The sequence below is a fragment of the Mariniflexile sp. TRM1-10 genome (genome assembly GCF_003425985.1).
Classification (GTDB): Bacteria; Bacteroidota; Bacteroidia; order Flavobacteriales; family Flavobacteriaceae; genus Mariniflexile.
Genome location: NZ_CP022985.1, coordinates 2,650,001 through 2,707,671, shown reverse-complemented (window position 1 = coordinate 2,707,671; position 57,671 = coordinate 2,650,001). Strand labels below are relative to the sequence as shown.

The window sequence follows — 57,671 nt, the reverse complement described above, 5'->3', positions numbered from 1 at the left end:
AAATCATTTATGAATATATTAAAAATGAATTGGATGAAAAACAAGTACCTTTCGACTGCGCTCAAGGTGACACAGTTACAGTAAACCCCACGACCAAAGTTTATCGGAATCTTCAGTCCAACGATCGCCAATATCAGTTCTGTAATACCCGTTATTGATGATCACGTTACTAATTCTATTATACATCATCTTTTGGGCATCTTTCATGGTATTTCCAACACCCGTAACTAAAACGGCAATGCCTGTATTACCTGTAATTAACCATTCATCGTTCACTTTTTTTAAATGCATGGGGTGCACACCTTCTTTTCCGTTTTTCTTAAATACGACCACGGCATCTTTGGAAAATAGGTTGAATGTTTTTTTGTCGTCATACGGAAACGGCGGCACAACAATAAAAGCACCTACCTGAAACCCTTTTTTTACATTGATTTTGAATTGCTTTTTTGCTGCCAATTTTAAAAATAATTCGCCCATAGGTTCGTTAATTCCCGCACGTTGAATAAAGATTTGCGGATATCCAAACCGAGATGTAAACTCTAACGGATAAATACCATTACCGTTTACAATACAGTTAATATCGATATGCCCTATAAAGTGATGTTTAGCGAGTGTACTTTGAAACTTCAATAAAGTGGCTTCAAAAATTGGTGAATCTTTGGTCCAAAACATACTGGTTCCCATTTCACCCGTTGAAACACCTAGTTCTTTTGGGAATAGTTTTTTATGTTCGAAAGTGATGTTAATAGGATAAATAAACTCGTTTCCATTAAAAAATGCAGCAATAGATACTTCAACACCTTTTACCCTTCGTTGCAATTGAAAATTCCCAAAATCGTTACCCCATGATTTTTCATAAGCTTTTAAAACCCGAATGGCATCCAAACCTTCATCATCACTCCCTACAAACAAGAGTTGTTTAAGCTCTTGGGTTTCGCCACAAGGCTTAATGACATAAGTATTTGGGTTGGCTTCAATATACTTGATAGCATCGTTAAAAGATGTAAACTCTTTAGACGGAATGACCTTAATTTTATGTTTTTGTAATTCAGCCTGTCCAAAATTTCTATCCAACTCTAACTTATCGGTGTATTCGGTACCACCAATCACCAATTTTCCTGCTGCTCTTAATTCACTTGCCATTTTACCATAGCCGGTATAATCGAAAACAATAATATCAGCCCAATCGATGTGTTTCTTCCACTGCGTTACTTTGTTAACAAAGCCATAGCCAATTTCTTTAGAGCCCTTGTCTTCAATAAACATTTTAACATCGTGGCCTTCTAATTTAATTGTATTTATAATATCTAAAGATTCGCCCCAGCGCGATACAAAAAGAAACTTTTTGCTCAAGGGTTGTTGTGTTTTCACAGGAAATACATATGATTTTGAATGATTAAAATCTTTACCAAAAGTATATAATTTAGTTGTTTGTTGTATATACGATTATAAGCAAAATATGGCTTATTTAAAACTAACAAAAAAAAGCCTACCAACATAATGCTGATAGGCTTTTTCGAGAAATTATTTTATTAAGTTATTCTTTTACTTTCTTTTTGTCTTCACCTCTTTTTATGGTATCGTACATTAAAGGTGTTGCAATAAATAACGATGAGTAAGTACCTACTACAATACCCACTATTAAGGCGAACATAAAGCCTCTTATGGAATCCCCACCAAAAGTAAAGATGGCTAATAATACTACCAATGTGGTCAATGATGTATTTAAAGTTCTTCCTAAGGTACTGCTTAACGACACATCTACAATTTTATCGAAATTCCATGTAGTGTGCTCGTTTACATATTCCCTAATTCTATCGAACACAATTACGGTATCGTTTAACGAATAACCAATAACCGTTAATATCGCCGCAATAAATGCTTGGTCTATTTCCATACTGAATGGCATAAACTTGTATGTTAATGAGAACACACCTAACACAATTAGCACATCATGGAATACTGCCGCAACAGCACCTAACGAGAATTGCCATTTCTTGAAACGCAATAAAATATAAAGGAACACTACAATTAAAGAGCCTAAAATTGCCCAAAAAGATGCTTGCTTAATATCATCAGCAATGGTTGGACTTACTTTGTAGTATTTCATTAAACCAACTGACTTACCTTCAGATTCGTTAATAAAATCATCATAAGACTGACCTTCCAAATGTGGTTGTAATGTGGTATAAAGCGTTTTTCTGATCGCTTCATCAACTTCAGAACCAGATTCATTTACTTTATATTTAGTTGTGATTTTTAACTGATTTGCATCACCAAATGTTTTAGCATCGGCACTACCAAAAGCACCTACTAAAGTAGCGGTGATTTCCGAAGCACTAACGTCTTGTGGGAAACGTACTTGATATGTTCTACCTCCAACAAAATCAACACCTTGATCTAAACTATTTGTAAATAAAGAGCCTAAACTTACTAAAATAAATGCACCAGAAATAATGTAAGCAATTTTACGTTTCTTTAAGAATTCGATACTTAAATTTCTGAATAGATTTTTTGTAAGAGGTGTAGAGAACTCTAACTTACCACCTTTGTTTACATACCAATCAACTAACAATCTGGTAATAAAAATAGCCGTAAATAAAGAGGTGCCAATACCAATTAATAAGGTCGTAGCAAATCCTTTAATTGGGCCAGTACCGAAAATAAACAAAATTAAAGCGGTTAGACCTGTCGTTATGTTGGCATCTATAATAGATGAAAGCGCATTACTAAATCCGTCTTGAATAGCTTCTTTTTGTCCTTTACCTTTGGCTATTTCCTCACGTATACGCTCAAAAATAATAACGTTCGCATCCACCGACATACCTATGGTAAGTACGATACCCGCAATACCTGGCAAGGTTAATACGGCTCCTAAGCCCGATAAAATACCAAAGATTAATAAGATATTTAAAATCATGGCAACATCGGCAAAACCACCTGCTTTTCCGTAATAAAGCACCATCCAAACCAATACTAATACTAAAGCAATCATGAAAGACATGCTACCACTATCAATAGCTTCCTGTCCTAATGATGGCCCTACAACTTCACTTTGAATAATATCTGCAGATGCCGGTAATTTACCCGCACGTAGTACGTTGGCTAAATCGACAGCTTCGTTTAATGTAAAGTTTCCTGAAATTTCTGAACTTCCACCAGAAATGGGCCCTGTAGTTACACCTGGGGCAGAATACACAACGTTATCCAAAACAATGGCTATTTGACTACCTTGAGCATATGCTTTACCAGTCATTTCTTCCCAAATTTTAGCACCTTTTGCATTCATTTGCATAGATACCGTTGGCTTATTCGTTTGACTAAAATCGTTTCGTGCATCTGTTACAACAGCACCACTTAATTGTGGTATGTTATCTCTATTACCCACTAAAGCATATAGATCTACTATTTCGCTATCTTTTTCTGGTTTCCCGAAAGCAAATTTGGCATAACGCATTTCGGCAGGAAGTAACGCACGTACTTTTGGTGAGTTTAAATAGTTAAGAACTTTTTCTTTATCCTTAATTTCAAACCGTGCAATAACTGGTCCACCTTGGTAACCATAACCACGAATTAAACTAATAAGTGGCTCAACTGTTTTTACAGCTGTAGAATCGGTAGCAGCTTCTCCTAAAAGGGCATCGATCGTTGATTCCGTTGCATTTTCTTCATCTTGAGGTTCCGTATCAAGCGTGTCTTTTTCAACCTCAGCAGTTTCTTTTAAAACCTCGTTAGCTTGTGCTAAAAATTCGAAAAATAGCTCACCTTTATAAGCATCCCAAAACTCTAATTGCGCTGTACTTTGAAGTAAACTTGTAGCACGTTCAATATCTTTAACACCTGGTAATTCTACTAAAATACGACCAGAAGATCCTAAACGCTGAATGTTTGGTGATGTTACACCAAACTCATCAATACGTTTACGTAATACTTCGAAAGCAGAAACGATAGATTCGTCTATTTTTGTACTGATGACTTTTTTAACTTCATCGTCAGACATGTTTCCTTCAATCTCGCCATCTAAAGCTTTGGTATAAAATATATCTGGAGACGCTAATTTGGTGTCGCCTTTAATTTTATCAAATGCAATGAAAAAATCTTCTAAATAGGTATTTTGACTATTTTTTTGAAGCGTTTCGGCATCATTCAAGGCCTTATTGAATACAGGATTTTTAGTATTATTAGCCAATCCTTTTAAGATGTCTTTTACAGAAACCTGAAGAATAACGTTAATACCACCTTTTAAATCAAGGCCTAAATTCATGGCTTTTTCTTTCACATCATTGTATGTGAATTTTGCAATACCAATATTAAATACAGTATCTGTAGCTATAGATTGCAAGTAATTCGCTTCTTCGATACTTCGCTTTGCGCGATAATCTGGCTCAGATTCTGGAATTTTGTTAATGGCTACTTCTTGAGCAGTTTTTTCTATTTGATTTGCCTTGAATGTGAATGATAATTGGTAAATACTTACCAAACCAAACAAAACGGCAAATAATTTTACGAGTCCTTTGTTTTGCATTGTAATTTTTTTGGGTCTAATTTTTTAAACAGGCAAATATAGAATTTACCGCTAATTTGACAGTTATTTTTTATGATAATAAATGTGAATGGATATAGTTTAAAACTATATTTTTTTAAGACCTCACAGGTTTTAAAAACCTGTGAGGTTTATTTTTTGGAGAATATTCCTTAACAGTTCGGTCCTGCCCTAACTTCGGGTATTTTATAAGAAGTATTATCTATTGCAAGTGCAACATTTTTTTGAAATTTATAGGCTCCTTTCTCAAGATCCTCTATATTTTTCATTGCTATTTCCTGTGTTGGCACAGAGACAATAGGAATAAAGAATCGGTTGTAATCGTATTTTAGTTCTAAAGCACATTTACCACCAAAACCTGTGTTTGCGTCGTGTTTTTGTATTTCAAATACATCTAAATTGTATGCAGTAGCTTGCTTTTCAGAAGGTGATTTAGCTGGTTTCTCATGTTCATTAGAGGAGACTTTACCTAACGCTAATTCTTTTTCTTCAGAAAGTATTTTTTTTACGTGAGCTACATCGGTATTGCTATAATATGAGATTTTATAGCTTCCTGCTGCTTGCTCTTCTACTTGAATATTATTAACACCTATAATTTGCAATTGTTTTTTAACAATAGCGATCGTGTTTTTGGCTTGGTTTGATGAGCCTTCTAGTTGGGCAAACTGCAATACAATTTCCTGATTGGGTACAGGAGCTTGTTGATGACTTGCAACACCCAATAAAGTAAAAATAAAAATTAAAGTACTAATGCACCATTTTGCCTTCATGCGCCAAATATATGATTTTAGCTTATAATTTGACAGTTTTTATATTTTAATTTTGAAGTATAACTTATAAATTGAAAGTTATAAATACTTAAAATGCCTAAAGTAGCGTTTTAACACTCCACTTTAGGCACTCATAACTTTAGTACACTTATAACTTTAGCGCACTTTAAGTATTTATATACTACAATAAATCGTTAACAGCTTTTACTCCTTGTGCACTTTCTACCATAGTTGCTTTTTCAGCATCATTTAAAACGATATTAACAATTTCCTCAATACCATTTTTCCCTAAAACTACTGGTACACCAAGACAAATATCATTAAAACCATATTCACCTTCCAACAACGTTGAACAAGGAAATACTTTTTTAGTATCGCAAGCAATCGCATGAACCATTCCAGATACAGCAGCTCCCGGTGCATACCATGCAGAAGTACCTAACAATTTAGTAAGTGTAGCACCACCAACTTTAGTTTCTTCTTTTACTTGGTCTAATCTATCTTCACTTAAAAATTCTGAAACAGGTACGCCATTTCTAGTAGCTAAACGCGTTAAAGGAATCATCCCTGTATCACTATGTCCACCAATCACCATACCATCTACATCGCTAATTGGACCACCTAAAGCTTCTGCCAATCTGTATTTAAAACGTGCAGAATCTAAAGCACCACCCATACCAATAATTTTGTTTTTTGGTAAGTTGGTAGATTTGTGTACCAAATAAGTCATAGTATCCATTGGGTTACTCACCACAATAATGATTGTTTTTGGAGAAAATTCAATTAAGCTTGAAGAAACAGTTTTAACAATTCCTGCATTGATACCAATTAATTCTTCGCGTGTCATTCCCGGTTTACGTGGAATACCAGAAGTTATTACACAAACATCACTATTTGCTGTTTTGCTATAATCGTTTGTGATACCCGTTATTTTGGTATCGAAACCATTTAATGAAGCTGTTTGCATTAAATCCATAGCTTTACCTTCGGCATAGCCTTCTTTAATGTCTAATAAAACAACTTCTGAAGCGAAATTTTTAATGGCAATATACTCTGCACAACTTGCGCCTACTGCTCCTGCACCTACTACTGTTACTTTCATTTTTTAGATTTTAATAATTTTTTAGATAATTGTGATATTTTTTTCCTCTTGTAATGAACTCATTTAAACTTTTTTGATTGAAGCGAAAATTTAACCCTGCACCAGCTGGCTCGTTCGCTAAAATAACCCACAGGGTTATTTTTTACGCTCCGCCCTATGCTCGACAGAAGGCTTTTTCGAGTTGCATAGCAGGGCTACGGAAAGAGAAAAAGACAAAAACCGAGTGTAAAAGGACAATTTTTTAGCCAATTATGAAAAGTTTAAACGGGTTCAATATGAAAATTATGTATTCACGTGCCACAAAAGGTTAATTTTTATGCTTTTAAGCACGCTAAATTACGAATTAAAATACACTAAATAAAAAAAGTGCAAGATTAAATCTTCCACTTTTTAATTAACTAATCATTATTAAAATAACTTAAGCTAAACAATTATATAATTCGAATTCATTAAAAATTTTCTTGAAAATTTAAGGATTATCTAAACCCAAAATTTATACCAACAGAAAAGGCATTGAATTCAGATAAATGATATTCGGCATTCAATCTAAAAAACCCTAATTTCAACTTGGTTCCCAGAGTACCTCTAACTGAAGACACTTCACTTGAAACAGAGAATGGGTCGGTAATTGTTTGAGAAAACAAAGGGCCGTCGGAAACAATGTATGTTCCTAATAAATCGGATTCAGACTTTCCTTTGATATAACCAATACCTCCATAAAAATTAATAACAGGCAATTTTGTTGAAGCTATAAGTTGAAACAACCAAGTGTTCGTACCATTTTCAAGTCTTTGATTATCACCGTTTATCCCCGAAGAATCCGTTAAATCGTAACTGCCATCTAAATGCGTATAAGCAACCAATCCTGAAACAGCCACTGGTAATACTTTATCGGCAGGCAACCATTTAGTAAATTCTACTTGCAAACCTGCACCGTACATGCTTAAAGCGACATCTTCTGTATCAATTTTAGGAACAAATCGTGCCTTTATTTCTATCCCTTTGCTTAACCCTAGCGCTCCTTGTATAAAAGCTGTAGGCAACAAATTAGCACTGGCAGAACCAATCCCACTAGGCAAGGTTATTCTTTCTTCTTGCTCTCCTAAGATTTCATCTTCATACCTAACAATAATATCTATGTCAGGATTATTTTCTCCCAATGCTGAAGCTACTTTTTTTGAAGCGACCCCATCGGCAAATTCTACAGTAAAATCTTGATCTGGATCACTGTTATAATCTGCTATATTCATTAAAAATGATTTATGCTCATCCTTTACGGCTGCCGCATTAGCTATAATCGAAATCTCAAAACCTCCCAATGGCTTTACATCGGCTGTATTAAACCAGTTGGCATTCATACTGTGCATTAAACCATTGGTTCCTGGCGCTAAATAATCGTTTGCAAAACGCTCAGCATTTTTTACTCCTGCAGCTAAAAGTGCATCTATATCTTGAGCTCTTGAAGAAATTGTTGCTAGACACAACAATATAAGTAGGCAAATTTTTCTCATTCTTTTTAAATTTAAGTTACACAAATATATATAAAAAACTACATAAATAAACATTTTATCGAAAAAAAACAGCGTTTAAACGATGTTTTGTTTTAAAAATTAACTCTAAAGCTCACGTTCGGGGTTAGGCTTAAGGAAGCATTATTTATTTGAATGGTAGCATTAGAATCGTTTGGGTTTACTTTATAATAACGATTTATTATGTTTTTAGTATCAGTGATATTAATTACACCAATCTTTAAAGAGGCATTAGTTGATTGGTAAATATTAAACTTATAACTTAAAGACGCATCCAATCGTTTAAACTCATCAAGGTTTTTGCTATTGGGTGTATCGTAGTTTACATAGGTCGTATTTCCTGATTGAACAGTTTCATTACCTTCTACTGGCGATGTATAGGGTCGTCCAGAACGCCAAACACCTCCAACCGATATTTTTAAGTTTTCCAAAATATCATAGTTAAATCCTAAGGAAATGGAATGTCTAATATCTACATTGTTTGGAAATACCGATGGCGTGAAAGTTTCAAACTTATAGTCATTAATTGAATACGTATAACTTACCCATGTACTAAAATTATTGGTTGTTTTATTAGCTAAAAATTCCAGACCTTTCACGGTATAATCACCAATGGCATTGATGTATTGAAAGTTATTATAAAACCCTTGATTGCTTGCCGTAATACCTTCAACCGTTTTATAAAACCCAGTAACATCCATGCTTAAATTATTTTGATTGAACTCAAGCCCAAAAGATCCTTGTTTGCTTTCTGAAATCGGTATATTTCTATCGTTTGGATCAGATGAATTTTTCTCGTTGGCCAAAATCCATCGCCTGTTTTCAACGCCTAAAAAATCATCTTGGAAATCAATTATTTGTGTTGCCGATTGGTTTTTAAATTCGCCCTCTAATTTTACAGCTAATTGATTTGATAACTTTTGCCTTAGATTCAATCTAGGTTCTATTAATAACTTTTTAAATTTCTGAAAATAATTGGCCCTCACTCCAATTCTAAAAAAAGTACCAGCTCGTTTATACTCCGCTTGTGTATACAAGGCATGATTTAACAATACATCTTTTTTAGTTTTATCGTATGAGGGACTTGATACCGATGTATTATTTAGTATCCCTGTTTCATTAAATTGATAACCGTTTAAAAGGGTTAAAAAATCAGTTAGTTTGTAATAAGTGTTAAGCTTAAAACCAGTTTCCAATACTTCGTTTTTCTGGGTGAGCAACTGGTCCGATTCAATTCTATAATCATTGGCATCTACATTGTATTTTGAATAATACGTAGTAAAATGGGTCCTTAATTTAGGACTCCAATTAGCCATCCAATGACCGCCAAATCCCATGTTTTTTTGAGCTAAATTGCTTGACTTAGATTCGGTTTCACTACTGTTGGTGATACGCTCATAATAATCTAAGTTATTATCAATACCAATAACATTAGCTCTAAATTTATGATGGTCGTTTAAATCGAATAACACTTTAGCCGTGTAATCATAAAACACAAAATCTGATGTTGTGGTTTGGTTTTCTATAGGCTCGTCGTTGGTTTTTATATCACTATCCTGAAAACTTCTATCAAAATAATTATCATACGTTGGTGTACCAAAAACATCTGTAATAGATCTTCGACCAGAAATATGAAGTTCTATTTTTCTGGTAATAGGGATTTCTAAAAAAGCATCGGCACTTATTAAGTTCGCACCTGCCCCACCGGAAAATTTACCCGTTAACTCGTTTTTAGTAAACATGTTGATAGTGCTTGACACACCATCACTAAACTCACTACTTGTACCGTTTTTAGTTACAATAACCTTATTGGTAAGATTGGGGTTATAAGCCGAAATCAACCCAAAAAAATGCCCAGAATGATACATTTTAATCCCATCCCAAAACATCAGGTTTTGGTCGTTAGTACCACCTCTCACATTAATATTAGCAATACTCTCATCGGCACTTTCAACTCCTGGAAGCACCTGTATGGATTGCAAAATATCGGGATCTGTTAAACCTGGTAAAATCCCAAATGCTTTTGTATTTAAAACCGTACTTCCATCCAATAGCTTTTGAAAACCTGTGGTTAAGAACTTGGTTATAAGGACTTGGTTTAATTCTTCTTTATTTTCAACTAAAAGAATTTGTTTGCAATTATTGGCTTCTGAAAAGAATTGTTTTGCATTTAATTCTTGACTTTTATACCCGAGATACGAAATAGTAATAATGGCATTTAGAGGCACTTCATCCAACTGAAAGTTGCCACCTTCATTAGTAATTACGCCTTTATTAGTATTATTAATGGCTACGGAAGCTCCAAATAATGCTTCTTTTTCTTCTGAAGCAAACACAAAACCACAGATAGAAATGGTTTTTTCTATAACAGATACGGTAATATACCTGTTATCTAAAGTTTTAAAATTTAATAAGGTTTTAGAATTAAGATATGCTATGGTTTCTTGCAGGTCAAACTCAGGTGCTGGCTGCTCAACAAACACATGAACAACATCATCAAAAGCATACGAAAACTTGACATCAAATTTTTGTTCTATTGCCTCTATTATTTCCGTAAGCGGTTTTTTGTTTGAATTATTTTGGGCAAAACAGAAATTAACGACAAATAGAACTATGTAAATAATACATTTATTATTTTTCATATTTGTACACCGTTACTTGATTACCTTCTATTCGATAACTTAGTTTTAAAGGAATAGTGATTGATTGCAATGCTATATTTTTGTCTTTATGGGTAAAAGTACCTGTGAATAATTGAGAAGCATCCACTTCTTTTAAAGACACATTTAGATCATACTGTCTTTCAAATTCGGCTATTACTTGACTTAATGGAATCTTTTCAAAACTGGTCTCAGCTTGCATCCAAGAGGGGTTTTCCGCGTTAAAATCATTCACTTCCTGAATACTTCCATTTAGAACCCTAAACGTTTTTCCTTTAGGAAGTTTTACCGTTTCGTCTTTAAAAGTAACACTCACCAAGCCTTCATAACATTGCACTTCAAAATAATTGTCACGTTCCTTTACATTAAACTGGGTACCTAAAACCTGAACCGTTCCTATATCGGTTGTTACGGTAAACTTTTTTCCTTTACTTACTTTAAAAAAGGCTTCACCATCTAACTCCAGGTTTCGTTTATCTTTCCAAGTTTTTTTGTTGTATTTTAATTTTGATGCGGCATTTAAAATGACTTCGGAATTATCGGGTAACGTTAAAGTTTCATTTTGTGCAATTTGGGTTTCAAAAGACACATTATTATTAAAAAACAGGAAGTAAGACGATGCAAGCATCACCACCAACACAGCAGCTATTCTTAAAAAAGCTCTAAAATTAAGAGGAATTACTTTAGGCTCTTTTTTAGCAAGCTTTCTTTCTTTAAAAGCTGCCAATGCTTTTTGCGCATCTACCTGAGGCACTTGCATTTGTTTGGCATAAAAAGCTATTTTCTCAAGGGTTTCAACATTTTCAGATTGTTTTAAATCTTGAATTTGCTCCTTGCTAAGCTCGTTATCAAACCACTTTAATATGTTATTTTCGTTTTCCATTTCTTTACGCTTCAAATACAAGACAACTTATACTATTTTTACCCTACCCCGCCGTTGTTAAATATTTTCAATATGTTCTCGCAATATTTTTAAAGCTCCAGACATTCTTTTCTCTACAGCTTTCTGGGAAACATCTAATAAATCAGCAATTTCCCTATATTTCTTACCTTCTATTCTATTTAATAAAAACACTTCGCGTTGCGATTCAGTTAATAATGAGATGGCATCTTGTAACTTCTTTTTAAATTCTTCTTCTTCAAAAATATATTCAGGGCTTTCGTTTGTTTTATCTAAATAAGGTGCTGCTTTGGCATATTCCAAAACGACCTTATTATGTTTAACCGTGTTTAAAAACAAATTATTAATGGTAGTAAATAAATAGGTCTTAGCTTTTGTGAAATCTATTTTAGAACAATTTTCCCAAATTTTAGAAAAGGCATCCTGCACAAAATCCAAAGCACCATCTTTATCACCACATTTATAATAGGCAAAATTACTTGCCGATTGCACATGCTCTAAATAAAAAGTATTAAAATAAGTTTCTTCACAAAGTTTATTCTCATCCATTTATATAGGTTTTTTGAGGCTTTAAAAATAAAGATTTCTACAAAAGTAGGGTAAAAATAGTTTAAGTTGTCTTAATGATGTAAGATAACATAGGTTAATAATTGTGAAACAAGATTCCATTTATAAAATAGTAAAAAACACTATAATCGTAATTTTAACTTTATATATTTTAGCTATGGTATACCTAAATTTAAAAATGACGTTTAAAATATGGTAGGGTAAAATAAAATGTAGTTGTCTTACTAAAACAAAGGCGAAAAGATCGCTATGAAAAAGAAAATATTAAAACCCAAAAAAATTATTATCATGAAAAATTTAAGATTTATTACAAGTTTAGCTTTAACAGCCTTATTAACTTTTACATCATGTCAAGATGAAATTGATAGTGAGAATGGGCAAAACCCAAACACCAATAATTCAAATTCTGAAACTGCGAGCAACCTAGAGCGTAGTTCTATGTATGATGGAAGTTTTGACGACTTTTTAGATGGCGCATCTTGTTCATCTATATTATTACCTGTTGTTGCAACGGTAAATGGCACCGAAGTGAGCATTATAAGTCAATCTGATTATCAAATTGTTTTAAATATTTTAGGTGAGCTTATTAATGATGATGACACCGTGACACTGGAATTCCCTTTTAGTGTGCGATTAAGTAATTACACCGAAGTGGTTGTTACAAATCAAGGAGAATACGATGCTATTATTGATGCCTGTGAAACTGCTGAAGCTGCCGGAGAAGATGCTATTTCTTGTTTAGACATCAATTTCCCCATAACAATTTTAACCTATAGTTTAAGTTTGGAGCAAACCGGAAGTGTGGTTATTGAAACCGAACAACAATTATATGCGTATATGAATGATATGGACAACACAGAATTATTTGCAATAAACTATCCTATTACCGCTACTTTATCAGATAGCACAACGGTAACACTAACTAGCGATTTAGATTTACAAGCTAGCATTGAAGATTGTTTAGGTATTGAAGATGCTGAAGATGAAGCAGAAGACCAAGCAAATAACTTAGAAACTATTTTAGTTGAAGGAAGCTTTAAAGTACAATCATTTGTAAATGCTGGCATCGACAAAACTTCCGACTACGCTAATTACGCTATAGATTTCGCAAACGATTTATCGTGTGTAGCAGAAGATAAAGTGAATGCACTAGCAAATGATATAGAAGGTACCTATGAAGTAGCCTCTGAAACTGAAGTGTATTTAGACCTGACTTTTACAGGTAATGCCACATTTAGTTTATTAAATAACACATGGGAAGTAACCAGTTTTAGTAACACATCCATTTCATTAAAAAGCACGACAAATGCTGCAGTAACATTGGTTTTGTCCCAAATTTAGTACCTACTTGATTTTTGGTTGGTTGCCATAGTGTTTATGGTGAAGCAGCTGTCGGGAAACTGACAGCTGCTTATTTTAAAAAGAGAAAAAAGAAAAAAAGAAGAGAGAAAAGAAAAGAGAAGCAAGAAACTTTAAAACTTAGAAACTTTTAAACTTTGCAACTTTGCAACTTTGCAACTTTGCAACTTAAAAAAAACAAATGAAAAAAATAATAACATTGCTATTGGTTTTTGGCTTTTTGGTTTCTTGTTCAAAAGAAGACACCGCTGATAACGAAAACGCAACCAACACTAAATTAGCTAATCAAAAAAACACGGGAAGCTCTTCAAACGATTTACTATCAGATACTACTTTTAAAAGTATGGTCATTGAATTGGTTTATGTTGAAGGTTTTGAACCCACCCAAAGCAGCATCAATAACTTTGTTAGTTTTTTAGAAACAAGAACGTTTAAACCTCATGGCATTACTGTTGAAAAAAGAGCCATTGCTTCTCCCGGAAACGCCCCATACACAAATCAAGAAATCATTACCATAGAAGATGCTAACCGTACTAAATACAACACAAGCAGTCAAATAGCCGTTTGGGCCTTTTTTGCAGATGGCGAATCTGCAAACAATACCGATTCGGGCATGGTTTTAGGAACGGCCTATAGAAACACGTCATTTGTAATTTATGAAGAAACTATTCAAGATTTAAGTAATAGCCCATTTGAACCCAACCGAACTATTTTAGAAACAACTGTAATCTCCCATGAATTTGGTCATATTTTAGGGCTCACCAATTTAGGGGCAAACATGGTAGACAATCATGAAGACACCGAACACGCTAAGCATTGTAATGTTGAAAGCTGCTTAATGCACTGGTCTGTCGAAAGCGGCGCTGGTTTAGATAATTTAATTGGTGCAAATTCCGCACCTGAGTTAGATGCCCAATGCATTGCCGATTTACAGGCGAATGGTGGTAAATAAAATAAATTTATAATTGATGGATTATAGATTATGGATTATGGATTCAAGAGCCAAGAGCCAAGAAACTTTGAAACCTCATAACCTCATAACCCCATAACCTTATAACTTCATAACCTTATAACTTCATAACCTTATAACTCTAAAAACAAACAGATGAAAACAATTTTCAAAATAGTATGTATCCTTACAATCGCATTAACATCAAATGCACAAACACAAAAATCCAACGCAGGACTTAAAGGTGGTTATAATTTGGCTGCAGTAAGTTTTGATGGTGAAACCGAAACCGGACAAAGACATTCGTTTCATATTGGTTTTTATGGCGAATCGTTTTTATCGGAAAGCGTGGCTCTGCAAGTAGAACTACTATACTCTCAACAGGGTTATGAATTAAAAGATAATGGGGGCACTTTCACCCAAAAATTAGACTATGTAAACATGCCATTAATGCTAAAACTTTACCCAGACGAAGCATTCTTTTTAGAAGTGGGTCCTCAAGTAGGATTAGCAGTCTCTCACAAAGAAGAATTTGATAGCAGTTTTGGATTATTTGATACCTCTCAAGAATTCGACCCACAAAATTTTGATTGGGGCATGAACTTTGGCGCTGGTTTTAAAACGGAATCTGGCGTGTCCTTAGGTGTTAGATACCATTTAGGGTTAGGTAGTGTTTACGATGAAGGCAATCCTAAAAACCGTGTTTGGCAATTCTCTATTGGGTTCGATTTTTAATCAATAGATAGATATAAAAAAATGCCGCTTCCATTGAAACGGCATTTTTTTATATAATTTAGAATTTTAATAAAAAATTTCTTGAAACAGACTATCCTCGAGGCAGAGCCATAGAGGTATTTCGCCTGTTTCATTTTTGACCTCAGGGTCAAAAACCGAAATTTTGTATTTTACCTCACCCAGAACTTGCCTTTTCGGGCAGTTCTGACCTCTCCTCCAAAGGAGAGGTGAATTGGACACCCCGAGGCTGAGCCTTCGGGGAATTATTTAGATTTAAGCATCAATTTTAGCATAAACAGCATTCTTTTCAATAAAATCCCTACGAGGTGGCACTTCATCACCCATAAGCATCGAGAAGATTCTATCGGCCTCCGTACCGTTATCTATTTGAACTAAACGCATGGTTCTAAACTCAGGATTCATAGTGGTATCCCAAAGTTGCTCTGCATTCATTTCTCCAAGACCTTTATAACGTTGGATGCTTACACTGCCTCCCATCTCTTCAGCTATAGTATCACGCTCTTTATCACTCCAAGCATATGCTTTTTTATTTCCTTTTTTAACTAAATATAAAGGAGGCGTTGCAATATAAATATGACCGTTCTCTATTAATTCTTTCATATATCTAAAGAAGAATGTCAATATTAAAGTTGCAATATGGCTACCATCAATATCGGCATCACACATAATAACAACTTTATGGTAACGCAATTTAGAAAGGTTAAGTGCTTTACTATCTTCTTCCGTTCCGATGGTTACACCTAAAGCTGTAAAGATGTTTTTAATCTCTTCGTTTTCAAATACTTTGTGAACCATGGCTTTTTCAACATTCAAGATTTTTCCACGAAGCGGAAGAATTGCTTGAAATGCTCTATCACGACCTTGTTTTGCAGTTCCACCTGCCGAATCTCCCTCTACAAGAAATACTTCACATTTTGAAGGATCTTGTTCCGAACAGTCACTTAATTTACCAGGCAAACCACCAATACTCATAACGGTTTTACGCTGAACCATCTCACGTGCTTTTTGAGCTGCATGACGCGCTTGTGCCGCCAATATCACTTTTTGCACAATGATTTTAGCATCGTCTGGATGTTCTTCCAAATAATCGGTCAGCATTTCAGAAACGGCCTGACTTACCGAAGCAGACACTTCTCGGTTTCCTAATTTGGTTTTGGTTTGTCCTTCAAATTGTGGTTCTTGAACTTTTACCGAAATGATGGCGGTCAAACCTTCACGGAAATCATCACCGGCAATTTCGAATTTTAAATTTTTAAGTAAGCCAGATTCGTCTGCATACTTCTTTAAAGTCATCGTTAACCCACGGCGGAATCCAGACAAATGCGTCCCACCTTCATGTGTATTAATATTGTTTACATACGAGTGCAAGTTTTCGGCATACGAGGTGTTATAAACCATCGCAACTTCAACAGGAACCCCGTTTTTCTCGCCTTCAAACGCAATAACGTCTTTCATTAAAGGCTCTCTATTGCCATCTAAAAACTTGATAAACTCTTTTAAACCTTCTTCAGAATAAAACGTTTCTCCTTCAAAAGAACCATCTTCTTTAGTCGCTCTTTTATCAACTAAATGAATGGTAATACCTTTATTTAAATAAGCCAACTCACGCATTCTACTCGCTAAAGTATCATAACTATACTCTAGGGTTTGTGTAAAAATAGTTCCGTCAGGCTTAAAAGTAACGGTCGTTCCTCTTTTATCGGTTTCACCAATTTGTTTAACAGGATACATGGCTTTACCACGCTCGTATTCTTGCTCGTAAATTTTTCCGTCTCTGTAAACTGTAGCTCGTAAATGTTCAGACAAAGCATTCACACAACTCACCCCTACGCCATGCAAACCACCAGATACTTTATAGGAATCTTTATCAAACTTACCTCCTGCTCCAATTTTAGTCATAACAACCTCTAGAGCCGAAACACCTTCTTTTTTATGTAAATCTACGGGGATACCACGACCATCATCTTCGGTGGTTATCGAATTATCTTCATTAATTATTACCGTAATATTATTACAATGCCCAGCGAGTGCTTCATCAATCGAATTATCAACAACCTCATAAACTAAATGGTGCAGTCCTCTTGTACCAACATCTCCAATGTACATAGACGGACGCATACGTACATGCTCCATGCCTTCTAACGCCTGAATACTGTCTGCTGAATAATTGTGCTTATTAAATTCTTCCTTCATTTATTGTTATCTTTTTAATTAAAATTCATAAAAAAAATGACACTTGCGCATCATTTCAGGATACTTACAAATATACAAAACCACACTGCTTTTTTAAAGTTTTTTATCGATTATAAATTGAAATTATCAACATTTGTTAATTACTTAAAAGTGTCTTAAATCGTCTAAAAAGTGCCTTAAAATCGATTTTAGCTGATTTCGCCCTCTTCAAACAAACCAAAAAACCAAAAGCGGCTTAAAACCTAAATTTCGATATGTATTTTGACTTTATTTCACCTTACCCGGAACTGCCTTTTGGGCAGTTTTGACCTCTCCTTGAGGAGAGATTAAAGCGGGCACGAGCAAACCGAACTGCGAAACAAGCCCCGAGGAATTCTTTAAATTAAAAAAGTGTTTTTTATTGACCCTTTAATAATTTCCCAACAAAATTCAAACAGTCTCTTAAGTATTAATTAAACTCAGATATATTTAAGGAACTTTCAATTTATCCTCATTTTTTTTACTAATTTGACAATATAAAATAGGATATAAGAAAAAATAGTGCTTGATATATTATTTCTGTATATATTTGGTGTGTAAAAAACCATATAATGACAATTAATAACAATAATAATTTCAATAATCCTAATTTTTAGGGTCGGAAGGTTATTGTTTGAAAATATATAAAGCCTTCCAAATACGGAAGGCTTTTTTTAATCTAAAAAAGGTAAGACATGAGTAAAATTATGACAGTCGACATATTGTCGAGTATTAAAGGAGCACAGCCCAGCGAGGCGGTGAACAAATTATTTGATGTGATTAAAAATGCACAACCTACAAATAATAACTCTTTTAATAATAATCATAATAATGCCGTGTCGTTAAACGATTTAAGAGACGATGTCGTGATTGAAAGTTCTGCCATTGAGAAACAAATCATTATCGAAAACTTCCCCAAAAAAAAGAATGGCTATTTGGTAGTTTCTAAAGTTATAGAAGAATAATTATGGACTCTCAAATAAAACAACTTCATCAGCAATTGATGAATAAGGAAATTTCTTGCACAGCGTTAATCCAAGAAAAATTAGATCTACTAAAGGCCAACACCAACAACACCGTTAACACTTTGTTAGATTCTTTAGCATTAGAATTAGCTACTAAAGTAGATACCAAAATAGCAAACGGAGAACCTATTGGTCTATTGGAGGGCATTCCTTTTGGGATTAAAGACGTGTATATGCTGCAAGGCACTTACACAACGGCGAGCTCTCAGTTATTAAAAAATTATAAATCGGCTTACACAGCAACAGCCATTCAAAAATTATTGGATGCTGGTGCGATTCCTATTGTCAAAGAGAATTGTGATAGTTTTGGTCATGGCTCTTCGAGTGAAAATACCATTTTCGGTGCTGTGAAAAACGCTATCAACCCCAATTTGGTGGGTGGTGGTTCCAGTGGTGGATCCGCTGTGAATGTCGCTAAAGATTACACTGTATTTTCCATTGGTGGCGACACCGGAGGTTCGGTGCGTCAACCTGCAGGCTACAACCATGTGTATGGTTTAAAACCGACTTACGGGCGTATTTCGCGTTACGGTTTGATGGCGTATGCATCATCAACAGATTGTGTGGGCCCTATCGCCAAATCGGTTGAGGATATCCGTATCGTATTGAACGTGATGAGTGGCAAAGACGTTAAAGACCAAACCACTTACGCTTCCTCGGAAATTACAAAAGAAACCATTTCAAATGCTGAAGGCATTAAAACCGTTGGCTATTTCAAGAACTTTATTGAAAATGAAGCGATTGATTCTAAAATCAAAGCTGATTTTTTAGATGCTATAGAAAAAATAAAAGCCAAAGGTATTGTTGTTAAGGAACTTGATTTCTTTAAATCCGATATTTTAGTTTCGACTTATTACACCTTGGCAATGGCCGAAACGGCTTCTAACTTATCACGATTGGATGGCAGCAATTACGGCCATCGTATTGAGGATAAAAACCTAAAGGAATCGTATGCCATTACACGTTCTGAAAACTTTTCAGAAGAAACAAAACGCCGTATTGTTGGTGGCAACCAAGTATTGTCTCAAGGATTTTCAGATGAAATTTATTTAAAAGGATTGGCTTTACGCGATGCTATTTCCGAAAATTTTGAAAATGATTTTAAGGAAGTCGATATCATCATATCGCCTGTAACACCAAGCACACCACCAAAAATTGGTGATAGTTTAAAAGATCCGCTTGCCATGTATTTAAGCGATGCTTACACCGTTGGGTTTAGTTTAGGGCAATTACCAACCTTAACTGTACCACAAGGCACGGAAACTGGCTTGCAAATAACGGCAGCAAAAAATAATGACGAACTTGTTTTGAAGTTTGCTAACTTCTTAAAAGACACGATATAATGGAATTGGAGCAATTAGACGCGGCATTAAAAGCCCACGAGTTAGAATTAGTTATCGGACTGGAAACACACGTTCGACTAAACACAAAAACCAAGTTGTTCTGTTCTTGTCCGAATCAAGAAATAGACACCCCAAACCAAAACATCTGTTCTGTTTGTACGGGGCAAATGGGCGTTTTGCCTGCCATCAATAAAGAAGCGATTACCAAAGCTATTTATTTTGGAAAAGCAGTAAAATCATCTTTTGAAAATGAAGTGATTTCTTGGGATAGAAAGCATTATGAATATCCGGACAACCCAAAGAATATTCAAATCACACAGTTTCACAACCCGATTATTCCAGACGGGCAAGTGTCCTGTTTTAGAAATGATGGCAGCCAGTTTACGGTCAATTTAACCCAAGTTCATATTGAGGAAGATGCTGCCAAATTGATGCACGAAAAAACCGTATCGTTAGTCGATTTTAACAAAGCTGGCGTACCACTTATTGAAATTGTTACCGAACCTTGTATTCGCCATATCGAAGATGCTTCCATTTATGCCCAATACATTCAACGTATTGTTCAAAATTTAAAAATAAGTGAAGCCAATCTTGAAAAAGGTGAGTTTAAATCGGATGTTTCGGTATCACTTCGCAAAAAACACAGTTACGCTTTAAACCCACGTACCGAAATTAAAAACTTAAATTCGTTTAAGTTTATGGTCGATGCTTTAAAGGAGGAAGTTGAAAAACAATTCAACTATTATATTGAGCACAAAGAATTCAGACCTGACCAAACCACGGTTTTGTGGGATGCCGACTTAAAGCAAACCAAAACCATGCGTAAAAAGGAATTTGAAGCTGATTACCGTTTCATTTCTGAACCCGATTTGCCGTTTGTAAATATTAAAAGTGCCGTTGAAGCCATTCACGTGGATACCAAAACGCTTCCCTTTGCTGTGGAATCCATTTTGATAAATGGCGGCGTATTGCCACAGGATGCTAAATTCTTTACGGCAGACTCGTTACGTTCCGAAACCTTCGTGGCTATTAATAATGAATTGAATGACGCCTCGTTTGTTGCTAAAACCTTGTCAAACAACATAAAACCTGAAGCGTATTCACAAATTGAAAACATTCAAGATTTTATTGCTGTTTTCAAATTATTTAAAGAGGAAAAAATAACGGTTGTATTGGTTCAAAATGCCATAAAATCGTTGTTGGCTGACGCTCATTTTGATTATAAAACCTATTTTGAAGACAACAGTATTTCCGAAGAAAAAATCCAGGATGCCATTGCCAAAGTCATTTCAGAAAATGAAGCCATAGCCAATGACATTAAAGCCGGAAACCAAGGGAAATCGGGTATTTTAGTTGGAAAAGTGATTGAAATTATTGGTAAAGGCGCGTCTGGAAAAGTAGTGCGTGAAGGTATTTTGAAGATGCTTGCTGGAGATGACCGAAGACCGATGACCGATGACGGAAGTACAACTCAACAACAAACAACTCCACAACAAACAACAACCAACCAACAACCAACAACCAAAGAAGAAATTCTACCTCAAATTCCCATCGTCATAAAAGAGGAATACCGAACGCATGTAATCACTGCTATTTCTGAAACTAATATTTCCGAGAAAGTAACCTTTTCAGGTTGGGTTTCCAGTGTTCGCGATCATGGTGAATTGATATTTATAGATTTACGGGATTCTAGTACCGAAGTTTTCCAAGTACGCTTAAGTAGGGAATCGTTCCCTAATTTGGATGAACTGGTGAAGTTAAAACCAGAATCGGTTATTACTGTTACCGGAACCATCGTGCAACGTAAGGAAGATGACTATAATGCTGCCTTAAGAACCGGAACCATAGAAATGGAAGCTTACGAACTCGATATTTTAAACCTATCGAGAACGCTGCCTTTTGAAATAAAACGTGCGACAAAGACCAATGAAAACACTCGTTTTCAATATAAGTTTTTAGACCACAGAAATGATGATGTGCGTCGCGTTATTGTCAACCGTCATAAGGTTATCAAATTACTGCGTGATATTTTAGATGAGGAGCATTTCTTGGAAATTGAAACCCCTATTTTAAGTGCAGGAACCGATGAAGGGGCTCGCGAATTTATTGTACCAACACGTAAGCAATCCGGGGCATTTTATACCTTGCCACAAGCACCCCAGCAGTTTAAACAAATGTTGATGGTGAGTGGTTACGAAAAGTATTTCCAAATTGCACGCTGCTTTAGGGATGAAGATTCCCGTGGTGACCGCCAACCGGAATTCACCCAATTGGACATGGAATTGGCGTATGCCAGCATGCAGCAAATCATCGATTTAAACACCAAAATGTTTAATGAAGTGGTGACGAAAATATATGGCAACAAATGGATTTTACGTCCGTTTGAAGTGATTACCTACCAAGATGCCATGGATTTTTATGGTTGCGACAGACCCGATTTGCGTTTTGGCTTAAAACTTCAAACCATTACAGACATTGTAAAAGATACGACCTTCCAAGTATTCAGCAAGCCTATTGAAGAAGGCGGTATTGTAAAATGTATTAAGGTCTCTGCTGAAGAACAAGGCAACAAGCGTTTATCGAAAGGGCAAATTGAAAAATTAACAGGCATTGCACAACAGCACGGTTTGGGTGGTTTGGCTTATATCATTGTAAATGAAACCGATTTACAATCGCCAATTATTAAATTTTTAGGTGAAGATATTGCTGCAGGTATTATAAAAGCAACCAACGCTCAGGTGGGTGATATTGTGTTTTTCTCGGCTGCCGATTATGCCACAGCAAATAAAGCTCTGGATGCGGTTCGTCAGGAACTTGGTAAGATGTTGCATTTAATTAATGCGAAAGAATTACGTCCGGCTTGGGTGATTGATTTCCCTATGTTTGAAAAAACGGATGAAGGTCGTTGGACCTTTACCCACAACCCTTTCTCGATGCCAGCAGTTTATGATATCGATAAACACATGAATGGCAAAGAGGAAGAAATAGGAAGCATCATTGCCCAACAATACGATTTGATATTGAATGGTTACGAAATTGGTGGTGGTTCGGTACGTGCCCACAAACCGGAAATTTTGGAAGCTACTTATAAAAACATGGGCTACAGCAAAGAGGAGATGCTAAAAAGCGTTGGCACCATGTATAAAGCCTTCCATTATGGAGCACCTCCACATGGTGGTATTGCTTGGGGTGTAGACCGTTTGATGATGATTTTAGAGAAAAAAGCATCGATTCGTGAAGTGATGGCATTCCCAAAAACAGGCACCAGTGAGGATTTATTATTTGGCGCGCCTTCTATACTTTCTGATAAAAAGATTGAGGAAATGAATGTTAGGGTTATTAAGAAATAAGATAAAAGACGATAGATAAAAGACTAGAGACAGAGAAAAATAGATGTATGAAATCCCGATAGGTTGCTGTCGGGATTTTTTATTTTCGTAGGAAATATTGATTATATTTACTTGGATATTAAAAACAAAGTTGATTTTTACAATAAGAATATTGATGGAATCATTACAAAAATAAAAAGAACACGCGGAACAAAAGTTTATTATGCCGAATCGGATTTCTTTTATTTGGAACAATTGGAAGATAAATTACTAAAAATTGGTGATTCTATCAGTAAAAAAACAAATTCGGAATTAGCTGTTTATGAAAAAATAGAAAACAAACATTATATTTATCTGACTAAAATAAAAGTTCTGAAACCTCAAAGCAGCTACTTTAAATTTTTCTTCAGGCTTTAAGAGAAAATTAAACCAACAGGTAACACCGTATCCTATAAAAATTGCTATTTTTATCTAAAACCAATGTAAGTTGATCATTTGCCAACTTCTGATTCTGCTCACACCAGTTCGCTTCGCTCGTGTCCTTCAGAAAATCCTCGCCATAAACACGTAAATTTCCAAGACACACAAAACCATCACAAGCAAAAAACATCCTAATCCCAACAAAGAAATTCAAAATTATTTGCGCAATCAAATAACTGCGTTTATATTTGCAGTCAAATAACTGCGTAATGAAACTAAGAAGAGACGTATTTCAAGCCATAGCTGACCCTACCCGTAGAACGATCATTTCTTTAGTCGCTCTTCAAGCATTGACACCAACTGCAATTGCTGGAAATTTTGACTATTCAAGACAAACGATTTCCAAGCATATACAAATCCTTACGGAATGCGAAATACTCGAACAGGAACAAAGAGGCCGGGAGATTTACTATCAGCTAAACCCCCAAGGAATGAAAGAAATAGCTGAATTCATTGAACCCTTTAGAAACATGTGGGATGACCGATTTAATAAATTGGAAACATTAATGAAATCGAAGATTCACGAGGACAAAAAGAAATAATCAGGAAGTGAGTAAAAAACATCAGTCAAAAAATAGATCACCATGGAGAAAAAAACAAAAATCAATGCCATAGAAGGCAAACAAGAATTAGTAATAACACGGGAATTTGAATTACCCATAGAATTACTTTTTAAAGCATATACTGAACCTGAACTTGTAGAACAATGGATGGGTACAAAAGTGATAAAACTTGAAAATAGAAATCACGGTGGTTATCAGTTTGAAACTTCATACAACGGCAATGTCGTATTTAAGGCAAACGGAACAATTCACGAAATTTTACCCAATAAAAAAATCATCCGCACCTTTGAAATGGAAAATATGCCTAGTGGTGTTCAGCTTGAATTCTTGGAATTTGAAAAACTCACTGACGAAACTAGTAAATTGACCATGCAAATAATTTACAGGTCTGAGAAACACCGAGCAGAACAGTTAAAACTACCTTTTGCTAGTGGTTTAAATATGGCACACGATAGATTACAGGACATTTTAAGCAATTTAAAATAACGCATTATGACAACAAAGAGAAATAAAATCATTTATTGGATAGTTACTGGCTTCCTTTCATTTGGAATGTTAGCAGGTGGTGTGCAGCAAATGCTTCAAATTGGTGGATACAATGAAATCATTAAACAATTAGGCTATCCACAATACCTTTTAAGTATTCTCGGTGTTTGGAAAATATTGGGTGTCATTGCCATTCTTATTCCCAAATTCCCCCTATTAAAAGAATGGGCATATGCTGGATTTTTCTTTGTAATGTCTGGAGCATCCATTTCCCATTTCGCAGTCGGTCAATCATTAACAGAAGCAATGCCATCATTAATATTATTGCTTGCAACTATTTTGTCTTGGTATTTCAGACCAGAAAGCAGAAAAATCACCTCGTTAACAAAATAAACTTGAAAATGGAAAAAGTCGAAAAATACATAGAGAAAATAGAACGGTGGAAAGAAGAAACAAAGCTGTTAAGAAAAATATGTTTGGATTGTGGGCTTGATGAAGACTTTAAGTGGATGCACCCTTGCTATACATTCCAAGGAAATAATATCGTCTTAATTCACGGCTTTAAAGAGTATTGTGCACTTCTTTTTCATAAAGGCGCTTTATTGCAAGACACCAACAACATTCTAATTCAGCAAACAGAGAATGTGCAATCGGCCCGCCAAATCCGATTTACCAAAGTGCAAGAAATCATAGATCTAAAATCCATTATCAAAGCTTATATTTTTGAAGCGATTGAGGTTGAAAAAGCAGGTTTGAAAGTGAAAATGAAAAAGACTTCCGAGTTTAAAATGCCTGATGAATTTAAAAAAACCTTAGAGGACAATCCCGATTTAAAATCCGCATTTAAAGCATTAACACCAGGTCGGCAAAGAGGTTATTTACTGTATTTTTCACAAGCCAAACAATCGAAAACCCGTGAATCGAGAATTGAAAAATCAATCCCCAAGATATTCGAAGGAAAAGGGCTGAATGATCTATAAAAAGCGGATTGGGAATAAATATTACCGCCAAAAAGGGGTGTATAAGAATTACTGGTTATAAGCTGCCGCTTATTAGCTTCTGATTTTGCTTGTGCCAGTTCGCTTCGCTCGTGTTTTTTAGAAGTAACTTTCATTGATAAATACATTACCATTTCCTAAAGAAGCGAATGTAGGTAATTAGCTGAATTAACCAATCCATTCTTTCTTAAATTATCTAATACTTCATATGTATCCAAATCGGGATTTCTTCTATTTAAAACTAATTTTCTAAAGGCTTCCAATGCTTTATCATGATTTAAATCTATAATATCAGCGATAAAATCATCAGCAGATTTTGCGACAAGTCCAAAAGTAGCTAAATATTCTTCCGGAAAATCTTTTAAATTATTTGTCACTATTACATTTGCATTGGTTTTTATTGCTGCTGCAAGCACATGACGGTCTTTTTCATCAGGTAAGGTCAATCCCGAAATCAAAGGTTTATAATTCACGACTAATGCATCTGGAAATACTGAATTTGCAATATTTGTCCTTTTTTTAATTTCCTCTTTGGTTATACCTTTTCGTTTCATAACATCTTCCCATTCATCAAAAATATGATTGCTCCACTTTGGAGTAAATAATTCATAATGAGCAAACCAAAAAAGCAAATCTCTTATTTCAATTGGATAAATAACATTGGTATCAAGAACACATGTAAAACGTACACTATGAATCATATAATCCTAACTCTTCATCAGACTTCATCATATCTATTAAAAGCCGTTCTTGTTTCAATTTCATTTCTTTCTTATAATCCATAACATCTTCAAATTTCACTCTACGATGTCTTCCAACCAAAGTAAATGGAATTTTCCCTTCCTCAAGCAACTTAACAAAATGAGGTCTTGAACAACCTAATAATTCAGCGGCCGCTTGAGTTGTCATTTCAGTAGCAATCGGAACGACAGAAATTGAATGTCCTTGACTTGTTGCCTCTAATATTTTCGCTAAAAGTTTAAGCGCTTTTAAAGGAATTCTTATTTTTTCAGCAGTTTCTTCAATTTCAATTTCTGGATTCTCTGAATGCAATTCTTCCAAAGTAGCCGCAAGCGCATTATACGATTTCATCGCTGCAATTTGCTCTTTTTTTGAAGGCTTTTTTATGTCATTAAAGTACTCCATATCAAATTATCCTTGTTAGTTCAATACAAATATAAACGAAATAAACGAAACGAAATAATATAGAAATGTTAATTTTTAAAAACGAGAAAAACGAATGCTAACATTATAAATAATTTTGAAAAAAAATCAACGATGCGAATCTGACAAGTGGTCTTTTTGACAGTCCTACTAAAAAAATGCCGTTTTGCCTATTTTAAGACCAACAAAATCCAAAGCTGGAATTCAAAATACTCACACGTAAACACGCTATTTTCAATAATTAAATTTAAGAGATATGCATAAACGTTATGTTTAAAAACAAAAACATGTTCTTTATTTGAGAACTTTATTATCTTTGCGATGAGATTTAAAACATGAAGAGAATCATTGCAAAGAGAACACTGATAGAATTTTGGGAAAAGCACGCTGATTCAGAGCAATATTTAAAAACTTGGTATGAAACAACTAAAAATTCAAATTGGACTTCGCCTAACGAGATTAAACAAACTTACATAAATGCCAGTATTTTAAAAGATAGTCGAGTTGTTTTTAACATCAAGGGAAACGCTTATAGATTAATTGTAAAATTCAATTTTGATAGACAATGGGCCTTTATAAGGTTTGTAGGAACACACGCGGAATACGATAATATAGACGCAGACACCATTTAACAAATAAGATTATGATAATAAAACCTATAAAATCAGAGCAAGATTACGAGAAAGCTTTAGAAAGATTAGAAGTGATTTTTGATTCAGCTGAAAACACAAAAGAAGGCGATGAAGCCGATATATTATCAATGTTAATTGATAACTATGAAAATCAGCATTATCCGATTGAAGCTCCAGACCCAATCGAAGCCATAAAAATCCGAATGGAGGAAATGAATCTTAAACAAAAGGATTTAGTTGGTATAATCGGAGGAAAAAGCAGGGTATCGGAAATACTTAATAAAAAGAAAAGACTAACAGTTGATATGATAAGGGAATTGGAAAGAGTTTTACATATTTCCGCTTCAGTTTTGGTAAATAATTACCAGTTATCGAAATAAAAAACCATAGGGTAAGGCGTATATAAAAATTACTGCTTTTAGCTTTACCAATACAAGTTGCTCTGTTTACTAGTTTATGATTTTGCTTCGGAAAATCCTCGCACACAAACATGCTACTTCTTGATATACACAACCAGAGGCATTAATATAAAAAATAAATAAATTGAAAATTATTGAAACCCATAGAAACGAATTCACTATTTCAACTGATAAAGAAAAATTGGATATTTCTGTGATTCACAACTTCCTTGCAAACGAATCCGATTGGAGCAATGGAATTCCCATAAAGACATTAAAACTGTCTATAAACAATTCTCTTAATTTTGGACTTTATTATAAAAACACACAAATTGGATATGCCAGAATAATATCAGATTATTCAACTATTGCATATTTGGGAGATGTTTTTGTTCTAAAAGAATATAGGGGAAAAGGATTAAGTAAATGGTTAATAAACGAAGTAATGGAACATCCAAATTTACAAGGATTAAGACGTTGGATTTTATTAACTGACTCAGCAGAATGGCTTTATAAAAAATTCGGATTTACTAAAATACCACATCCTGAATTTTATATGGAAAAACACAATCCGAATGTATATCGCGAAATAAATACTAATACCAACACGATGCCATGAGCAATGACGGCTTTGCAGTAGATTCAAACATCCTCTCTTTTGTTATCATTATTCAGGACAGATACTAAACGACTCCTACCCTTTCACATCCAAAGCGTCACGCAACGCATTCCCTATAAGCATAAACGCCATAACCAAACTCATAATACAGAGCCCCGGTATGATGGCTAAATAGGGCTTCCCAAGAATGATATAATTGTAATGGTCTTTTATCATAGCGCCCCAACTTGCCATGGGTGGCTGTGCACCAATACCCAAAAAACTCAAGCCGCTTTCTATTAAAATAGCTGCTGCGAAATTAGCTGCCGAAATGACAATAACGGGCGCCATAATATTAGGTAAAATATGCTTGGTTATGATTCTAAAATCATTGTAACCCAAAGCACGTGCCGCAGTTACATATTGCATTTCTTTGGCGCTTATTATTTGTCCACGTACCACTCTGGCCACCTCAACCCACATGGTAAGCCCCACGGCAATAAACACTTGCCAAAACCCTTTTCCTAAAGCCAAGGTAATGGCAATCACCAATAATAAGGTTGGTATAGACCATGTTACGTTTATAATCCACATAATTACAGCATCTACTTTTCCTCCAAAATACCCTGCAATGCTACCCATAAATATGCCTATAGCCAAGGATATAAAAACAGCCACAAAGCCTATAAAAAATGAGATTCTAGCACCAACTAAAACTCTACTTAGTAAATCACGCCCATATTTATCAGTCCCAAAGAGGAAGGTCTTTTCTTTAATATACGTTTTATATGAACCATTTGGAAACTCATTTATATTCATGGTTTTTTCGACACCCTCTAACCCATCGGATGCATATTCTTTATAGGTTAGCATATTACCTACCATTTTATATTCCGAAATTGGGATTTCGGTATCGGCATTTTCTTTTCCAAAGAACAATTTATCAAAACCACTTTGATTGGTTTCCAAACGTGATGGTATGGTAAGCATGGTTACTTTAAAACCAGGTCTTTTCGAGTGAATAGCCAAATGCATTTGATTGGCATATTGTGAACTATCAGGTGCAAAAACATATGCAAATACCGAAATCAACCCAATAAATATTATAAAACAAAAACTAAAAACGCCCCAAAAGTTCTTTTTAAACTTTTGGAGCGCCAATTGTTTTAATGAGCTTGATTTATGACTCATACAGCACTTAATTTTTTGTTGTAGAGGCTATTTTTTTAATAGGATATGACATTTTTAAATCTTCTAAAACATTGATAGCTTCTTCAACATATATATCATGACTTAAATTTTCGTGCCAACGGGTACGTTTTTCTTTTAAATCGGTAGTATCGTTATTAAAAAGCGACTTTTCATATTTTGTAGAGTCGAAAGTCAAATCGGTTTTATAATTTGTTAAAGCATCAAATCGTTTTGCCTCCTCTTCATTCAACTCCAATCCTGCTTTATATTTCTTATAGTTTAGGGATACAACAGTTTCATCAATTTTACTTTTCACCCATTTCGCATTGTCTTCAATAAGCTTTAACTGTTGGTTATGGCTCATGCGTTCTTTACTTTTCTTAATGGTTGTATCATAGTCAAAATAGTTTTCCCATGGTGTATAGTCGGCTGCATCAATTTCATCCCAAGGCAATGGGTTTTCTTTATCTTTTTCACCAACTTCTATAAAACTAAAACGTCCAGGTACATTCACATCGCTTTTAACGCCTTCTAGTTGTACCGATCCACCATTAATTCTATAATACTTTTGGGTGGTTAAAGCCAAAGCTCCTAAATCACCACTGGTATTGTTCCTAAGCATGTTGTTAAGGTTGATGACATTTTGAACGGTACCTTTTCCGTAGGTTTGCTTGCCGCCAATAATAATAGCACGTTTATAGTCTTGCATTGCTGCAGCCATAATTTCGGAAGCCGATGCTGATATTTCGTTTACCAAAATAACCAATGGTCCATCCCAAGAAATGGATTTATCCTTATCTCGTAACACTTCTTTAGCTTCGCCTGTAGAACGTACTTGCACAATAGGACCTTCTTTAATAAATAAACCTGCCATATCTACTACGGTTGGCAAAGAACCGCCTCCATTGTTTCGCAAATCTAAAACCAAACCTTGAATGCCTTCAGCTTTTAAACGTTCAATTTCTTCTTTTACATCTTTGGCAGCATTTATATTTTTATAGTCTTGAAAATCAACATAAAATGAAGGCAAATCAATAATCCCAAAAGTCATATTACCTTTCTTAACCACCGATGATTTGGCATAGGTTTCTTCCAACTCAACCACATCTCTGGTAATAACAACATCTCTAATAGTTCCGTCAACTTTTTTAATGGTCAAGGTAACCTTAGTACCTTTTGGCCCTTTTATATATTTAATAGCATCGTTAATACGCATGCCTACAATATTCACAGGAAATGCTTCATCTTCTTGTTTTACTTTTAAAATAATATCTTCTACTTCCAATTCCTTACTTCTCCAAGCAGGACCTCCTGAAATAAGTTCTACAATTTTTATGTAGTCCATTCTCTTTTGCAATCTGGCGCCAATACCTTCTAACTTGCCAGACATACGTTGGTCGAAATCTTCTTTACTTCTTGGTGCTAAATAATAAGTATGTGGATCGAATTCTTCAACAATGGTGTTTACATAAACACCAAACCAATCTTCGCGCTCTAAGTCGTCAATATTATCATTAAAATACACGTTGATTGATTTTAAAGTGGATTCACGCGCTTCTTTTTCAATCTCTTTATCGGTTTTCATCACATAAGACGGGTCGTTCTTTTTAGCCAACTCTTCTTGTGCTATTAAATCGTCATAATTAGAAAGTGTAGAAAACTTAAGTTGTTGTCTCCAACGTTCTTTGAGTTCTTTTCTATTTTTTACAAAGACACTGCTTTCATAATCAGTATTAAATGATTCATCAATTGAATAATCAAAAGGCTCAGACAGCACTTCTTTATAAATCTCCTTGGCTTCTTCAATACGTTTTAACATACGCTCGTGTACCACATTAAAAAAAGTGATATCAGTTGCTTTCAGTTGATCGTCAATTGTTAATTTATACTTTTCAAATTCCTTATAATCAGATTCATAAAAATAACGTTTTACAGGATCAATGATTTCTAAATAATCTTTAAACAATTCAGCCGAAAACGTATCGTCTAAAACAATGGGGTCAAAATGACCTTGTTCCAGCACAAAAGTAATGACCTGAATTAACAATTTATCTTTATCTGGATTACTAAACTTTTTAGTTGTAAAACTGCACGATGCGAAAGCCAGCAGTAACGATAATAACAACACTTTATAATTCCTTCTCATAATATTTTTCATATCGGTTAATATTCTATGACTCTTAAAGCCCACCATTTTTTTACTAAAATAAAGAAAAAACCATGCCAATACAGGCAATCGTTAATAATTTTTTGTTAAACTGAAGAAATACGCCATTTCCTAAGGAATTTATGTATTTTAGCGATACTTTTTTTAGTATAAAATGACAAAAAAACCGCTTATATTAGTTACTAACGACGATGGCATCAACGCACCAGGTGTTAGAACTTTAATTTCTATAATGAATACCATTGGCGACGTGGTGGTGGTGGCACCCGATAGTCCACAAAGTGGTATGGGACATGCCGTTACTTTGGATTCCACCTTGTATGTTGAACAGGTTTTTATTGACGATGGCCCACAAACAGAATACAGTTGCTCGGGCACCCCTGCCGATTGCGTAAAATTGGCCATTAGAGAGAAACTTACCAGAAAACCAGACATTTGCGTGTCGGGTATTAACCACGGTTCCAACTCTTCAATAAACGTGATATATTCGGGCACCATGAGCGCCGCTATTGAAGCAGGTATTGAAGGCATTCCTGCTATTGGCTTTTCGTTATTGGATTACGCTTGGAGTGCCAATTTTGAAGCCTCCAAAGACTTTGTAAAAACAATTACCGAAAATGCTTTGAAAGAAGGGTTACCTAATGGAGTTGTGCTAAATGTTAATATCCCGAACCTTTCAAAAAAACAGATAAAAGGCATTAAAGTTTGCCGTCAAGCCAAAGCAAATTGGGTAGAAGAATTTGACAAACGAAAAACACCTCAAGGACGGGATTATTATTGGCTTACAGGAAAATTTGTTAATTTAGATGGCGGTGAAGATACCGATGAATGGGCTTTGGAAAATGGTTATGTTTCGGTTGTGCCTATACAATTTGATTTAACGGCACATCATTATATTCAAACTTTAAACACTTGGAATTTAAATGATTAAAAAAGATATTTTTGTAGGCATCCTTGTTGGTTTAATTGCAAATGGCATTGGCTTGTTTGTAATAGCCACACTTTTAGGACAAGGTGATGACTTTATAACTGTTATAAAAGCAGCCGCTAACGAAGGGTTTTTAGGTAAACTTATTAGTTTAGGTGCGATTTTAAATTTAATTGCCTTTTTTATTTTTATAAAAAAGCGACAAGACTATCGTGCCCGAGGTGTGTTATTAATAACCATTTTTATAGCTATTTTTACCTTTGTATTTAAACTGTTTTAATTATTCTTGTCTCCTCGAGCATTATCTTTAAAAAAATATATTTTTATTTGAAGATAAAAGCGCAGTTCGCAAGAGGTTTTAAAAATAGGTTTCGACTGCGCTCGACCTGACAATAAAAAATGAAATACTACATTATAGCAGGAGAAGCATCGGGTGATTTACATGGTTCGAACCTAATGAAAGCATTACAAAAAGAAGATGTACTTGCCGATTTCAGGTTTTGGGGTGGTGACCTCATGCAGGCCGTTGGAGGCACCTTAGTAAAACACTATAAAGAACGTGCCTTTATGGGTTTTGCTGAAGTAATTATGAACCTATCTGCCATTTTTAAAGATATTTCATTTTGTAAAGACGACATCCAAACATTCGAGCCCGATGTCATTATTTTCATAGATAATTCAGGATTTAATTTACGCATAGCGAAATGGGCAAAACAAGCCGGATTTAAAACCAACTATTATATTTCACCTCAAGTTTGGGCCTCTAGAGCGGGCAGAGTAAAAGCTATAAAACGCGATATCGATGCCATGTATGTAATATTGCCTTTTGTTGAAGCCTTTTACAAAAAATACGATTACAAAGTAACATTTGTAGGACACCCATTAATTGATGCTATTGCCAATAGAACGCAAGTTGGTGAGTATGAATTTAGAGCCGAAAACGAGCTAAGCGACAAACCCATTATCGCCTTATTACCCGGAAGTCGAAAACAAGAAATAAAAAGCATGCTTTCGGTTATGCTTAGTCTGGTTGATGATTTTCCCAATTATCAGTTTGTTATTGCAGGAGCACCCAGTCAGGAGTACAGTTTTTACGAGCCCTTTATAAAATCACCTAACGTAAAATTTGTTTCAAACAAAACTTACGATTTATTGAGTTTATCCTATGCTGCCTTAGTAACTTCTGGAACTGCTACTTTAGAAACGGCCCTATTTAAAATACCACAAGTGGTCTGTTATAAAGGAAGTACCATTTCATATCAAATTGCTAAAAGAATTATAACCTTAAAATATATTTCATTGGTTAATTTGATTATGGATAAAGAAGTTGTTACAGAGCTTATTCAAAATGATTTCAATAAAAAGCGATTAAAAAAAGAACTCGAAATAATTTTAAATGAAAAAGAGCGTTCTAAAATCTTTATTCATTATTACGAATTAGAAAAAGCCCTTGGCGGCAAAGGCGCCAGCGAAAAAACAGCCAAATTAATTTACAAATCTATTAAAGCCTCATGATGTTCTTAAAAAACATGACGACCATTCTACTTATAATTAGCTTCTGTTTTACCAGTTGCAAATCTTCTAAAGGTATTGTAGTTAAAAAAGGGACATCTTCTAAAACCATTATACCAAAACGAACAACAGATATAAGTGATGTTACTTATATTGAACCCAAAGATTTAAGCACAAATACCGAAGCTAACGAAAACCATTCTACCAATTCAAAAGCATTTGATATTATAGACTATGCAAAACAATTCAGTGGTGTCAAATATAAATTTGGTGGTGCGACAAGAGACGGTATGGATTGCTCTGGTTTGGTGTTTGAATCGTTTAGGGCCTTCGATATTATTTTACCAAGAATTTCTAGAGACATGGCAAAACAAGGTGAAAAAATCTCCTTAAAAAATACTCAAGAAGGTGATTTGCTTTTTTTTAGAACCATGAACAGAAGAAATGATATTAGTCACGTAGGTCTTGTTGTCACTACCGAAAATGGCGATATTGAATTTATTCATTCAACTACAAGTGCTGGCGTTATTGTTTCTAAACTTTCAGAAAGTTACTGGGACAAAGCTTTTGTTGAAGCACGTAGAATATTGTAAGATATTTTATTATATTTGAGTAGCTATGAGACTACTCAATTTTACTATAGTAAAACTAACGGCTTGCCTTGTCATAGGCATTGTAATTGGCTATTTTTTTAACATGCCTTTACATTTAAGTTTGGTTTTAACAAGCATAAGCCTCGTTTTCTTACTCGTACTTTACTTAATTGCCAAAAAACAATTCATTAAAACGGTTTGGTTTGGTGTTTTCAGTTTTATTACGATGATTTTGGTTGGAATCCTCGTAACCAATTTTCACAACGAAAAAAATCATTCCAAGCACTATACCCAACTACTTTCAAAAGAAAAAGATTCCTTAAAAACCATTACTTTTAGAATTCGGGAGGTTTTAAAACCAAGTTCTTATTATGATAAATATATTGTTGATTTATTGGAAGTTGACAATACAAAAGTTTCAGGCAAATCGTTATTGAACATTCAAAAAGATTCTTTAACCACATCCCTAAAAGTTGATGCTATTTACATTGCAGAAACCCCATTTAAAGATTTAATAAGTCCGATAAATCCAAATCAATTCAACTATAAAATATATTTAGAGAAGACCTATATTTACCATCAATTATTCATTTCGGAAGCCTCCCTTTTCAAAATAAAACCCAACAAAACAACCCTTTTCGGAACTGCCAATAACATACGAAACCATATCAATGAAAGGCTTAAATGTTACAATTTCAACCCAGATGAATTGGCAATTATAAACGCCCTTTTATTAGGGCAACGGCAGGATATTAGTGAAGAAGTGTATACCAGTTACACCAATGCTGGTGCCATACATATTTTAGCCATTTCGGGTTTACACATTGGGATTATTTTATTGATATTACAATACGTTTTCAAACCTATTGAACGTATTAAATATGGCAAATTACTAAGCACTGTTTTAATAGTAAGCATCCTGTGGAGCTTTGCCATAATCGCTGGGTTATCGGCTTCAGTAACCAGAGCGGTAACCATGTTTAGTGTGGTTGCCATTGCCATAAATTTAAAACGCCCTACTAACATTTATAATACGCTGGCAATTTCCATGTTTACGATACTGCTTTTTAAACCGCTATTCTTGTTTGATGTGGGGTTTCAGTTAAGTTATCTGGCTGTTTTTTCTATCGTTTCCATCGACCCATTATTGTATAAATTGTGGAAAACCAAATATTGGCTTCCTGATAAACTTTGGCATACATTAACCGTTACGGTTTCGGCACAATTGGGTATTATTCCGCTTAGTCTGTATTATTTTCACCAATTTCCAAGTTTGTTTTTTCTATCCAACCTAGTTATCATACCTCTTTTGGGAATTATTCTGGGTTATGGGATTTTCCTAATCCTATTAGCGGTTTTAAACATATTACCTCAGTTTGCAGCAACAATTTATGGGTATATTATTAGTTTAATGAACCATTTTGTCGAATGGATTTCAGCACAAGAATCGTTTCTATTTAAAGATATTCCATTTAGTATTTCATATGTTTTTGTTTCTTATATAGGTATCATTGCGCTAATTCGATTTTATATAAAACGACATTATGCTTCGTTAAGATTATTTTTAATCGCTATTTTAATTGGACAATGTGCTATTATTTATACCACTTATGAAAGACCAAAAAACAAATTCATTATATTTCATAAAAACAGGCATTCTCTCTTAGGAAACACGTTCAACAATAAGATGCATATGGCATCAGATCTTGATAGCATTACTGAAATTAAAAACAAAATAATTAAAGATTATACGGTTGGAAATCACATTAAAACCATTGAGAAAGACTCACTTCAATTGGTTTACTTACTTAACAACAAAAAGGTTTTAGTCATTGATAATTTAGGCGTTTACAATATAAAATCGTTTCAACCCGACTATGTTTTACTAAGGCAATCTCCCCAAATAAATTTGAATCGGCTCATAGATTCCATAAAACCGAAGCACATTATTGCCGATGGAAGCAATTACAAATCGTATGTAACTTATTGGGAAACCGTATGTAAAAAACGAAAAATCCCTTTTCACCAAACGAGTAAAAAGGGCGCTTTTATTATTGAATATTGATTTTAAAATATTTTAGGTTTCGACTGCGCTACCAATGCCGTTTTTTAAAATTGGGACTTCAACAAAGCCTGTGCTGAGCTTGTCGAAGTGCTCAGTCTGATAATTCAACAAGCTCAGTCCGACAAACTAAACGTCATTTTATATTGCTTTTTTTAGAACATGAAGATACCTCAACCTGGCAAACACTATCCTTTAAATTCAGGTTTAAAAGCGGTGTAATAGGTATTGAATTTTTCTTGGGTATCTAAATTTTTATGCTCATCTGCCTTAAACATTTTTAGGTACAATTCTAATTGCGTCGGTGACTGATACCCTCTAATAGGCGCAATAACCTCCGCTTTTTCATCCATAAAAACTATGGTTGGGAATGCTTGGATCTGTAAATAATGAGTCAATTCGTGCGAAGAATTACGTCTGCTGGCTAATTCTGGTTTATACCCTGGGTTAGAAAATGTTTTATTTTTGTATGTAATCTTATCGTTTCCTTCGGCATTAAACTTAACCGCATAATAATTTGCATTTACATATTTAACTACATCGGGGTTTTGAAAGGTGTTTTTATCTAACATCTTACAAGGTCCACACCAACTAGTGTAAACATCCATCATTATCTTTTTAGGATTTTTCTTTTGGAGCTCTATGGCTTTTTCAAGCGTTACCCAATTAATTTCTTGTGCCATGCTGCTAACCGAGGTCAAAACAGCAAAAACTACTATATATACTATTCTCTTCATAATTCATTTTGTTGTAAAACGAATATCGAACTTACAAAAAATGCGCCAAAAATGACGCACTTTGATTATTTTTTAACTTTATTTTCGATTAACGAACACCGTGCATGAGTTTTTTAATTATAGGAGTCATAGCAATTGAAACAATAGCAACAATAGCCGATACTATTGTTAACATCCAAAAGAAATAACTTATTCCGTTTTCATCGGCTATCTTATCAATATTTTCACCAAATTTTCCGGCACCTTTCATACCTATTGCTACGGCCAAATACCAAACTCCAAACATAAAAGCTATCATTCTTGCAGGCACCAATTTACTCACATACGATAATCCTACAGGAGAAATACACAACTCTGCCATGGTATGAAATAAATAAACCAATATTAACCAAATAATACTAACTGAGGCCGTTTGTGCTCCTGGTTCAATACCACCTGCTCCAAATGCAACACATGCCATACCGATAGCCAACAAAAACATGCCTATTCCGTATTTCATGTTTGCCGATGGATTATATTTACTTTCCCACCATTTTGAAAATAATGGTGCTAGTGTAATTATAAATAAAGAATTCAACACACTAAACCAAGATGCCTGTATTTCAGTCAGGTTTTCGGTTACTTTTTCAATTTTTAATAGTTCTAGAGTACTATCTGATAACGACAAATAGCCAGCAGAATAAAAATCCTTAATCAATTTCCAAATTGCTATTAACCATAGAATTATAAAACTAAAGCTTAAAACAATATTGGCTTTTCCATATTTACTAAATGTTTGTTTAGAAAGAAGATATAAAACCCAAGAAATTATAATTAAGGGGATAAATGTCATTAAGGCATCAACTATAAGAAATATTAAGCTAGCATTACCTTCTAAAACCCTATCTGTATAATCTCTTGCAAAAATAGTTAGTGTACCAGGAGACTGTTCAAAAATAGCCCAGAAAAAAGCGCATACAAAAGCAAAAAAAGTAACTGCTATTAATTTCTGCCTAGTAATTAACGAATACTTTGATAGTCTATATATTGTAAGACCAATAAAAAGCAAAAGCGCACATATTATTGTGAAATTATAGCCTGACAATCCAAAAATGCTAAAATCAAATATATTTATTTCTCCTCCAGATATCAATGCAACTGGTTCAAAAATTAACCAAACAATCCCCAATAAAACCATAATAGCGATAAGGACTAATTGAACCGTTGTAAAAGGAACACGCTTGTCTTTATCTAAAGTTTCAACAGAATTGATGTCGTCTTTTTTGGGCTTCAACCCAATATCACCAAAAATATTTTGAGCCAACCAAAATTGAACCAATCCAAAAAACATAAAAATTCCCGCTAATCCAAAACCAATACTCCAGCCCACTTTTTCCCCTAAATAGCCACACAACAAAATACCAAAAAAGGCACCTGCATTAACTCCCATATAAAAAATAGTATAAGCTCCATCTTTTTTCTCTGGTCGATCTTTGTACATTTCAGAAATAATAGAAGTCATATTAGGTTTAAAAAATCCATTTCCAAAAACCATAAGTCCAAGACCTAAATAAATAAAGAATGGGGTTTCTAATGCCATAGAGAAATGACCTAATGTCATTAATAACGCACCAACTACAACGGCCCATCTGTAGCCAATAATTTTATCAGCAAAGTAGCCTCCTAGCATCGTAGAAAGGTATACCAGACCAACATAAGAACCAAATAAAGCCATGGCATGTTCTCGTGGCCATTCCCAACCCCCACCCATTATGGAAGTGGTAAAAAATAACACCAAAAGGGCCCTCATTCCATAGAACGAGAAACGTTCCCACATTTCGGTAAAAAACAATATAAATAATCCTGACGGATGACCTAAAACGGTACTTTTAAAAAATTGGTCGGTTGAATTCTCACTCATAATATTCAGTTATTTAATTCTTTATCTACGCCATGCATTAACTTTTTAATTATTGGAGACAGCATTAAAAGCAATGCTCCAAAACCTAATCCTGTATAGAATAAATATTCAAAAAGTTTTAGATAACTCTGTTTTGCTAAATTTAAATCTGGTGCAACTCCGTTAGTGGTATCCACAGAGGCTATATTAGCTAAAATAGATGCTATAAATTCTGAGCTTGCTGTGGCTAAAAACCAAACCCCCATCATAAACCCAACAATTTTTACTGGCGAAAGTTTTGTTACTGCCGATAAACCAACAGGGGATAAACACAACTCTCCACAAGTATGTAAAAAATACGTTATCACCAACCAAAAAATAGCAACTTTACCCATTTCAGAAGCATTAATTCCCATGACCAAAGAGCCAAAACCTAAACCTACCAACATGAGTGCCAAAGAAAACTTTACTGCTGTATTTGGATTATACTTACCAAGTTTCACCCACAACCAAGCAAAAACTGGCGCAAGAATAATGATGAATAGTGCATTTAGACTTAAAAATGTTCCTGCGGCAATTTCGCCCCTATCTAAAATTCTATCTGCAAATAAATTTAATGAGGTATAGGCCTGTTCGAACAATGCCCAAAAAATAACAGTGAAAACTATCAATATGGTCAAAGCTATTAAGCGTTCTCTTGCAACTTTATCTAATTGTGTAATTGCATAATAAACTATATAAATAAAAGATGCAGCACCAGCAATAATTAATAAACTTTGAACAACACTGTGGCTTTGAACCATTTGCCAAACAACTAATGTTGCCAATACACTTAAACCATAAATTAGCCATTCATTCTTAATGCCCAATGTCTTTTTGTTTAATAATTCTGGCACATTAGACTCTCCTTTACCTAACAAATGTTTCTTACCTAATATAAACGTTAACAACCCAAAAAACATACCTACACCAGCTGCTCCAAATCCATAGCTCCAACCATAGGTTTCACCTAACCAAACACAAATAATAGTAGCTAAAAATGAACCAAGATTTATTCCCATATAAAATATAGTAAAACCTGAATCTCTGCGTTTGTCACCTTCATGATATAATTCACCCACCAAAGACGAGATATTGGCTTTCAAAAAGCCTACACCTAAAATGATAAAAGCTAAGGATAGATAAAACACTTGAAGCGCAAAATTATCCCTTACAATCTCGCCAGTTACCGATTGAGTAGCGGCATTCCCTTCATAAGCCATACCAGCATGACCTAAAACCAACATGATACCACCAAAAACAATGGCTTTTCTAAAACCTAAATATCTATCGGCTAAAAAGCCACCAACCACAGGAATTGCATACACTAAAGCAGCATAACTTCCTATTAATAAGTTACCATCAATATCGGTAAATAAGTGATATTTCGTCAAATAAAAGATCAAAAGTGCTTTCATTCCGTAAAACGAAAATCGTTCCCACATTTCAGTAAAAAACAAAATAAATAATCCTTTGGGATGCCCAAATATTTGTTGACCTTCCGTTTTCCTTATCGTAGTATCTGACATATAATCTTTATTATTTGAATCTTATTATCTGAATGACAAAATATTATTACATTAAAATAATCTTGCTAATTTCAATCAATCGTTGCGATTTTACTAAAAGTTTTCAAGTTTACTAAAAATTCTTTAAAAACCCCTAAATATTAACAATTAAATACGGCTAGGTTCAAATAAAAAAAGGATGTAGTATCTTTGCCCTTCATTTAAACTCAAATTAATGTGTGCTTCTATTTCCGGTTTTTCCAAATTATCAAAATCCAAAAAAATTGATTGGATAGTTGAAACCTACTTTTCTAATGCTGAAGATGCTAAACGTATTTTAAAACAATATTGGAATACTAACGAAAAAATCCAACAACTTCACGACGAGTTTACCGAAAACACGATTACCAATTATTATTTGCCACTTGGCGTTGCTCCTAATTTTCTAATAAACGGAAAGTTATATACTATTCCCATGGCCATTGAAGAAAGTTCGGTAGTAGCTGCAGCAAGTAAAGCAGCCAAATTCTGGATGGACAGAGGCGGTTTTAAAGCAGAGGTCATTTCAACCACTAAAATTGGACAGGTACATTTTATGTATTACGGAAATCCTGAAACCCTCAAAAATTATTTCAATCACATCAAGTCCCAACTTATTGAAGATGCAAAACCCATCACCAAAAATATGGAAAAACGTGGTGGCGGTATTTTAGATATTGAACTACGTGATAAAACCAAAGATATTAAAGGGTATTACCAATTACATGCATCGTTTGAAACATTGGATGCTATGGGTGCTAATTTTATAAATTCCTGTTTAGAACAGTTTGCAAAAACTTTTAAAACTGAAGCTTTAAATTTTAATGCCTTTTCTGCTGAAGAAAAAATCATCCAGATAGTCATGAGCATCCTTTCCAACTACGTCCCTGAATGTTTGGTACGTGCCGAAGTAAGCTGTAAAATTGAAGATTTAAGTGAGGATAAAAATATTTCGGCCGAAGAATTCGCCACTAAATTTGTACAAGCTGTTAAGATTGCCGAAGTGGAACCCTATAGAGCCGTTACCCATAATAAAGGTATTATGAATGGTATTGATGCCGTGGTATTGGCTACCGGCAACGATTTTAGAGCTGTTGAAGCTTGCGTGCATGCCTATGCTTCCAGAAAAGGAACCTATAGTAGCTTATCGCATGCAAAAATTGAAGATGGCATATTTACCTTTTGGATGGAAATTCCATTGGCATTAGGTACTGTTGGAGGACTTACAGGCTTACACCCTTTGGTGAAATTATCGTTAGAGTTGCTACACCATCCAACAGCCAAAGAATTGATGCAAATTGTTGCGGTGGCTGGTTTAGCGCAGAATTTTGCAGCTTTACGCTCATTAACCACTACAGGTATTCAGCAAGGGCACATGAAAATGCACTTAATGAACATATTAAACCTGTTTGATGCCACAGACATTGAAAAAGAAATCTTAACCGAATATTTCAAAGTGAATACCGTAACACATAGTGCAGTGGTTGAAGCTATTGAAAATTTACGAATAAAGTGATGGTTAATGGTTGATAGTTAACGATTAAACGAATCGACAAATCAACGATTAAACTATTAAACGAATCAACAAATCAACGAATGCAGACATTTTACAGCAACGGAAAACTTTTAATTACGGGTGAATACGTCGTACTTGATGGCGCATTATCGCTTGCCGTTCCTACGAGGTTTGGGCAATCGTTAAGCATAGAACCTATAAGCGAGCCAAAACTTATTTGGAAAAGTTTTGATGCTAATGAAAATTGTTGGTTTGATAATTCATTCGAATTAGAGGCTAGTGAGATACTGAAACAGGCTCAACATGACGATGCCATTTCAAAAAGGATTGTTCAAATTTTAAAGGCTGCAAAAATACTGAACCCTGATTTCTTAAACTCAAAAAGCGGTTTTAAAGTTTCTACACATTTAACATTTCCTAAAAATTGGGGATTAGGTACTTCTTCGACTTTAATTAATAATATTTCTCAATGGGCACATATTAATGCCTTTAAACTGTTAGAAAAAACCTTTGGTGGTAGCGGGTATGATATTGCTTGTGCACAAAACAATACGCCTATAACCTACCAATTACAACCTTTGAATCGCACTCAAGGTGATACTAAGGAAATAAATTCAGTTCATTTTAATCCAAGTTTTAAAGATTGCTTATATTTTGTTTATTTAAACAGAAAGCAAAACAGTCGGGATGGTATTGCAACTTATAATGCTAATAAACATCATTTAGAATCTGTTATTTCAAATATAAACACCATAACTTCCCTTATTATTGATTGCCAAAGTTTAGAAGATTTTGAAACTTTAATAAACAAACATGAACAGATCATTTCCGACATCACCAAACAAGCGACTTTAAAATCTGTTTTCTTTAAAGATTTTAAAGGAAGCATAAAAAGTCTTGGCGCTTGGGGTGGCGATTTTGTTTTGGCCACTTCAAAAGAAGACCCGACAGCTTATTTTAAAGAAAAGGGGTTTGATGTAGTGATTCCTTATGATGATATGGTTTTAAAAAACTAAGAACTGTCTAAAAAGTCCTTTAAATTTAATTTGTCAGGTTGAGACTTTTGTTAAAGTTTTTAACTAGCGAATGCGATGACGTATTTTGTGCAAGTTTAACAAAAAGTCACAATATTTCCGAGGCACAGCGTAGTGTTTATATACCTGTGGTTGAGTATGGTTTTCAGAAAATAGGGGTAGCGATTATGGTGCTTATTTATAATAATGCCCGAATGGTAGTCTAGCAAGCATAAAAATTTTCTGGGTGTGATTTTAAAAAATAATGTAGGATGAAAAAAATCAGGAAAAACGCAGGAGGGATCGATATCGGAGCCAAAAAAATCTTCATAGGTCTTGAAGATAAGGAGGTTCGCAGTTTTGATACCTTCACATCAGATCTGGAACAGGCGGTATCTTACTTAGAGGAAAACAATGTAACCTCAGTGGCCATGGAAGCCACGGGAGTGTATTGGGTCATCCTCTATGATATATTGAAGGCAAGAGGCATCGATGTATGGTTGGTGGATGGCAGGAGCACAAAACAAGTTCCAGGCAGAAAGACCGATGTAAAGGACTGTCAATGGATACAGCAATTGCACAGCTATGGTTTGTTGAACCGTTGTTTTGTTGCAGATGAACTGGTACATGAACTAAGGAGCTATCAACGCCTGCGCGAAGATCACATCCGTAGTGCTGCTATGCATATTAACCATATGCAAAAAGCACTGACCCTGATGAACGTTCGGCTAAAAGAAGTTCTGGACCAAGTTCACGGGGTAAGTGGATTGAAAATAATCAGGGCGATCTTAAAGGGCGAAAGGGATCCCGGGGTTTTGGTAAAGCTATGCCATGGGAGTGTGTTGAAAACAAAAAAGGAACTGATCCTTAAATCCTTGAAAGGGCACTACAATGAAGCAGGGCTATTTGCTTTGGGCCAAGCAGTGGTGTGCTATGATTTTTATCAACAACAAATTGCCGGTTGTGATCTGAAAATGGAAGAAGTCCTTAAAAAGATGGGGGCAAACCGGCCTAAAGTATCAAATAAGGCAACTCCACGAAAAAACGTGAGGCACCACAAACCAAATATAGAAGGAATGGACCGTTATCTATTGCAAATATTTGAAGGCAAAGATGCTACGGTCCTACCCGGTATAACAGATTATAATTGGATGCAGCTCCTATCGGAAATAGGGACTGATTTACATAAATGGAAAACAGAAAAGCATTTTACTTCCTGGTTGGGACTGGCGCCAAAACAGCACCATTCGGGCAAGATGAAAAAAAACTATAAGGCTAAAGGACAACCAAAGGCCGGCCTGATATTTAAGCAAGCGGCCACGAGCCTGCTCAACAGCAAGAAAATTGCATTGGGTGCTTTTGGCAGAAAGATAAGGGCAAAGAAAGGGGCATCACCGGCAATAAAGGCAATGGCAAGAAAACTGGCAGAGCTCTATTGGAAGCTATTTGTTAAAGGACTGTCATATGTAGAGAAGGGAATCAAAGATTATGAGGAGAAGATCTTGTTTAATAAACAAAAGAACATTATGAAAATGGCAAGAGAACTTGGTTTGTCAATTAGCTATAAAACAGCGGTTTAGCAAATACGTCAATGGTAGCTTGTCGAAACCGATATTGATTACCAGTAAATTAAAATAGCCTGTCAAGCTGAGCCTGTCGAAGCTATCGAAAGAAGTGGCAACCATGGACTTCGACAAGCTCAGTCTGACATGCAAAACACCATTTTGTATTGCTGTTTTTAGAATAAAAATGATACTTACCAACGACTTTTTTACAATTGAGATTTTGACAAGCCCAATATGAACATAGAACTAGATTTTTAGTTGCGTTAGGGGTTGCAATGGAAAGCCCACAGCGAGGCACGAGCGAGGACTTGAAATGAAAAACCCGACCCTTGTGGTAACGCCCAAATTATTTTATCCATAAAGTGCTTTGTAAGTGGCACAGGCACGATAATCCGACGATTCTTTATCCATTCCAAAGGACGCCCAAGCACTTGGTCTGAAAATTTTATCTTCATTAACATTGTGCATGTTTACAGGGATTCGCAACATGGAAGCTAGGGTTATTAAATCGGCACCAATGTGTCCGTAAGTAAATGCCCCATGATTGGCACCCCAATTTGCCATAACACTGTACACATCTTTAAACGCGCCTTTACCCGTTAAGTTAGGCACAAACCAAGTGGTTGGCCATGTAGGATTGGTACGCTCGTTAATTGTATTATGGACATCTTCGGGAAGTTCAATGGTATGCCCTTCGGCAATCTGCAATACGGGACCAATACCTTTTACAATATTAATACGGCACATGGTAACGGGCATGCCGCCTTTGGTTTTAAAAGTTGATGAATAGCCGCCGCCTCTAAAATATTCCAACATGCCTGGCCCCCAAGTCGTGTGTTCTAAACATTTTTCAACGTCATCTTCGGTAATGTCCCACCAAGGTTTCATGGCTGGTTTGCCATTAATACTTTGTTGCCCTGTGCCATCTAAAGCCGATGCACCAGAATTAATAAGATGAATAAATCCGTTTGAAGCATCGCCTGTTAAAGTATGACCCGTAACACGTTTTACGGCTTCGGGGCTCCAATAGGTACGTACATCGCTAAAAATTTGTGCTGCGCCTGTTAATAAATGTCCAAATAACATAGATATGCCGTTAAGACTGTCATTTTCGGTAGCGAACATAAAAGGTTGGCGAATGCCATTCCAGTCGAAAGACGATGTTAAAATGGCTTCCATAAAATCGCCATTAGGAAAATGGTCTGTCCATTGACGTTGCCCTTGGAAACCTCCTGAAATAGCATTTCTACCCAGGGCTTCTTCGGCATAACCAATAGCTTTTAATTTAGGATTGCCAATCATTAGATCGCGACCTATTAATGCCATTTTTACCACAAATTCCCAATCTTTATCTAAAGCTTCGCGTGATTTCACTTTTTCTGTTGGGTTGTAGTTTTTACCTTCTTTACATTTTGCTTTCGTCCAAGCCAATGCTTTTTCATACTCCTCTTTATCGTAAATTCCTTGTTCAATTCTTCTTATGAATTCAGACATATCGATGTTTTCACAACGCATACCCAAATAACTTTCAAAGAAATCAGGATCTAAAATAGAACCTGCTATTCCCATAGAAACCGAACCCATTGATAAATACGACTTACCTTTCATGGTTGCCACAGCTAATCCTGCCTTTCCAAAAAGTAATAATTTTTCTTGAACATCTTCGGGAATACTGGTATCGTTACTATCCTGTACATCGCGACCATAAATACCAAAAGCAGGAATTCCTTTTTGATTATGTCCAGCCAGAGCTGCTGCTAAATACACCGCTCCTGGGCGTTCGGTGCCGTTAAATCCCCAAATAGCTTTTGGAAGCGTTGGATCCATATCGATTGTTTCGCTACCATAGCACCAACATGGTGTTACGGTTAAACTAACACCAACACCTTCTCTTGAAAATTTATCGGCAGAAGCTGCTGCTTCGGCAACACCGCCAATACAAGTGTCTGATATAACACATTCTACTGGACTTCCATCGGCATGTCTTAAGTTTTTAGATAGAAAATCGGCGGCTATTTTTGCCATATTCATGGTAGAAACTTCTAACGATTCCCTGACGCCATCCAACCTACCATCAATTACGGGTCGAATACCTATTTTGGGCAGTTGCCCTATTAAATTTTTAAAATTCATCTTTATTTAGTTTATTCTATATTAAAATTAAGAGGATTGATTTTTAGGTTGCATAAGCATCGACACTAAAAATCCAACCAGAAAAATCGTAATGGTTCCAAACACTATGGTTAAATAGGTGTGAAATGAAGCGCCTAAAGAGTCTTTACCAAAAATGGTTTCTGAAAAGGTTAACCAAAGTATAACCAATACACCCGCAATCATCCCGACGATAGCGCCCTTTACATATTTAGTTTTAGTAAATATGCCTAAAAGGAACAGTCCCAACATACCACCACTAAAAATGGATGATAACTTCCACCAAGCATCCAATGCACTCTTCACATTTATCATGGCAATTCCAATCCCGATACCTATAACACTTATTATTAATGATGATGTATAAAGCACTTTCATACGCTGTTTGTCACTCGCATCTTGCTTAAAATATTTATTGTAATAATCGGTTAAAAATACAGTAGCCGAACTATTAAAACTGGTTGAAATGGTACTCATCCCAGCAGCAAAAATGGATGCAATCATTAACCCTGTCATACCAGAAGGAAGTGCATTCACAATAAAATGAGGAAACACTCTATCGGCTTTACTTATATCCTGTAATGATTCGGGAAGTACTTCAGCAGAATTATAATACGCAAAAAGGGCCGTTCCTATAAAAAGAAAAAGTGCTGAAATTGGTAAATATATCAACCCTCCAATTAACGCCGAACGCTGTGCTTCTTTATCCGATTTTAAAACCATGTAACGCTGTACATAATTTTGATCAATCCCAAAGTTTTGAAGATTGATAAAAACCCCATAAACCAAGACCACCCAAAATGTTGGTTTGGATACATCTAAATCGAAACTTCCCAAACTAAACTTATCCTGTTCTGCAGCAATGCTAAATATTTGCATAGGTCCTTCAGGCATGCTATAAAACATAAAACCAATACAAACCAGCGCACCAACTATTAAAATAATGCCCTGAATAGCATCGGTCCATAATACTGCAGTAATACCACCTAACATAGAATAAACGGCCACAATTAAGCCCGTAAAGACAATGATCGTAGCAATATCCCAGCCTGTTATAGCATTTAAGGTTAATGCCAGTAAATACAAAATGGTTCCAATTCGCATCAACTGAGTTAACAAATAACAAATGGACACATATATTCTAGCCCAAGACCCAAAACGCTGCTCCATAAAGGTATAAGCCGACGGACTATTGATTTTTCGATATAATGGTACAAAATATTTAACTGCAATTAGAGTTGCAATAGGAAGCGATAAACTAAACACCAACGCATTCCAGTTAGACTGAAAGGCATTTCCGGGCAACGCTAGATAACTGATGCTACTTACAAACGTTGCAAAAATCGACATGGTAACCACCCAACTTGGGATATCTTTATCACCAACCGTATATGATGAAGAGGTTCGGTTTTTCTTAAAAAAAGAGCCTCCAAAAAGGGCTATACCACCTATATAAATAAAAAAAACGATGAGATCAATAGTGTTCATTAATTTAGTTTTACTTAGAAGTCATTTAAACTTTTTCTTTTACCTGCAAAATTCACATTTTGCTCCCTAATTTTGACTTTTTTAAGTCCCGTAGCGCTGCTATGTTACATAAAAAAGGCTTCATTATGAAACAAAAGCCGAATTTTTCGCTTACAAACAAAAAGTTTAAATCACTTCTTAGTTATGCAGGTAATACAATGTTATGTAGAAATTGGGTGACTTTAAATTTTATATAGTTTAGAGTGGTTAGTTTTAGTACTACAATACCTTAGCCATTTCTATTTCAATTCTTTTTATATTTCTAACAACTTCACGCATCTCCTTTTCATCAAAGCAACTAAATGGCGGTGCTATATAAGGTTGAATAATTCCTAATGTTGCCAAAGCGCCTTTAAGACCTTTAAGATAACTAGAACCATAAGACCCTAATGTATAAATACTGGTTGTAATGTCCATAACCAAACTTTGCAACTCCTCTACACGAGCCAAATCTTTAGCTATGGCTGCCTTGTATAAAGCAACATAAAGTTTTGGAAACATGTTAGCGCCACCGTTAACGCCCCCTTTTCCTCCCATTAAGATGGTTTCGGCAGTAATCTCTTCCGGACCGACAATAAGGGAAAAATCTGGTTTTGATTTTAACAAATAGCATAACGATTGAAAATAAACAGTATTTGCTGAACTATCCTTTAAACCCACGATATTTGAATGTTCAGACAAACGAACAACCGTTTTTGCATCGATATTTATTTTGGTATGCGAAGGCATATTATATAGAAAAAGTGGTAAAGGAAGCGAGTCTGCTAGTTTCCAATAGTATTTATATAACTCCTCTTGGCCTAAACCATAATAATATGGCGGTGCCGCCACTACGTATGAAGCACCTGCTTTTTTTGCGAAAGAAGCTAATTGCAAGCTTTCTTCAATAGAAGTATCAGTAATTCCAACAAAAACAGGAATCCTTCCATTAACAATTTTACAAGTTTCATTAATAAGTTTTTCTCTTGTTTTATAACTCAAACTTGTTGATTCTCCTGTAGTTCCTAAAACAAAAACCCCATGTACACCACCAGCAATTATATGCTCTAATAGATTATTTACCCCTTTAATATCTAATGAAAGATTATCGGACATTAAGGGTGTTACCATGGGCGGAATGATACCTCCTACAACTGCTTTGCTTGGTTTTATTGACATTCTGATTAGTGTTTTTAAAAATCTAATTGGTAGCTAAGATGTGTAATTTAACAATAAAACAGTATCATTTTTAATCGATGGTCAATTTTATAAGTTTTCAGATGTTTACATAATCTGTTCTATACATGATCAAAAAATCATTAAGTAAAACTTTGTCCAAACAAAAAGGAGCAAATTAAATTTGCTCCTTTTAAATATTTTAAAAATTTTCTAATTGAAAAGTCGTCTTATTGAATCTGATTTTCAGCTCTGTTATCTTCAATATCGGCAGATTCTTTTAATGCGTTATAAAGCTTTGAAGAGACCACATTCAATTTTTGTTGCTCCACTCTATTAGCTACTGCCTGATAGCTATCTAACTTAACTGCTGGTGTTACTTTTGTGACTTTGATCATATAGACACCATTAGCGCCATCTATTAATTTAGACGTTTGCCCTTCTTTCAATCCGAAGGCAGCACCAACTACTAAAGGCTCTCTTCCTGCACCAGTAATCATTGGGTTTTTCATGTTAACTGCTGATGCCGATTTCACGGTAGTATTTTGAGCTTTCGCCAACGCTTCTAAGGTCGTAGCAGACACTTGGCTTCTAATTAATGCTGCTTTCTTTTCTTTACGAACAATTGGCATAACCGTAGCTTTGGCATCTTCAACAGACATCAGTCCTTCTTCATGTTTCGCTACCAATTGTGCAATAACATATCCATTAGGTATGTTAAAACGCTTCACATCGCCTACTTCAGCATTGTCTTCAAAAGCCCAACGCACTATAGGTCTTTGGCTTCCAATTCCTGGTATATTTTCATCTAAAATCTTTACACCATTTACAGGGCGTACTGTGTAATTTTTCTCTTTGGCAACCGTTTCAAAATCTTTTTTCTCTACAGCGATTTCAAAATTAGAAGCATCTCTAAATATTTTATCAACAGTCACTTCAGATGGTTCTATTTTTCTAGCTAGTGTTGCTAATTGGATGGCTTTTTTCTTGTCTGTTTGACCTTCAATTTCTATAATATGAAAGCCGAAGATGGTTTTTACCACACCTAAATCACCTACTTTACCTTCAAATTCAAAATCATTGAATTCTGGTACCATAGAATTGTAAGGATGCCAATCGTAACGTCCTTCGTTTTGAACACTTCCTTGATCTGATGAAAATGAAGTTACCAATTCCGGGAACTTGCTACGGTCTCCTTTTATAACTGCCAATAAACTATCAGCAGTTGCTTTAGCTTCCGCTTCCTTTTGCGTAACTTCTGGACCTGCACTTTGAGAACCAATGAATGGAATTAAAATGTGTCTTACTTTTGCAGAATCCGGGATTTGTTTAACGGCTACCACTTTAGAAATTTTAAAGTATCCATTATCTTTATAGGGCCCATAAATTTCACCTTCGCCTAATTTAAAAATGCTATCAGCAACTTCAGAAGGTAATGCCGATTTAAAAACAAAACGCTTATCGAACTTAATGTCTGAATTATTATTAACAAAACTTTCGTTATTGGTTGTATTTAAAAACCCAATAACTGTGTCATTTGCCTTTGAAACATCATTGTACTCTACTTTATCTTTTAAAAATGCTTGTAAATCTGCTTTAACAGCATTTTCATCTGCTTCAGAAGCTACCTCATTAAACTGTACATATTTAATATCTCTAGACTCTTTTACTTCAAATTGTTTTTTGTGTTTGTTTATATAGTCAGAAATATCAGAAGATGAAACTTTTACTTTATCATCTTCGATTGAAGAATAAGGGATTTGCACATATTGAATATCAACTTTATTGCCTTCTAATTTATGTTCTAATTCGCCTTCTTTAAGTGTCGCTGTCAAACCAGCTCTAACCATGTTAAAGTAGTTTTGTTGCAAAGCGTTTGCAGCAATGGATTTCTCGTAGTTAACCCAATCAGGGTAAGTTACAGGCTGACCTGCAATAAAACTAGGGTTAGGTGATATTTCTTTTAAATTAGCTATAAATTCATTTAATTTATTTTCATCAAACACCCCTGCTTCATTTAAAAACTCAGGACTAGTACCCAATGCCGTTTTTAAAGCATCTCTCATTTGGTCTTTTTCAATAGAAATACCTAATTTTTCAAACTGGCTTTCCATAACGGCTTGTCTTACTTCCTGTTCGAAAACCTGGTTGATAACCTGTGTATTAGAAGCACTTGATCCTGCTTGGCGTTGTGCTACTTCAACTTTTTGCATAAAGTCTTCGCGGGTAATGTCTTTTCCGTTTACGGTCGCAACAACATTTTGGGGTCCTGATGAAAACGCACTACCGCTCTTAAATAAATCTGCCAATACAAAAGCAAATAACGCCAATGCTATGACGATGATTAAAAATAGTGAACGTTGTCTTATCTTATTTAAAACTGCCATTTGAAATTATTTTTTAAAAAATCTGTTGTTAAGATTTAGCTTGTTAAGTTGGTTGCCAATTGTTACTTGACAAAATATCGTGGGCGAAAATACTATTTTCTATTTAATAATAAAAGTGTTATTAGGCATTTGTTTGCTGTAAAGTTGATTGTTTTTTATCAAACCCAAATTATACAATAGAAAATTTATTACGGACTGAAATACCTGCTAAACATGGTGCTACGCTTGATTTCACTCCTTCACCATAGCGATGCTATGATTCAGTCGGTGAAATCACTTATTTTATTGGTCTTTCAGCCCTCATCACAAAGTTCTATGGCATAATCTGGGTTAAGAAAAATTACTGCAATTTTGAATAAAAAATTTCTTGAAACAGACTATACTCGAGGCAGAGCCATAGAGGTGTTTCGCCTGTTTCATTTTGACCTCAGGGTCAAAAACCGAAATTTTGTATTTTACCTCACCCAGAAATGCCTTTCCTGGCAGTTCTGACCTCTCCTCCAAAGGAGAGGTAAATTGGACACCCCGAGGCAGAGCCTTCGGGGAATTTTTTAGATTAAAAACTACCGCTAATCTTCGTTTAAAAGTTTAAGCTCTATAAGATCGATTTTGGTGTTTGATACTTCTAAAATCGTAAAACCAAAAGTGTCGATTTTTACAACATCGTTTTGCGCGGGAATTTCTTCGGTATGATTTACAATTAAACCTCCTAACGTTTCATAATTTTCGCTTTCCGGAAGGTTTAACTTGTAGGTTTCATTAATGTAATCGACTTCCAATCGTGCAGAAAATGTGTAGGTGCCATCATCCCGTTTTTCTTCAATTAAATCGACTGTATCATGTTCGTCTTCAATTTCCCCAAACAATTCCTCAACAATATCTTCAACTGTCATAACACCTGAAGTACCGCCATATTCATCTAAAACAATCGCCATGCTTTTTCGTTTTTTTATGAGTACACTAAGCACATCTTTTATTAGCACGGTTTCCGGAACATATTCCACAGGAAGCATCATAGCCTTAATGTTTTTAGGTTTTCTAAACAACTCAAAAGAGTGTACATAACCTAAAATATCATCGATAGTATCCTTATAAACCAAAATTTTGGTAAAGCCTGTTTTGGTAAAAAGAGCGTTGAGTGATTTAATGGAATCGTTAATTTCTATGGCTGTTATTTCGGTTCGGGGCACCATAACTTCTCGGGCTTTAACTTCAGAAAACTCTAAAGCATTTTGAAAAATCTGTATTTCGGAATCTACATAATCATGCGCCTCTACCGATTCCATTTGCTCACTAATATAGTTACCCAATTCCACCTTTGTGAATGCCAATTGTATTTGGTCCCCTTCAGTTTTAAAAATATGCTTTAGAACAAAATCTGAAATCCAAATAACAAAATCTGAAATAAAACTAAACGCAACATAAAATCCATAAGCAGGAATTGCCAGTGCTTTTATTAGAGAGTTGGCATATATTTGAAAAAACACCTTAGGGAAAAATTCGGCAGTAATTAAAATAACAAGCGTAGAAATTATGGTTTGTGTCAATAAACTAAAATCGGTTAGCATCAAGTCTAAAAAACCATAGGATGTTGGCACCATGGATTTAAACCAAGCCACCAACAAATCACCCATAAAAAACCCATAAATAACCAAAACGATATTGTTACCAATAAGCATGGTTGCAATAAATTTTGAGGGTTTTGCGGTTAGTTTGGTTAAAACTTTTGATAAAATACCTTCTTGCTTTTTCTCAATTTCTATATGAATTTTGTTTGAAGATATATAGGCAATCTCCATACCAGAAAAAAAGGCAGAAAGTATTAATGATAGAATGATGATAATGACATCAATACTCATTTATTTTGAATTATTAGTATTATCATATTTTTTAGCAAACTTTCTTCTAAAGAAATACATAAAAATAGCTAATGCAGCCAATCCAAGTGAAACATAAGCACTGTTGGTACCGTCATTCCATTTTGTAATACCATCATAAATAAACAGTACAGCAAAAACCAAATAGGCATATTGGAAAATTTTAGAATATTTCATGTGTATATTTTATTTGTTTCTTAAAGGTCACATGTTACATCCTTACACAATCATTCCCTTGGGAGGAAAGACTTTGACATGGATGTTTCATGTGTTTGTTTTGTTTGTAAAGATAATTAAAATTGAAGAATAGCGATTTTTAAATTAATTTGTTTAATAGCATGACAAAAATCCAAATATACTCAGATGTCAGTCTGAGCGCAGTCGAAGACATTGAAAATATTGGTTTTAATCACATTTCGACTTTACTTTATCTTGAGTACAGCAGAAAGGTTCAATGTGACACGCTTCAATTTTTGTCAGGTACTAAAATTAATTTGAATAAAATTAGTCTTCTACAGTAATAATACCTGTAACCTCTAGCACTTCGGCATTGGTGAATTTGGAATTAGAATCGAAACCATTACCATTTATAATATCAGTTTCGGTTTTAAATGTTACAGGTTTATTTGTAAACAACCATTCTTTCTTCTGGTCGTAAAACAACTGTTCAGTTTTTAAAACCCTATTATCACTGGTTGTAATAACAACGTTTCCTTGCAAATCTAAAAGATCGGTTTGATCATAAATAATAGCATAATCGGCTACTACCACGCTTTTTTTATTTTGTTCGTCAAATAAGTTTAGGGTAATACCTTCCGGAAATTCGCTATAAGGAAAGTTTCGATTAGTAAAATCCAGCATTTTAGGGCTTATAAGATTTGCTGTAACCCTACCCGAATCGGTATGTTTTAAATTAATGTTTTCGGCAATTCCAATAGGTTCATTCTCAGAGATTCCTATTTTTTGAACTTGGTCAAAACTGTCGTTACATGAAAAAAACATAGTCACCACAAATATGGTGACTATGTTTAATATTTTATATAAATTTTCTTGTTTCATTAAATTTTTGGTACTGTAACCGAATCTCCAATCCAACATCCAATTTTAATAACCTGACCTGAGCAACCACAGGTGAAGATATCCGCTTTTGAAGGCGCCTTGGCCTCATAACTAGCTACAGACTGTGCTGCGGCACCTGATAATTTAGAATCCACACGTGCTGCTTTTTGAGCTTCTCTGGCTGCTAACCAATATACTGCTCTTTTGTTAAAGTTAGTGTCACCACAATCATTAGCACTTGCTGCATACATAGCTGCAATAGATAAGTGAGGACGTCCGTTTGATGGGTTTAATCTTAAGGCTTCTCTAAAGAACGTTCTTGCTTGTGAATAGCTTCCTTTTGCTTTTAATTTTAAAGCAATTTTATTATTAAGGTTTGCCTTTTTGAAGTTATCAGTTTCTAACGATATCGCTTGTTTGTAAAAAGTAATCGCTTCATTTGATTTACCTTCTTTATCTTTTAAGATACCTAAGTAATATGCTGACTTAGCCGATGGACTTAAATCGTGGTAAGCATTTACTAACTTAAAGAACAATGGATCATCTGTACATTCTTTTTCAGACATTTTACCAGCTGCTCTTTGTAACCAAACAGCATTGCCTTTGTTTTCTTCAAAGTTCTTTTGGTATAAAGGAATTAAAATATCACAGTTTGCTCTTGTTCCCATTTTTTCATCAATACCAGCAGATATTTGATCGTAAGCTGCCAAGTAACTTTCGTAATATGCTTTATATTGCGATTCTTTATTTGTTAATGCAGTACCAGCTTCTTCTTTTTCAATAAGTGTGTTAAGACTTTCCGAGTAGTTCTTAACTTCTTCTTCTACTTTCTCTACAATATCATCGTATTTATTAAATAAATCTTCCGCAGGTTTTTTTCCAGCATCAAATAAATCTACCATCAAAGAAAAATAAGTATATAAACTTTGTGGATTTGTAAATGTGGCTTTATCTGCTTGGTATACGGCATCAAAACATGCATACAATTCTTCGTTTGTTTTATTTAATACTTCCCTGTTATCGTACATTAATTGACAAGCTTTTGCTCCGTATTCTCCTTTTGGAGTTTTGCTAGGAAAATGCACGCCTCTTTCTGTCCAAAGTTTTATTAAGTCATTTAAGTAAGTAGCTTTATCTGCCCCTGTAGCTTTTTCAATTTTGTCGGTTAATATTTTCTCACCGTCAACATATATAGCGTTATTAAATTGAGGGCATTTGTTTCTTACGGCCATCCATGGTTCATATGCTGCATCATAGTTTTTAGCTTTCACATATTCATGGAATATAGAAAGTTTTGTCATACACTCTTCATCTTGCTGTGCAAACCCTATATTTAAACCAATAAATAATGCTGCTAATAATAATGTAATTTTTGTTTTCATGATAATAATGTTACGCTTGTTAGTCATATTTCCTTTTCTGGAACCATCTATCGTTCAAAGATAAACTTATTTGGAAATTTATAAAATTCTCTTGTATTAAATTACTGTTTGTTGTTCCTCTTTTTCCAAGTTCTAAACCTAAGTTGGCATTAGAGAAAAAACTACCAACTGGTAACCCTACTCCAAAAGATATGCCAAACTCGTTTATGGATTCGTTTTCTATGTTTAACCCTGTGTTTTCATAGTGCAATCCTGCTCTATAAACTGCACGTTTTAAGTAACTTGTAAATGAATTGTATTGGGGTATATAAAAACCTCCTATAGAGACTGATGCAGCATTTTCGTATTTAACAGCTGTACTGGTGTACAAATCATTTGAAAAATTACTGGTTGTTTGATATTCAGATTCTATACCTACAAACCATTTTCTTGGTTTGCCAATACCTGCTCCTATTGAGAATTTGGATGGCAACACCAAATCGGTTTCCAATAATCCTAAAGATTCCAAATCGGTTTCAATGGTATTAACAACCGCTTCGGTTCCTGTAGATGAAACTATAATTGCCGAAATAGATCTTTCATTTTTTGAAGAAAGATTGCTTTGGGGAGTATATGTAGCCCCAGTAACAAGCTCTAAATCACTATTTATCATGGTTTTATAAGACAACCCCAAGTTCACATTCAAACCGCTTAAATCAGATCTGTTATTTTCTCTAGTTTGATATTGTGTAGGATTGCCGTCATCATCGTAAGCAAACGCTATATTACTGTTTTGAATGTTTCCAAAATTATACTGTGCATCAATACCAACGCTTAATTTATCGGTAATTTGATAACCAAATCCTAAAAATGCTTTGTTTAGTCCACCTTCACCCTTAAATCTATTTGATATTCTACCGTCGGTATAATTATCATCCAAAGACTCTAATTTATAACCCACTGATGTGTAAGGCAACAAACCAAAACCAAAACCAAATTTCCCCATTGGTATGGATAATGCTAAATAATCGAATGTGGTTGA

Annotated in this window: 48 protein-coding genes (2 of these 48 running past the window's edge); 22 read left to right on the top strand and 26 right to left on the bottom strand. The window is 34.8% G+C overall.

What is annotated here, in order from left to right:
- The 9 genes from CJ739_RS11465 to CJ739_RS11425 form a co-directional block, all read right to left on the bottom strand.
- A protein-coding gene (locus tag CJ739_RS11465; protein ID WP_117175405.1) for a GNAT family N-acetyltransferase crosses the window boundary here: on the bottom strand, positions 1–7 show its 5' portion. Its footprint begins 440 nt before the window's first position; the window shows 7 of its 447 coding nt (coding positions 1–7); its start codon is at positions 5–7; its stop codon lies beyond the left edge, outside the window.
- A 68-nt stretch (positions 8–75) separates the two neighbouring features.
- Positions 76–1,371 carry a phosphoribosylamine--glycine ligase gene (locus tag CJ739_RS11460; protein WP_236951493.1) on the bottom strand — a complete coding sequence of 432 codons (1,296 nt, stop codon included), beginning with the start codon at positions 1,369–1,371 and terminating at the stop codon, positions 76–78.
- Positions 1,372–1,537: 166 nt separating this feature from the next.
- Positions 1,538–4,525 (bottom strand): protein translocase subunit SecDF, encoded by a 2,988-nt coding sequence (gene secDF / locus CJ739_RS11455; RefSeq protein ID WP_117175403.1) that lies wholly within the window; start codon positions 4,523–4,525, stop codon positions 1,538–1,540.
- A 170-nt stretch (positions 4,526–4,695) separates the two neighbouring features.
- Positions 4,696–5,313, bottom strand: a complete 618-nt coding sequence (locus CJ739_RS11450) for a hypothetical protein (protein WP_117175401.1) — start codon at positions 5,311–5,313, stop codon at positions 4,696–4,698.
- Positions 5,314–5,494: 181 nt separating this feature from the next.
- A complete protein-coding gene (mdh, locus tag CJ739_RS11445) occupies positions 5,495–6,415 on the bottom strand; it encodes a malate dehydrogenase (protein WP_117175399.1) in 921 nt (306 codons plus the stop codon).
- Between the two features lie 476 nt (positions 6,416–6,891).
- The gene (locus CJ739_RS11440; protein ID WP_117178926.1) at positions 6,892–7,926 is read right to left on the bottom strand and encodes a DUF6588 family protein; all 1,035 of its coding nucleotides are present in this window, start codon (positions 7,924–7,926) and stop codon (positions 6,892–6,894) included.
- Positions 7,927–8,018: 92 nt separating this feature from the next.
- Positions 8,019–10,586 (bottom strand): TonB-dependent receptor, encoded by a 2,568-nt coding sequence (locus tag CJ739_RS11435; protein WP_117175397.1) that lies wholly within the window; start codon positions 10,584–10,586, stop codon positions 8,019–8,021.
- Positions 10,576–11,487, bottom strand: a complete 912-nt coding sequence (locus CJ739_RS11430) for a FecR family protein (RefSeq protein ID WP_117175395.1) — start codon at positions 11,485–11,487, stop codon at positions 10,576–10,578. The genes CJ739_RS11435 and CJ739_RS11430 overlap by 11 nt, the downstream gene beginning before the upstream one ends.
- Positions 11,488–11,544: 57 nt before the next feature.
- On the bottom strand, positions 11,545–12,054 hold the full coding sequence (locus tag CJ739_RS11425) for an RNA polymerase sigma factor (protein ID WP_117175393.1): 510 nt from the start codon (positions 12,052–12,054) through the stop codon (positions 11,545–11,547).
- A 306-nt stretch (positions 12,055–12,360) separates the two neighbouring features.
- Between CJ739_RS11425 and CJ739_RS11420 the strand changes: the two genes are divergently transcribed.
- The 3 genes from CJ739_RS11420 (at position 12,361) to CJ739_RS11410 (ending at position 15,115) form a co-directional block, all read left to right on the top strand.
- Complete coding sequence (locus CJ739_RS11420; RefSeq protein ID WP_117178924.1) at positions 12,361–13,413, top strand: hypothetical protein; 1,053 nt, start codon at positions 12,361–12,363, stop codon at positions 13,411–13,413.
- Positions 13,414–13,612: 199 nt separating this feature from the next.
- Positions 13,613–14,383, top strand: a complete 771-nt coding sequence (locus tag CJ739_RS11415; protein WP_117175391.1) for a zinc metalloprotease — start codon at positions 13,613–13,615, stop codon at positions 14,381–14,383.
- A gap of 153 nt (positions 14,384–14,536) precedes the next feature.
- Entirely contained in the window at positions 14,537–15,115 is a 579-nt protein-coding gene (locus CJ739_RS11410; protein ID WP_117175389.1) for a porin family protein, read from the top strand.
- Between the two features lie 273 nt (positions 15,116–15,388).
- Here the strand turns inward: CJ739_RS11410 and gyrB are convergent, their stop codons facing one another.
- Positions 15,389–17,329, bottom strand: a complete 1,941-nt coding sequence (gene gyrB, locus CJ739_RS11405) for a DNA topoisomerase (ATP-hydrolyzing) subunit B (RefSeq protein WP_117175387.1) — start codon at positions 17,327–17,329, stop codon at positions 15,389–15,391.
- A gap of 713 nt (positions 17,330–18,042) precedes the next feature.
- Between gyrB and CJ739_RS11400 the strand changes: the two genes are divergently transcribed.
- The 8 genes from CJ739_RS11400 (at position 18,043) to CJ739_RS11360 (ending at position 25,553) form a co-directional block, all read left to right on the top strand.
- Positions 18,043–18,312, top strand: a complete 270-nt coding sequence (locus tag CJ739_RS11400; RefSeq protein ID WP_205419357.1) for an Asp-tRNA(Asn)/Glu-tRNA(Gln) amidotransferase subunit GatC — start codon at positions 18,043–18,045, stop codon at positions 18,310–18,312.
- Positions 18,313–18,314: 2 nt separating this feature from the next.
- Positions 18,315–19,715, top strand: a complete 1,401-nt coding sequence (locus tag CJ739_RS11395) for an amidase family protein (RefSeq protein WP_117175385.1) — start codon at positions 18,315–18,317, stop codon at positions 19,713–19,715.
- Positions 19,715–23,065: a bifunctional amidotransferase subunit GatB/aspartate--tRNA ligase AspS gene (gatB/aspS, locus tag CJ739_RS11390; RefSeq protein ID WP_117175383.1), complete on the top strand. Its 3,351-nt coding sequence runs from the start codon at positions 19,715–19,717 to the stop codon at positions 23,063–23,065. Before CJ739_RS11395 ends, gatB/aspS begins: the two co-directional genes overlap by 1 nt.
- 111 nt (positions 23,066–23,176) lie before the next feature.
- Positions 23,177–23,461: a hypothetical protein gene (locus CJ739_RS11385; protein WP_117175381.1), complete on the top strand. Its 285-nt coding sequence runs from the start codon at positions 23,177–23,179 to the stop codon at positions 23,459–23,461.
- Between the two features lie 272 nt (positions 23,462–23,733).
- Positions 23,734–24,066 carry an ArsR/SmtB family transcription factor gene (locus tag CJ739_RS11375; RefSeq protein WP_117175377.1) on the top strand — a complete coding sequence of 111 codons (333 nt, stop codon included), beginning with the start codon at positions 23,734–23,736 and terminating at the stop codon, positions 24,064–24,066.
- A 42-nt stretch (positions 24,067–24,108) separates the two neighbouring features.
- Positions 24,109–24,573: an SRPBCC domain-containing protein gene (locus CJ739_RS11370; RefSeq protein ID WP_117175375.1), complete on the top strand. Its 465-nt coding sequence runs from the start codon at positions 24,109–24,111 to the stop codon at positions 24,571–24,573.
- Between the two features lie 6 nt (positions 24,574–24,579).
- Positions 24,580–24,966 carry a DoxX family protein gene (locus CJ739_RS11365; RefSeq protein ID WP_117175373.1) on the top strand — a complete coding sequence of 129 codons (387 nt, stop codon included), beginning with the start codon at positions 24,580–24,582 and terminating at the stop codon, positions 24,964–24,966.
- Between the two features lie 8 nt (positions 24,967–24,974).
- Positions 24,975–25,553, top strand: a complete 579-nt coding sequence (locus tag CJ739_RS11360) for a YdeI/OmpD-associated family protein (protein WP_117175371.1) — start codon at positions 24,975–24,977, stop codon at positions 25,551–25,553.
- Positions 25,554–25,708: 155 nt separating this feature from the next.
- On the opposite strand, the gene CJ739_RS11355 is transcribed toward CJ739_RS11360, so the two are convergent.
- Complete coding sequence (locus tag CJ739_RS11355; protein WP_117175369.1) at positions 25,709–26,272, bottom strand: PIN domain-containing protein; 564 nt, start codon at positions 26,270–26,272, stop codon at positions 25,709–25,711.
- Complete coding sequence (locus tag CJ739_RS11350; RefSeq protein ID WP_117175367.1) at positions 26,262–26,717, bottom strand: helix-turn-helix domain-containing protein; 456 nt, start codon at positions 26,715–26,717, stop codon at positions 26,262–26,264. Before CJ739_RS11350 ends, CJ739_RS11355 begins: the two co-directional genes overlap by 11 nt.
- A gap of 353 nt (positions 26,718–27,070) precedes the next feature.
- Between CJ739_RS11350 and CJ739_RS11345 the strand changes: the two genes are divergently transcribed.
- From CJ739_RS11345 to CJ739_RS11335, 3 genes are all read left to right on the top strand, one after another.
- A complete protein-coding gene (locus CJ739_RS11345) occupies positions 27,071–27,367 on the top strand; it encodes a type II toxin-antitoxin system HigB family toxin (RefSeq protein ID WP_117175365.1) in 297 nt (98 codons plus the stop codon).
- A gap of 11 nt (positions 27,368–27,378) precedes the next feature.
- Positions 27,379–27,747: a helix-turn-helix domain-containing protein gene (locus CJ739_RS11340; RefSeq protein WP_117175363.1), complete on the top strand. Its 369-nt coding sequence runs from the start codon at positions 27,379–27,381 to the stop codon at positions 27,745–27,747.
- A gap of 163 nt (positions 27,748–27,910) precedes the next feature.
- Positions 27,911–28,384 carry a GNAT family N-acetyltransferase gene (locus CJ739_RS11335; RefSeq protein ID WP_117175361.1) on the top strand — a complete coding sequence of 158 codons (474 nt, stop codon included), beginning with the start codon at positions 27,911–27,913 and terminating at the stop codon, positions 28,382–28,384.
- Between the two features lie 75 nt (positions 28,385–28,459).
- Here CJ739_RS11335 and CJ739_RS11330 read toward each other — a convergent pair whose 3' ends face one another.
- Positions 28,460–29,554 (bottom strand): ABC transporter permease, encoded by a 1,095-nt coding sequence (locus CJ739_RS11330; RefSeq protein WP_117175359.1) that lies wholly within the window; start codon positions 29,552–29,554, stop codon positions 28,460–28,462.
- A gap of 7 nt (positions 29,555–29,561) precedes the next feature.
- Positions 29,562–31,700 (bottom strand): carboxy terminal-processing peptidase, encoded by a 2,139-nt coding sequence (locus tag CJ739_RS11325; RefSeq protein WP_117178920.1) that lies wholly within the window; start codon positions 31,698–31,700, stop codon positions 29,562–29,564.
- Between the two features lie 175 nt (positions 31,701–31,875).
- Here CJ739_RS11325 and surE point away from each other — a divergent pair, with 175 nt between their 5' ends.
- The 5 genes from surE (at position 31,876) to CJ739_RS11300 (ending at position 36,819) form a co-directional block, all read left to right on the top strand.
- Entirely contained in the window at positions 31,876–32,652 is a 777-nt protein-coding gene (gene surE, locus CJ739_RS11320) for a 5'/3'-nucleotidase SurE (protein WP_117175357.1), read from the top strand.
- Positions 32,645–32,929: a hypothetical protein gene (locus CJ739_RS11315; protein WP_117175355.1), complete on the top strand. Its 285-nt coding sequence runs from the start codon at positions 32,645–32,647 to the stop codon at positions 32,927–32,929. Before surE ends, CJ739_RS11315 begins: the two co-directional genes overlap by 8 nt.
- A 119-nt stretch (positions 32,930–33,048) precedes the next feature.
- On the top strand, positions 33,049–34,164 hold the full coding sequence (lpxB, locus tag CJ739_RS11310; protein WP_117175353.1) for a lipid-A-disaccharide synthase: 1,116 nt from the start codon (positions 33,049–33,051) through the stop codon (positions 34,162–34,164).
- On the top strand, positions 34,161–34,754 hold the full coding sequence (locus tag CJ739_RS11305) for a C40 family peptidase (RefSeq protein WP_236951492.1): 594 nt from the start codon (positions 34,161–34,163) through the stop codon (positions 34,752–34,754). Before lpxB ends, CJ739_RS11305 begins: the two co-directional genes overlap by 4 nt.
- Before the next feature lie 25 nt (positions 34,755–34,779).
- Positions 34,780–36,819, top strand: coding sequence for a ComEC/Rec2 family competence protein (locus CJ739_RS11300; protein ID WP_117175349.1), 2,040 nt, complete (start codon positions 34,780–34,782; stop codon positions 36,817–36,819).
- Between the two features lie 185 nt (positions 36,820–37,004).
- Here CJ739_RS11300 and CJ739_RS11295 read toward each other — a convergent pair whose 3' ends face one another.
- From CJ739_RS11295 to CJ739_RS11285, 3 genes are all read right to left on the bottom strand, one after another.
- Entirely contained in the window at positions 37,005–37,553 is a 549-nt protein-coding gene (locus CJ739_RS11295) for a thioredoxin family protein (protein ID WP_205419356.1), read from the bottom strand.
- An 88-nt stretch (positions 37,554–37,641) separates the two neighbouring features.
- On the bottom strand, positions 37,642–39,453 hold the full coding sequence (locus tag CJ739_RS11290; RefSeq protein WP_117175345.1) for a peptide MFS transporter: 1,812 nt from the start codon (positions 39,451–39,453) through the stop codon (positions 37,642–37,644).
- 5 nt (positions 39,454–39,458) lie between these two features.
- Entirely contained in the window at positions 39,459–41,000 is a 1,542-nt protein-coding gene (locus CJ739_RS11285) for a peptide MFS transporter (RefSeq protein WP_117175343.1), read from the bottom strand.
- Positions 41,001–41,214: 214 nt separating this feature from the next.
- Between CJ739_RS11285 and CJ739_RS11280 the strand changes: the two genes are divergently transcribed.
- The 3 genes from CJ739_RS11280 to CJ739_RS11270 all read left to right on the top strand — a co-directional run bounded on the left by CJ739_RS11280 (position 41,215) and on the right by CJ739_RS11270 (position 45,127).
- Positions 41,215–42,534, top strand: a complete 1,320-nt coding sequence (locus CJ739_RS11280) for a hydroxymethylglutaryl-CoA reductase, degradative (RefSeq protein ID WP_117175341.1) — start codon at positions 41,215–41,217, stop codon at positions 42,532–42,534.
- 80 nt (positions 42,535–42,614) lie between these two features.
- Complete coding sequence (locus CJ739_RS11275) at positions 42,615–43,550, top strand: GYDIA family GHMP kinase (RefSeq protein WP_117175339.1); 936 nt, start codon at positions 42,615–42,617, stop codon at positions 43,548–43,550.
- 269 nt (positions 43,551–43,819) lie between these two features.
- Positions 43,820–45,127, top strand: coding sequence for an IS110 family RNA-guided transposase (locus tag CJ739_RS11270; RefSeq protein WP_117172209.1), 1,308 nt, complete (start codon positions 43,820–43,822; stop codon positions 45,125–45,127).
- A gap of 336 nt (positions 45,128–45,463) precedes the next feature.
- Here the strand turns inward: CJ739_RS11270 and CJ739_RS11265 are convergent, their stop codons facing one another.
- The 9 genes from CJ739_RS11265 to bamG all read right to left on the bottom strand — a co-directional run.
- Positions 45,464–47,245 (bottom strand): L-fucose isomerase, encoded by a 1,782-nt coding sequence (locus tag CJ739_RS11265; RefSeq protein ID WP_117175337.1) that lies wholly within the window; start codon positions 47,243–47,245, stop codon positions 45,464–45,466.
- Between the two features lie 27 nt (positions 47,246–47,272).
- A complete protein-coding gene (locus CJ739_RS11260; protein ID WP_117175335.1) occupies positions 47,273–48,751 on the bottom strand; it encodes a sodium:solute symporter family protein in 1,479 nt (492 codons plus the stop codon).
- Positions 48,752–49,009: 258 nt separating this feature from the next.
- A complete protein-coding gene (locus CJ739_RS11255; RefSeq protein ID WP_117175333.1) occupies positions 49,010–49,948 on the bottom strand; it encodes a dihydrodipicolinate synthase family protein in 939 nt (312 codons plus the stop codon).
- Between the two features lie 227 nt (positions 49,949–50,175).
- Positions 50,176–52,332 (bottom strand): peptidylprolyl isomerase, encoded by a 2,157-nt coding sequence (locus CJ739_RS11250; protein WP_117175331.1) that lies wholly within the window; start codon positions 52,330–52,332, stop codon positions 50,176–50,178.
- Positions 52,333–52,901: 569 nt separating this feature from the next.
- A complete protein-coding gene (locus CJ739_RS11245; protein ID WP_117175329.1) occupies positions 52,902–54,191 on the bottom strand; it encodes a hemolysin family protein in 1,290 nt (429 codons plus the stop codon).
- Entirely contained in the window at positions 54,192–54,386 is a 195-nt protein-coding gene (locus CJ739_RS11240; RefSeq protein WP_117175327.1) for a hypothetical protein, read from the bottom strand.
- Positions 54,387–54,713: 327 nt separating this feature from the next.
- Positions 54,714–55,268 carry an LPS export ABC transporter periplasmic protein LptC gene (gene lptC, locus CJ739_RS11230; RefSeq protein ID WP_117175323.1) on the bottom strand — a complete coding sequence of 185 codons (555 nt, stop codon included), beginning with the start codon at positions 55,266–55,268 and terminating at the stop codon, positions 54,714–54,716.
- A complete protein-coding gene (locus tag CJ739_RS11225) occupies positions 55,268–56,650 on the bottom strand; it encodes a tetratricopeptide repeat protein (protein ID WP_236951491.1) in 1,383 nt (460 codons plus the stop codon). Before CJ739_RS11225 ends, lptC begins: the two co-directional genes overlap by 1 nt.
- Positions 56,651–56,669: 19 nt before the next feature.
- Positions 56,670–57,671, bottom strand: the 3' portion of a protein-coding gene (bamG, locus tag CJ739_RS11220) for a BamG family beta-barrel-assembly machinery protein (protein ID WP_117175319.1). It continues 312 nt past the right edge of the window; only the last 1,002 of its 1,314 coding nucleotides appear in the window; its start codon lies beyond the right edge, outside the window — the gene reads right to left on this strand; it ends in the stop codon at positions 56,670–56,672.

Bases quoted from the DNA above. Each gene is read 5' to 3' on its own strand.
- lpxB (WP_117175353.1), top strand. From the start codon at position 33,049: ATGAAATACTACATTATAGCAGGAGAAGCATCGGGTGATTTACATGGT.
- CJ739_RS11270 (WP_117172209.1), top strand. From the start codon at position 43,820: ATGAAAAAAATCAGGAAAAACGCAGGAGGGATCGATATCGGAGCCAAA.
- CJ739_RS11315 (WP_117175355.1), top strand. From the start codon at position 32,645: ATGATTAAAAAAGATATTTTTGTAGGCATCCTTGTTGGTTTAATTGCA.
- CJ739_RS11395 (WP_117175385.1), top strand. From the start codon at position 18,315: ATGGACTCTCAAATAAAACAACTTCATCAGCAATTGATGAATAAGGAA.
- CJ739_RS11290 (WP_117175345.1), bottom strand. From the start codon at position 39,453: ATGAGTGAGAATTCAACCGACCAATTTTTTAAAAGTACCGTTTTAGGT.
- CJ739_RS11355 (WP_117175369.1), bottom strand. From the start codon at position 26,272: ATGATTCATAGTGTACGTTTTACATGTGTTCTTGATACCAATGTTATT.
- CJ739_RS11325 (WP_117178920.1), bottom strand. From the start codon at position 31,700: ATGAGAAGGAATTATAAAGTGTTGTTATTATCGTTACTGCTGGCTTTC.
- CJ739_RS11435 (WP_117175397.1), bottom strand. From the start codon at position 10,586: ATGAAAAATAATAAATGTATTATTTACATAGTTCTATTTGTCGTTAAT.
- gatB/aspS (WP_117175383.1), top strand. From the start codon at position 19,715: ATGGAATTGGAGCAATTAGACGCGGCATTAAAAGCCCACGAGTTAGAA.
- lptC (WP_117175323.1), bottom strand. From the start codon at position 55,268: ATGAAACAAGAAAATTTATATAAAATATTAAACATAGTCACCATATTT.
- CJ739_RS11415 (WP_117175391.1), top strand. From the start codon at position 13,613: ATGAAAAAAATAATAACATTGCTATTGGTTTTTGGCTTTTTGGTTTCT.
- CJ739_RS11250 (WP_117175331.1), bottom strand. From the start codon at position 52,332: ATGGCAGTTTTAAATAAGATAAGACAACGTTCACTATTTTTAATCATC.
- mdh (WP_117175399.1), bottom strand. From the start codon at position 6,415: ATGAAAGTAACAGTAGTAGGTGCAGGAGCAGTAGGCGCAAGTTGTGCA.
- CJ739_RS11240 (WP_117175327.1), bottom strand. From the start codon at position 54,386: ATGAAATATTCTAAAATTTTCCAATATGCCTATTTGGTTTTTGCTGTA.
- CJ739_RS11420 (WP_117178924.1), top strand. From the start codon at position 12,361: ATGAAAAATTTAAGATTTATTACAAGTTTAGCTTTAACAGCCTTATTA.
- CJ739_RS11225 (WP_236951491.1), bottom strand. From the start codon at position 56,650: ATGAAAACAAAAATTACATTATTATTAGCAGCATTATTTATTGGTTTA.
- CJ739_RS11255 (WP_117175333.1), bottom strand. From the start codon at position 49,948: ATGTCAATAAAACCAAGCAAAGCAGTTGTAGGAGGTATCATTCCGCCC.
- CJ739_RS11360 (WP_117175371.1), top strand. From the start codon at position 24,975: ATGGAAAAAGTCGAAAAATACATAGAGAAAATAGAACGGTGGAAAGAA.
- CJ739_RS11375 (WP_117175377.1), top strand. From the start codon at position 23,734: ATGAAACTAAGAAGAGACGTATTTCAAGCCATAGCTGACCCTACCCGT.
- CJ739_RS11275 (WP_117175339.1), top strand. From the start codon at position 42,615: ATGCAGACATTTTACAGCAACGGAAAACTTTTAATTACGGGTGAATAC.
- CJ739_RS11330 (WP_117175359.1), bottom strand. From the start codon at position 29,554: ATGAGTCATAAATCAAGCTCATTAAAACAATTGGCGCTCCAAAAGTTT.
- CJ739_RS11260 (WP_117175335.1), bottom strand. From the start codon at position 48,751: ATGAACACTATTGATCTCATCGTTTTTTTTATTTATATAGGTGGTATA.
- CJ739_RS11340 (WP_117175363.1), top strand. From the start codon at position 27,379: ATGATAATAAAACCTATAAAATCAGAGCAAGATTACGAGAAAGCTTTA.
- surE (WP_117175357.1), top strand. From the start codon at position 31,876: ATGACAAAAAAACCGCTTATATTAGTTACTAACGACGATGGCATCAAC.
- CJ739_RS11295 (WP_205419356.1), bottom strand. From the start codon at position 37,553: ATGAAGAGAATAGTATATATAGTAGTTTTTGCTGTTTTGACCTCGGTT.
- CJ739_RS11430 (WP_117175395.1), bottom strand. From the start codon at position 11,487: ATGGAAAACGAAAATAACATATTAAAGTGGTTTGATAACGAGCTTAGC.
- CJ739_RS11285 (WP_117175343.1), bottom strand. From the start codon at position 41,000: ATGTCAGATACTACGATAAGGAAAACGGAAGGTCAACAAATATTTGGG.
- CJ739_RS11370 (WP_117175375.1), top strand. From the start codon at position 24,109: ATGGAGAAAAAAACAAAAATCAATGCCATAGAAGGCAAACAAGAATTA.
- CJ739_RS11265 (WP_117175337.1), bottom strand. From the start codon at position 47,245: ATGAATTTTAAAAATTTAATAGGGCAACTGCCCAAAATAGGTATTCGA.
- secDF (WP_117175403.1), bottom strand. From the start codon at position 4,525: ATGCAAAACAAAGGACTCGTAAAATTATTTGCCGTTTTGTTTGGTTTG.
- CJ739_RS11300 (WP_117175349.1), top strand. From the start codon at position 34,780: ATGAGACTACTCAATTTTACTATAGTAAAACTAACGGCTTGCCTTGTC.
- CJ739_RS11410 (WP_117175389.1), top strand. From the start codon at position 14,537: ATGAAAACAATTTTCAAAATAGTATGTATCCTTACAATCGCATTAACA.
- gyrB (WP_117175387.1), bottom strand. From the start codon at position 17,329: ATGAAGGAAGAATTTAATAAGCACAATTATTCAGCAGACAGTATTCAG.
- CJ739_RS11245 (WP_117175329.1), bottom strand. From the start codon at position 54,191: ATGAGTATTGATGTCATTATCATCATTCTATCATTAATACTTTCTGCC.
- CJ739_RS11305 (WP_236951492.1), top strand. From the start codon at position 34,161: ATGATGTTCTTAAAAAACATGACGACCATTCTACTTATAATTAGCTTC.
- CJ739_RS11400 (WP_205419357.1), top strand. From the start codon at position 18,043: ATGAGTAAAATTATGACAGTCGACATATTGTCGAGTATTAAAGGAGCA.
- CJ739_RS11450 (WP_117175401.1), bottom strand. From the start codon at position 5,313: ATGAAGGCAAAATGGTGCATTAGTACTTTAATTTTTATTTTTACTTTA.
- CJ739_RS11345 (WP_117175365.1), top strand. From the start codon at position 27,071: ATGAAGAGAATCATTGCAAAGAGAACACTGATAGAATTTTGGGAAAAG.
- CJ739_RS11425 (WP_117175393.1), bottom strand. From the start codon at position 12,054: ATGGATGAGAATAAACTTTGTGAAGAAACTTATTTTAATACTTTTTAT.
- CJ739_RS11280 (WP_117175341.1), top strand. From the start codon at position 41,215: ATGTGTGCTTCTATTTCCGGTTTTTCCAAATTATCAAAATCCAAAAAA.
- CJ739_RS11365 (WP_117175373.1), top strand. From the start codon at position 24,580: ATGACAACAAAGAGAAATAAAATCATTTATTGGATAGTTACTGGCTTC.
- CJ739_RS11440 (WP_117178926.1), bottom strand. From the start codon at position 7,926: ATGAGAAAAATTTGCCTACTTATATTGTTGTGTCTAGCAACAATTTCT.
- CJ739_RS11350 (WP_117175367.1), bottom strand. From the start codon at position 26,717: ATGGAGTACTTTAATGACATAAAAAAGCCTTCAAAAAAAGAGCAAATT.